Origin of the sequence: Streptomyces sp. CA-106110 (assembly GCF_050936285.1) — a bacterium.
Taxonomy (GTDB): domain Bacteria; phylum Actinomycetota; class Actinomycetes; order Streptomycetales; family Streptomycetaceae; genus Streptomyces.
In genome coordinates this window covers 12155306-12212976 of sequence record NZ_JBNJNB010000001.1, presented here as the reverse complement: position 1 = coordinate 12212976, position 57671 = coordinate 12155306, and the positions used below count along the sequence as shown (strand labels likewise).

Below are 57671 nucleotides of genomic sequence, written 5' to 3'. Positions count from 1 at the left end.
CGGAGACCGCGAAGCTCATCTCCTGGGCGCGGAAGCTTGGTTCGAGCGAGCTGACGAACTGGCTCGCGGCGGCCTTGCGTTCGGTGTCATTGCGGGCCGGGTCTGTGGCGGTGCTGTCGGTGTCCGTCAGTCGGGCCGACACGGCCGCGTACTCCATCGCGGAGCGCGCCTGTGCGAGGCGTTTCGCGGCCGCGTCCAGCTCGTCGAGTGCCCGGTGGTCGGTCGCTGCCAGGAGTTCGGCACTGGTCTCGAGCAGGTCGGCGGCGGCTTCTTTGAGCTCGCAAACCTCTGCGCCGGCGGGTCCTGTCTTCTCTGGGAGCGGTACTCGGTCGAGGATTGCCTCCAGCCAGAGGACCTCGTCGACGAGGCGGATGAGGATGCGGGTGGACGTTGTCAGTCCCGTTGGCCGGTAGGACGTCGCGTAGAACGAGGTCCGTAGTGTTTTGACCGTTGTCTGGGCCGAGGGGACGATCGTCTCGAGTGCCTCCTTGTCCGCGGGTTCGAAGCCGCCGAGCATGCAGTCGGCCTCGATCCTGAGCCGCGCCGCCATGGCGTTGCACGCTTGTGCGGTGGCGTTCCTCAACGGCTCTCTCGTGGGTGTGGGCCACAGGAATCGAATGGCCGCAAGGGACGCGGCGCCGGCCATGGCCCAGCCAGCGAGCCTGTCTGGTATTGCCTGGACGGGGCCGGGCAGGGTTGCGGCCAGGATGAAGCTGATGAGCAGAGCTGTGGTGGCGGTGGCGAGCGTGGAACTGACCGCGCCGGAGAACAGCACGAGGAAGCTGACGACGGCTGTTGCCAGTGTGGCGAGCCATGTCTCTTGCGATGTGAGTGCGCCGAGGGGGATCAGTGCCGCGCCGACCGCGATCAAAGCGGTCTGTGCGATGAGCCGCTCCCGCATGGGGCCGCTGAACTCGACGAACAGCAGCATGGCGATCGAGCCGAAGGCTGCGAAGAGAGGCATGGTGGCGTCGTCGGTGATCGCTGTGGTGATCGCGAAGAGCCCCGGCGCGACGACGGCAGCTCTGGTGGACCTGCGGAGCGCGGTGAAGCCTGCGTCTCGTTGCTGCAGGAACTGCATGATTTTCACGACGGGCGCCTCCCAGGGCGAGAACGGAGTGCCGGCGCTGAGGGGTTCTGGCCGGTGGAGTGGAGCGGAGGGGCGGGCAGATCGCGGCTAAGGACTGGTAACAGAAAGAGAGCGTGGAATGACTGAACGTCAAGTGATGTTTCTCTTGCACTGACTTGGTCGATGTGGGGGTGTGCGACGGCTACTGGGGTGGGTGCACGCAGGCCGTGGGAGGTCGAGGACGGGCTGTGGGAACGGATCGAGCCACTGCTGCCGACAGTGGAGCGGCGCTACCGCTATCCGGGCCGTAAGCGGCTTGACCAGCGCAAAGTACTGTGCGGGATCTTGTTCGTGCTGTACACGGATCCGGTGGGAGTTCCTGCCGCAGGAGCTCGGCTTCGGTTCCGGGATAACGTGCTGGCGGCGACTGCGGGACTGGAACGAAGCGGGAGTCTGGCAGCAACTGCACGAACTCCTGCTCGCCGAACTGCGCGCCGGTGACATGCTCGACCTCTCCCGGGCCTCCGTCGACGGCTCCCACCTGCGGGCCTTGAAGGGCGGGAACGCCACCGGGCGCTCGCCAGTGGACCGCGGCAAGACGGGCAGCAAGCACCACGTCATCGTCGACGCCCACGGCATCCCACTGGCCGCCACGGTCACGGGCGGCAACCGCAACGACGTCACCCAACTTCTTCCGCTGATCGAGGCGGTGCCGCCGATCCGGGGAAAGCGCGGACGCCCGCGCCGGCGCCCCGACGTGCTCTACGCCGACCGCGGCTACGACCATGACATCTACCGCCGACAAGTCCGCGAGCTGGGCATCCGTCCCGTCATCGCACGGCGCGGCACCGACCACGGCAGCGGCCTCGGTAAGAACCGCTGGGTCGTGGAAGCCGCCTTCGCCCTCCTGCACTGGTTCCGACGCCTGCGCATCCGCTGGGAGGTCCGCGCCGACATCCACCAGGCCTTCCTCACCCTCGGCTGCGCCATCATCTGCTGGCGACGCCTCAAAACCTCATTTTGATTTGAGTCCTAACTCGACCCCAATCACGCCGCCACCGAGCACGATCACTGACTTGGGGACGCGATCGAGGGTGAGGGCGTGGTCCGACGAGATCACCCGATGGCCGTCGATCTCCAGTCCGGGCAGGGATCTCGGCACAGATCCTGTGGCGAGCACGATATGACGGCCCGTGAGCCGACGGTTGCCGACGTCGACGGAGGTTGCCGACGACAGCCGGCCTTCTCCTTCCACGTAGGTAATGCCGCGTGCGTGGACGAGGCCGGTGAGCCCGTTGCAGAGGCCTGAGACGACCTTGTTTTTGTACGCGTGCAGGGCGTCCAATCGATGCCTTGGAAAGATGCGCGCACTCCCACGTCGCCGGCCTGGCGTGCTTGGTCGGCCAGTTCTGCCGCATGCAGGATGGCCTTGGTGGGGATGCAGCCGTTGTGCAGGCAGGTTCCCCCGAGCTTGTAGCGCTCGACCAGGGCGACGGTGAGTCCGAGCTGCGCCCCGCGTAGCGCGGCGGCGTACCCGGCGCTGCCGGCTCCGAAGACGACGATGTCGTAGGGATCTTCGCGGTGGCTCATGGCGTTGCTCCTTCGCGGTGTGCCGAGCAGCTGCCCGTGCCGAACCGGGCGTCTGGTGGCGGCCACACGTCTCGGTGGGCGCTCCTGGTTGCGGGAGGGCGGGTCTTGTCAGTCGGCAGGGACCATTATAAAGGACTAAACAGTCCGCATAGATGTGATGCACGACAGTGAGCGCGTACCGTGCGAACGTTCCACTGGAGTGAAGGCGCAGCCCGCGAGAGTGGCCAGGAGAGCAGCTTCAGCTGCTCCAACCAACTGGCTGGAGCTGGGTGGCCGGGGAGCGGCATCGCTTCGGCTCATCCCGTCGGCGGGTCTCGCGCGCCGCGAGGACGCTACCCAAAGAAGATGGTCGGGTTCGTGCGGTTTCAGGACCTATCAGTCCTTTATTTGCACTTCCGGTGCGAGGCGCCGTCGGCCCGAGCACGCTGCTTGCGAGGCGCGGTCTCCGCTGCTTGCTGAGGCGCCTCGGAGACAGGCAGCGACTGCCGCTCTGCTGCCCGCCTCCGCGAGGGCATACGTCAGCTCACGGTGTACGTCTTCACGTGAGCGAGGGCCATGTCCATGGCGATACGCATCGGTTCGACATCACGCGTCATCTGCGCGAGCAGGTAGCTGCCCTGAAGGGCGGACATTACGGCCACGGCGAGCTTTGCCGCGTCGGCCTCCTTCTTGAGCTCGCCGTTCTCCTGCATGCGGCGCAGGCCAGCAGCGATCAGTTCCTCCCACTCGCCGAACTTCTCGGCGAGCAGGCTTCGCGCAGCAGAGTCTTGAGCAGCGCGGGCTCCGACCAGCGAACCGAGGGCGCACCCGTACGCACCGTCCTGGAGGGAATTGAGTCGAATGATCGACTCGCTCCAGCGTTCCAGGGCCTGAAAGGAACTCATCCGCTCCAGGTGCTGCCGGTCGCGCTCGAGAATTTGCTGGGCACGCAGCTCAATTACACTGTGCACAAGCTCGTCCTTGTCAGCGAAGTGGCGGTACAGCTGGGACTTGCTGGTCCCGCTCACCGCTCGCACGTCGTCCAAGGTGACCGAGTTGACGCCCTTAACGTAAAAGAGGTCTGCAGCGGCTTGGACGATGCGATCGCGTGTCACAGCTCCGCGAGGCGTCAGGCGCCTCTTCGACGGAACAACATCATCTTCGGCCATGAGGCCGACTTTACTATGCGGGGCTGCCATCGTGGCTTCCAGAGAGAGGGCCTGCATCCCCCTGGTTCCGGCGTCTACTGCAAGCGACGATCCTTCGCTCTCGGCTCGCGCTGACGCCTCGCGGAGCATCAGCCCCACGGTGCCCTCGCCTAATTGTCCGCTCTTGATCGTCATTCTCTGCCTCCTTCTGGGGGGATTCGGGATCGAGGGAGAAGGGCCTTCGTCAATCCCACTCCGCCGCGTCGTGTGGGTCATCTGACTGCTGGCCGTCGGGCTTCGGCCGTGAGCCGGAGACGCGTCAGGCCTTACTGTCTTGCTACGCCACCTGGGCTCGAGCTCGGCTCTCACCGCTCGTCTAGTCGATGATAGATGGACTATATAGTCCCATTGTAGTGCTTTAGACTATGCTAGCCAAGAATTAAATTTACGGGACCAAATCGTCCGTCACATCATGAGTGTTGCACTTGAGGGTGCGTGTAGACACCGTCAGCCGACGATCGGGCGCCGGGATCTTTCGCTGCATGAGATGAGTGCTTTGCAGTCCCCGACAGCGACGATGCCGCACCTAGGTGCTCGTCGAGCGGGCAGGCGCACCGGAGGACTCGGCGACGGACACGCTGCGCTTCCAGACGTCTGAACAGCTCGGATCTGCCCAGCGGAGGAGCGGTGCAATGAGCTGTCATTCGCGGGTGCCGGGCGCAGGTACCCCGCCCGGCCGCTTCGTCCGCGAGCGGCCTGTCGGCTGGACCGCTGCTCCATGCCCAAGTCGATGCCCTTTTCGGGCTCTTCTGACTGATGCGTGGGTCATGTTGAGGCGAGTTGGCGTCCGGGTAGGCTCGGGCGTTCGCCGCCGAGGGTGAGCATGACGAGGGCGATGACCGCGCTGGCGGTGCGGAAGGCGAACCCTCGGCGGATGATCAGGCGGGTCTTGGTGTTGGTCGACTCGATCAGCCCGTTCGACAGACGCTCGACGAGGGCGTTGACGATGACCTCGCGGTGGCGGCGGATACGACGGCCGAGGTCGGCGAAGGTGTCGATGCGGCAGCGCTGGGCCCATGACAGCCACCGGTCCAGGGCCGCGATTGCCGTCTGCGTGTCCTGCTCGCGGGCGATGGCGAAGACCGTGCGCAGGCCTTCCTTGAGTAGGTAGGCGCGGTGCAGGCGCGGATCGGTGGCCGCGATCCAGCCCAGCTTGGCCTGCTGGCGGTGGGTGAGGTCCTCGGGGTTCTTCCACAACGCGAAGCGGGAGTCCTTCAACGCCCTGGCGGTGGCGGCATCCAGGGCCTGGTGGCGGGCCCGGTTCCACCCCGCGCGGCGCTCAGCGTCCAGCGCTTCGGTGGCCCAGGCGACGACGTGGAACGGATCCATGGTGCGTACCGCCCGTGGGGGGTGCGCGGCGACGGTGTCGGCGATCCACTGAGCGCCGTCGGCGGATACGTGTGTCAGCTTCGCGCTCCGCTGTGGGCCGAGTTCGGCGAAGAACCCCTCCAGGACTGCGCGGCCGTGGCCGTCGGCCATCCACACCACCTGCCGGCTGTGATGGTCGACGACCACGGTCATGTACTTCTGCCCCTTGCGGTAGGAGATCTCGTCGATACCGATCCGGCGCAGCCCCGACAGTCGGTCGAGGCCGGTGTCCCGGTCGGCGACGAACCGTTCGACGATCGCCCCTACCGTCCGCCAGGAGACACGCATCAGTTGCGCGACGGCGGACTTGGAGCACTCGGTGGCCATCCAGGCGGCCTGCTGGTCGAAGACCAGGGTGTGCCCGGCACCGTGCCGGGCCCAGGGCACCGCGGCCGCCACAACGCCATGCTCGCGACAGCGCACCCGGGGCGCCTCCGCCTCGAGGAACACCTTCACGGTGCCGGCGTCCAGGCAACGCCAGCGGCGCCGACCGCGCCCCTGGTCATAGCCGCGCCCGGGGCGGCGGCAGATCCCGCACCGGTGCCGCTCCCGCACCACCGGCCGCACCCGGGCGACCAGCACACCCGCATCCTGGTCGATCTCGACCTGCTCGACCACGGCCCGTTCGACCGTCAGCAACCGTTTCCATATCCTGTTCGCAGACACGCCGTCTTCCTGCATGTGGATCTTGACCTCAGAGACCTTGAACCATATGCGCAAGACGGCGTGTTTCACGTATCAGGGCTGGTCAGGCACCCACACATGCGGCTCGTCTTTCGCAGTTTGCTTGGTCGGTAGTGACGACTGGGGCGGCGATCGGTTCTCTTGCGGCGGGTGTCGCCGTCGGCCGGGACGCGAGGAAGCATCGACGGTAGAAAGGTTCCGCTCCTGGGAGGAGGGATTCGTCGATGCTTCCGCCTTCGACTGTACTGCCGTCCCTGGCCGGGCTGCTGGAGGTCTTCCGGCCCTGCTTCCGGGCGCCGACTTACCGGGTGTTCGCCGCCCTGGTCGTGGGGATGATCGCGCAGACCGGCCGCCACACAGTGTGCGGCATGCTCCTGGGCGCCGGGCTGGGCGGGGTGTGGCACCACGCCCGCGCCCACCGCTTCTTCTCGGCCGCCCGCTGGTCGGCCGACCGGGTCGGCCTCGCGCTGGCCCAGCTGATCGCCGACCTGCTGCTGCCACCTGCCGCGGCCCTGGAAGTGGCGGTGGACGAGACGTTCTTCCGCCGCCGCGGCAAGAAGATCTTCGGCGTGCTGTGGGGATACGACGGCTCGGTCAACGCCCCCAAGCCCCTTCAGGTGGGCTGGGGACACTGCTGGGTGATCGCCGACCTGGTGGCGCACCTGCCCGGCTTCCCGCGCCCCATCTGCCTGCCGGTGCTCTTGCGCCTGTGGGGCGGCAAGGGCACCGCCAGCCGGGTCCAGCTCGCCCGCACCCTGGTGGAACTGCTCGCCCGCGCCTTCCCCGACCGCACCCTGCACGTCGTCGCCGACGGCGCCTATGCCACCCACGTGCTGCGCGGCCTGCCGGAGCGGATCACCTGGACCACCCGGGCCGCCGGTCGGTCCGTCTTCTACCGCCTGCCGTCCGCGCCGACCGGCAGGCGCGGACGCCCCCGGCTCAAGGGCGACCGGCTGGGCACCAGCGCCGGCCTCGCGGCCCGGGCCCGCTTCCGCCCCTGCCGCACCACCTGCTACGGACACACCGCCACTGTGCGGGTGGCCGAGACCCTCTGCCTGTGGTACGGCGTCTTCGGCCCCGGCGCCGCACGGGTGCTGAACGTGCGCGACCCCGCCGCCCGGGGCAAGGACCTGACCCTGGTCACCACCGACCTCGCCAGCACGGCCGCCGCCCTGGTCTCCCGTTACGCGGGACGCTGGTCCATCGAGGTCGCCGTCTTCGACGGCAAGCAGTTCGTCGGTGCGGGGCAGGCCCGCAACCGCACCCGGGCCGCCGTCGAGCGCACCGTGCCGTTCGCCGTGATCTGCACCAGCCTGATCCCGCTGTGGTACAGCCAGTTCGGCGACCGGACCGCCGACGTGGCCGACCATCGGCGCGCGGCCCCCTGGTACACCACCAAGAAGGACCCCTCGTTCGAGGACATGCTCGCCGCGCTCCGACGTGTCGTCATCGCCGCCCGATTTAACCCTCTTCGAGCCGAAGCCCCAACAGCCACCGAAATCCTGCAAGTCCAGCACGCCTGGGCCTCCGCCGCCGCCTGACTGCGAAAGTCGAGATGCGGCAGAAGAGCCCCTTTTCGCAGGTCACGCATGGGAAGGAGCGGCTGGATGATCTCCCACATCTCATCGGTCAGGCTGGACGGATAGCATGGGCCGCTGACGGCCTCGGAGTTGTCGCACTGGCACACACCACGTGATCATTCCGGGGCCGTCGCCATACCCAGAGGGCAGATCGCGGCCGTCACGCTTCGCGCATGATCAGCCACCCGACAGGCTCTCAGCGCCAGATGGGCCGCTGCGTACCGAAGCCGGTCCTCTGCCCGAATGAGGGAGGCCATCCGGTGCCGCTCCTCCGCACTCAGGTCGGCGGTGCCGGGTGTGGCTCCTTCCAGCTCCCGGACGTCGAGCAGCCACAGGTCCAGCGATCCCGCGACCGGCATTCTCGGTGCGGACGCGGCCCCGGTCGACGCCTTGACGGGGCCCTGAGGAGCGCGACCGTTGATACTCGTCAATTCGTCCTCCTGCGGGGAGTCAGTTGTTTGAAGGCTCCCCTCCCTGAAGGGAGGGGATTCTCCACCCTCCAGGGTTGAGCGGGGATGTACGGCTCAGGCCGCCTCTTGGTCCAGCGGCTCATGTGGTCTTACGCCCTCGACACCGTCCGGGTTCCAACCTGCCCGGACCAGCATCACGCGGGCGGAGTTCTTGTCCCTGGGGGACACGGCTCCGCACACCGTGCAGGCATACGTTCTCATCGAGAGAGGGAGTGCGTGCTTGGTTCTCGCCCCGCACGTTGCGCAGTCCATCGTGGTGTGCGCCGGGTGCACCAGACGGACGTCCCGTGCGTGCTTGCGGCCCATCTCGATCAGGGCACGCTTCGTCGCCGCGATGGCCGCGTCGGCCGCCTTGCGGGCCATGGTGGTCTTCGCGAGGAACTTCGGCCTGAAGTCCTCCACCGCCACTCCGTCATGATCGCGCATGACGGCCTTGGCCCACTTGCGGCCGGTGTCCTCACGCTGCCGCGCGATCTTCCTGTGCAGCTTCGCTGCCTGTGCCTGCGCCTTCCGGTAGCCGGTGGATGCACGCTGTCCTTTCGGTCGCCGGCGCCGGGCCATCATCCGCTGGTACTTCGCGAGCCGCTGAGCGGACCGCTTGCCGTGTTCGGCATGCGGAAGGTCGTAGGCGTCATCCGTGGTGGTCGCGGTCTCCTTCACACCCCAGTCCACGCCCAGGACGTGGCCGGTCTCCACAAGCGGCTCGACCTGGGCCGGGGCGACGAAGGAGGCGTACCAATGTCCGAGCGTGTCCTGGTACACGCGCACGCTCGACGGGTCGGCCGGAAGAGCCCGCGACCACACCACGCTCAGCACGATCTGGCCCGCAAGGTGCAGACGACCGTCCTTCAGACGGAAGCCGCGCCGGGTGTAGTTCAGGCTCGGCCTGGCCTCCCGCTTGCGCTTGAAGCGGGGCATCCCCGCCCGGCGGTGCTGCGCAAGCCCGTCCTTGACGTCCTTCAACGCCTTCGCCCGCGACCTGGCGAACTCCCGGATCACCTGCTGCTGCGGCACGCTCGCGCCCTCAGCCAGCCACGCTGTCACCCCGCGGGCGTCGGTCAGCATCCTGTCCAGCTGCGCCGGACCACACGTCAACTTCTCGCCGCCCGCTCTGCTCTGCGCGTGGGCCTGCCGGGACTTGGCCACGCATTCGTTCCAGATCCAGCGGCAGCGATCCCACTCGGCTTCGAGTGCGCGCCGGGCTGTCTTCGACAGGCGTACACGGAAGGTGTACCGGGCATGCCCGGTGTCCTTCGTGGTCGCTTCTGTCGTCATGCATCCGAACCTACCCGGGAGGACTGACAGTTGAGAGTTCTTGACCATTGTGGGCGGCATCACGGCCGTGCGGGGTGGACGCCGGATCGCCCTGACGGCGATCCGGCTGTCCCTGCCCTGCTCCGCAGGAGTCCGATTCCTCCCCGGCCTGAAGGCCGGGGCATCCTCGGAGAAAGCCGGTGAACACGTCAGCCACCAGTGACGCCGCATGGTGCTCAAGGTAAAAGTGCCCGCCGGGGAAGGAACGTACGGCGAATGTCGACCCGGTCACCGCTGACCAGGTGTTCACCGAGTCCGCATCCACGTGGTCGTCCTGATCCCCGTAGTAGGCGAAGACGGGGATGTCCAGGACCGGCCCCCGGACCGCCGCCGCATAACGCTCCACGAGACGGTAGTCGGCCCGCACTGCCGGAAGCAGCAGCTCGCGCAGCTCCGGGTTGGCCAAGACCTGCGTGTTCGTGCCACTCATGGCAACCAAATCCTTGATCAGTTCCTCGTCGCTCGCGTCGGCGAGCCCCCGGGGACGGGCCGCACCCGGTCCCGACCTGCCGGAGAGGAACAAGGCCTCGGGCCGGACGCCGCCGGAGGTCGCCGCCAGTCTGACTGCGACCTCGAAGGCCACGGAAGCGCCCATGCTGTGGCCGAAGAGTGCCAGCGGGCTGCCCACAAGGGCGGCGCAGGCCTCCGCGAGCGGGTCCACCAGCTCCTCCATACATTCCGCGGGGGCCTCGAGGAGGCGGTCTTCCCGTCCCGGATACCGCACTGCCAAAAGTTCCACGTCGTCAGGCACCAGTCCGGCCCAGGAGCGGAAGAAACTGGCCGCACCCCCCGCGTGAGGGAAGCAGACGAGGCGGACGCGGGGCGCCTGACAACCTCGTATCAACCGAAACCATCGGGAGGCCGACGTTCCGTACGTACCGCTGAGCACCACGGCTCCTTTTCTGTCGTCATCGCCACACCGCCGATCCTCCGTCGACGAGTGCGACGCCGGGCCCGCCCAGGCGGGGATCGACTGGGCGACATGCTCCACGAGCACGGACATGCCGCATGACCTTGGCGAACGGGGGTTGGGTGCAGATCCGATGAGGGTTCCACGTCCATGAGCAGGCCCTTTTTTCAGCACAGCAGGCCGGCAACGTGGGACGTCCACTCAAAGGATCTGCACCCGTTCGAGGTTTCCGGCAGGGGCCGGGATGGGATTTTTGATCAGAATACTTACCGGGCCGGCGGCGGCAGTGCTCCGATGGAAGGACGGCCGCCGCCGGGATCGAGGCCGACTAGGCCGGCTCCTCTCCGGTCAGTTCCACGATGCGGCGCCAGGCCTCACCGAGCATGTCGGGGCGGACCATCTCCTCGTGATTGCAAGCCAGTTCGGACTCGACGATGTGCCCCGAGACCAGGGGCTCCCAGATCCGGGCGCTCAGCCCCGCGGTGCCGCCTTCCGCAGCCGACAGGAAGTACAGGTCACCCCGAAGCTCTCGAGGCTTGTGCTCCCGGATCAGCCGGTGACTGTTGGCAGCAACCTTGGCGGCTCGCCGGATCTCCTCCTCGGAAAATCCCGCGGCAGCCGGCTCGGCCGACAGTTCCGCATACCAGTCGGGCTCGGCGCCGGGAGCCGGGGACGGCGGATAGGAGTCCATCATCACCACCAGGGCCTCCTCTCCCGCGGCCTGCAACTGAACCGCCATCTCCTGCGCGACGATGCCGCCTAGGGAGTACCCGAGCAGGCGGTACGGGCCATGTTCCTGAACGGTCCGCACCTGCCGCACGTAGTCCGCAGCCATGTCGGGCACGGAAGAGGGCAGCTCCCCGTCACCGTCCATGCCTCGCGCCTGGAGGGCGTACACGGCGGTCCCGGAGGGCATGTGTGCTGCCAACGGCGCATAGCACCATCCCAGTCCGGTGATCGGGTGGATGCAGAACCAGGCGTCGGGTCCGGGTGCCGGGCGAATCGGCAGCAGGACGCCCATGTCGTTCTCGTTCGGACGCGGCTGTCCCAGGCGGTCGGCGAGTCGGCTGACGGTGGGGGCCTCGAAGACGGTGCGGACGGGGACGTCCGTGCCCAGGGCGGTACGGATCTGACCGACCAGGCGGGTGGCGAGCAGGGAGTGGCCGCCGAGTTCGAAGAAGTTGTCGTCGACCCCGACCCGGTCGACCCCCAGAACCTGGGCGAACACGGCGCACAGGATCTGCTCCTGCACGGTGGCGGGTGCCCGGTAGGCGTCGTCGGCCGCGTACACCGGTGCCGGCAGGGCACGATGGTCGACCTTGCCGTTGGCGGTCAGCGGCAGCGTGTCCAGGGTGACGACGGCTGCCGGGACCATGTAGTCCGGCAGGACCCGACCCGCCAGGGCCCTGAGCTCCGCCGGGTCGACCACCGCCCCCTCGGCGGAGGTGACGTAACCGACCAGACGCCGGTCGCCGGCGCCTTCCTCCCGGGCGAGGACCACGGCTCGGGCGACCCCGGGCAAGGACTGCAGCGTGGTCTCCACCTCGCCGAGCTCGATGCGGAACCCGCGGATCTTCACCTGGTTGTCCGCGCGTCCGATGAACTGGACGTTGCCTTCCGCGGTCCAGCGGGCGGTGTCCCCGGTCCGGTACATGCGCGAGCCGGCCGGACCGAACGGGTCGGCAGTGAAACGCTCCGCCGTCAGACCTGCCCGCCCCAGGTACCCGCGGGCCAGTCCGGCACCGGCAAGGTACAACTCCCCGGTCACCCCCACCGGCACCGGCGACAGCGATCCGTCCAGGATGTACACCCGGGTGCCCACAATCGGCCGGCCGATGTGCACCCCACCCGCCACCACACCCGAAAGCGGCTCCGAGACCGTCGCACACACCGTGGACTCGGTGGGCCCGTAGGCGTTCACGAACCTGCGACCCTCACCCCAACGGGAGATCAGCTCCGGCAGCAGCGCCTCGCCCGCCGAGACCGCGGTCTTCAGTGACGTCAGCTGTTCCGGTCCGAGGAGACTCAGCACGGAGGGCGGCGCCGCCATGTGGGTGACCTCGGCCCTGATAAGCAGGTCGTGCATCTCGGGCCCGGGAAGCCGCTCGTCGTCCGAGCCGATGACCAGAGCCGCCCCACTGCTCAACGTCATCACCAGTTCCCACACGGACGCGTCGAAACTCGGGGAAGCCCACTGCAGTACCCGGTCGCCCGGACCCACCTGCAGCGACTCCCTCAGGGCCGCACCCAGTGCGGCGAGGCCGGTGTGCGACACCACGACGCCCTTCGGACGTCCCGTCGACCCGGACGTGAAGATCACGTACGCCGCCTGTCCGGGCAGCACCACGCCCCGACGCTCGGTCGGCGACAGGTTGCCGGTGCCGTGGCCCCGAAGGTGCACCTGAGTCTCCGGGCTGTCGGTCCGGACCACCGCGGTGCCCTCGGGAAGCAGGTGGTGCAGGGTGGAGACGGTCAGGACCAGAGCGGGCCCGGCGTCGGCGAGCAGGTACTCGATGCGATCCGACGGATACCCGGGATCGACGGGCACATAGGCTGCACCGGCCTTCTGGACGGCCAGGACGGCCACGATCAGCTCGACCGAGCGCTCGAGGAGCACGCCGACCAGCGACTCGGGGCCCACGCCCCGACTCACCAACAGCCGCGCCAGCCGGTTGGCCCGCGCGTTCAGCTCGCCGTACGTCACCTCCCCGTCCCCGGACACCACGGCCACCGCATCCGGCGCCAGGGCCGCCTGCGCCTCGAACAGCTCGGGCAGGGTGGCGGGTGCGATGCCGGCGCGGGCCGTGCCGTTGAAGTCGGACAGCACCCGGTGGCGCTCCGCCTCACCCAGGACACCGACCTGGTTGAAGGGGAGGTGCGGTTGCTGCTCGAGTGCTGCCACCAGACTGGCCGCCGTGCTCTGGACCAGGGCGGCCACGGCACGCGGGTCGATCGGGTGCACGGCCTGGACGGTCAGGGAGAATCCCGTGCCCGAGTCGTCGACGGAGACACCCAGCGGGTAGTTGCTCCGCTCCTCGCCGCCGAGGAACCGGATCCCGGCGAAGGCGGGACCGCGGCTCCGGTCCGCGGTCGTCCCACTGCTGTGCCGGTAGTTCAGCAAGGTCGTGAACAGCGGCGTCTGCGGGGGGACCCCGCTCGTCCGCTGTGCCACCGCCAGCGGTGCGTGCTCGTGCAACAGCAGGTCGCCGAGCTGCTCCTGCACCCTGCTGAGCAGGTCCGCGACGCGGGTCGTACCGGCGTTCACGCGCACGGGCAGGGTGTTGATGAAGAGCCCGGGCACCCGGTCCGCACCGGCCCCGGCCTGCATCCGTCCGAACAGCACCGTGCCGAACACCACGTCGTCGCGTCCGGTGAGCGACGCAAGGACCCGTGCCCAGACGGCGTGGAACATGGTGGCGGAGCTCACTCCGAGCGCACGTGCCCGTTCCCTCACCTGCGCGGCGACACCCTCCTCCAGGGACACGGTGACCTCCGTCACGGCGGCACCGTCCCCTCGCACGTCGAAGATCTCGTACGGTGCCGTCGGCTCCGTCACATCGCCCAGCAGCCGCGCGAAATGGCGCTCGTGCTCCGCGTCACTGCCGTCCCGTACGGTCTGCGCGACGAAGTCGCGGTACGGCAGCGGATCCGGAAGGTCGGACACCCGGTCCCCCATGAACGCCAGGACCTCCTCCGCGAGGATGTCGACGCTGGTGTGGTCCTGAACCAGGTGGTGCACCTGCACGGCGGCCAGCCAGCGGCCGGCGTCGGGGGCCTGCGTCATCGCCACCCGCAGCAGAGGCGCCCGTGCGAGATCCATCCCGGTCGGGCACACAGCCAGGAGTCGGGCCACTGCCTCGGCGGTGCCGAAATCCCGCTCGCCGGCTCGCGGGTCCCGGTCCAGCAGGTGAACGGGGACGGTGGCCTGGCGCAGGACCACCTGCACCGGTTCGCCGAGGCCCTGCCACACGAACGCGGTACGCAGAATGTCGTGGCGGTCCACCACGCGCTGCAGTGCGGCCAGGAAACGGTCCAGCCGGTCTCGGTTGTCGAACTCCCACACCCCGGACAGCACATAGGGGTCCCGGTCACCGTCCGAGTCCAGCAGGTGGTGGAAGAGGATCCCGCTCTGCAGCGGCGCGAGCGGATAGATGTCCGCGATGTTCGCCGCCCCGCCGGGGACCTGGGACACCACCTGGTCGATCTCGTCGGGAGTGAGGGTCACCAGCGTGAGCATCGACGGCGTGATCGACCGGGCGTCCGCTGGAATGAGGTTGGGCGGAACAACGACCTTGAGCTCGTCCAGTGCGGTGGCCAGCAGTGCCGGAGTCGGCGTGGCGAACAGCTTCCGCACGTCGACCTGCAGGTCCCTGGCGCGGAGCTGCTCCACCACGGTGATGGCCAGGAGCGAGTGGCCGCCGAGTTCGAAGAAGTTGTCGTCGATGCCGACCTCGGGCAGGCCGAGGGTTTCGGCGAAGACGGCGCACAGGATCTCTTCACGGGCGGTGCGCGGTGCGCGGTGGCCTGCGGCCGTGGCGTACTCCGGGGCGGGCAGCGCCCGGCGGTCCAGCTTGCCGTTGACCGTCACCGGCAGGCTCTCCAGGGCCAGCACCGCGGCCGGCACCATGTACTCGGGCAGGACGTCGCCCAGCGCGGCGCGCAGTCCGACGGGATCCACGGCCGTGCCGTGGTCGTTCGGCGTGACGTAACCGACCAGGCGCCTGTCCCCCGGAGCGTCCTCGCGCACCACCACCCCGGCCTGCCCGACGCCGGGCAGTGCGGCCAGTGCCGTCCGGATCTCGCCCAGTTCGATCCGGAAGCCGCGGAGTTTGACCTGGTCGTCGGTGCGGCCGAAGTACTCCAGCACGCCGTCCCCGGTCCAGCGGGCCAGGTCCCCGGTGCGGTACATGCGTTCGCCGTCGCCGCCGAAGGGGTCGGCGACGAAGCGCTCGGCCGTCAGGCCGGGCCGGTCCAGGTAGCCCCGGGCCAGCTGCACACCGGCGAGATACACCTCGCCGGCCACACCCGTCGGCACCGGGCGCAGGGCCGCATCGAGCACGTAGACCCGGGTGTTCCACACCGGACGTCCGATCGGCACGCCCGCTCCGGGCAGCGGACCCACCGGCGAGTACGCGGTCACATCGACCGAGGCCTCGGTGGGGCCGTACAGGTTGTGCAGGGCCACCGGTGCCAGCACTGCACGGAAGCGCTGCGCCGTCTCGGTGCCCAGTGCCTCGCCGCTGCAAAAGACGTTCCGCAGTCCGGTGCAGTGGGCTGCGGCCGGCTCGCGCAGGAAGACCTCGAGCATGGAGGGTACGAAGTGCGTGACGGTGATCCGTTCGTCGCGGATCAGTTCGGCGAGGTAGCGCGGGTCGCGGTGGCCACCCGGCCGGGCCACGACCAGTGCGGCTCCCTGGAGCAGCGGCCAGAAGAACTCCCACACCGACACGTCGAAGCCGAACGGTGTCTTCTGCAGCACCCGGTCCATGGCGTCGATGGGGTACTCGCCCTGCATCCACTCCAGCCGGTTCACCACACCCTCGTGCGGAACGACCACACTCTTCGGCCGCCCCGTCGAACCCGACGTGTAGATCACGTACGCCGGATGCGAGCCCTGCAGCACGCCGCCGCGCTCCGCAGCCACCAGATCCGTATCGGCCCGGCCCGCCTCCGGCGTGCCGTCGAGCACCAGGACATCAACGCCCTCGGCCGGCGCTGCGGCCTGGCTTCCGGCATCCGCGACGACCAGCGAAGGACGTGCATCAACCAGCAGGTAGGCGATCCGCTCCGCGGGCAGCTCGGGATCGATCGGCACATAGGCGCCCCCCGCCTTCACCACGGCAAGCAGCGTGACCACCAGGTCGACGGACCGCCGCATCAGCACCCCGACCCGGCTCTCCAGGCCCACGCCGCGCTCCACGAGCAGCCGCGCCAACCGGTTCGCCCGCGCGTTCAACTCCGCGTACGACACCGCGACACCGTCGCACACCACGGCAGTCGCCTCGGGCGTCCGCGCCACCTGCGCCTCGAACAACTCCGGCAACGTGCCGGCCGGCACCTCCCGGGCCGTGTCGTTGAAGGTGCCCAGTACCCGCAGGCGCTCCGCGTCACCCAGCACGTCGACCCGGCCCAACGCGACGCGGGTGCCGCCGCGCAGCGCGTCCACCACGTTGCGCGTCGCGGTGGCGATCATGCGGGCCACCTCGGACGCGTCGATCGGCTCCACTGCCTGGACGGTGAGGGCGAACCCGGTTCCCAGGTCGTCGACCATGAGGTTCAGCGGATAGTTGGTCCGTTCCTCGCCGCCGCGGTAGCTGATGCCCGCAGGACCGGCGCCGAGAACCGCCGCCGGCTCGGGGCTGTGCCGGTAGTTCAGCAGCGAGGTGAACAGCGGTGTCCGGGCCGGCACGCCGCTCGCCTGCTGCGCCAGCGCCAGTGGCGCGTGCTCGTGGACGAGCAGACCTGCCAGCTGCTCCCGCATGCCGGCGATCGCCTCTGCCACGTCGATGGTGCCGACCTCGGCCGCACCGGCAGTGTGTTGATGAACAGTCCCGGAACGCGGTCCGAGCCGGCGGCGCCGCTCATGCGCCCGAGGAGGACGGTTCCGAACACCACGTCGTCGCGGTTGGTGAGCGCGCCCACCACCCGTGCCCAGACGACGTGGAAGACGGTTGCGGCACTGGTGCCGAGCCGCCTCGCCGCCTGCCTGACCTGGTCGGCGAGCCCCGCGTCGAGCGAGGCCGTCACCTCCGCGACGCGGGTGCCGTCGCCGTCGACGTCGAGGATGTCGTACGGCGCGGTCGGCTCCTCGACGTCTGCCAGCATGCGGGCGAAGAAGGCCTTGTGTTCCGTGTCGGACGTTCCGAGCCTTGCCTGCGCCACATGGTTCCGGAACGGCAACGGGGCCGAAAGCAGGTCAGGTCGGCCCTGCAGGAGTGCCCGCGTCTCACCGAGGAGCACGTCGAGACTCGCGTGGTCCTGGATCAGGTGGTGGACGGCGAGCACGGCAACCCAGCCGCCGTCCTCCGCCTGGCTGGCGGCCATACGTACGAGCGGGGCCCGCGTCAGGTCCATCCGCGGGGCAAAGGCGGCGAGAAGCCGCTCGGTGGCCGCCGGGCGGCTGAGTCCGCTCGCCGGCACTTCCTCCATCGGGACAGCGGCGCGGCGCAGTACGACCTGCAGAGGTTCGCCGAGCCCCTCCCAGACGAAGGCGGTCCGGAGGATGTCGTGGCGGTCGACCACGCCCTGCAGGGCGCCGAGGAACGCGTCGAGCCGCTCCCGTGTCTCGAATTCCCACGCGGTGCGCAGGACGTAGACGTCACGGTCCTCGCCGGCGTGCATCAGGTGGTGGAACAGGATGCCGGACTGGAGCGGTGCCAAAGGATAGACGTCCGCGACGTTGGCGGCGCCGCCGGGGATTCCGGCGACGATCCCGTCGATCTGGTCCTGGCTGAGGTCGACCAGGGGCAGCATCTCCGGAGCGATGGATGCGGCGCCGGCCGGAATGCGGCTCTCCGGCACCTCGACGACGGCCTCGCCCAGCGACGACGCCATCGAGGCGGGCGTCGGAGCGGAGAACAGGGTCCTCACGTCTGCGGGTACGCCACGGGTGCGCAGTCGCTCCACCAGGGTGACCGCCAGGAGCGAGTGGCCGCCGAGTTCGAAGAAGTTGTCGTCGGCACCGACCCCTGGCAGACCCAGGACCTCGGCGAAAACCGCGCACACGAGCTCCTCCCGGGCCGTGCGCGGCGCGCGGTAGGACTCCGAGGTGGCGTACTCGGGCGCCGGGAGCGCCCTGGCGTCGAGCTTGCCGTTGACGGTCAGCGGCAACGCGTCCAGCGACACGACGGCCGCCGGGACCATGTAGTCGGGCACCTGGTCACCCACATGAGCCCTGAGCACAACCGGGTCGACAGGCGACCCGTTGGTCGCGGGCGTCACGTAGCCCACCAGGCGCCGGTCTCCTGGCGTGTCCTCCCGTACCACGACCGCGGCCTGCGCGACCGAGGGATGCGAGAGCAGTGACGCCTCGATCTCGCCCGGTTCGATCCGGAAGCCGCGGATCTTGACCTGGGAGTCGGCACGGCCCAGGTATTCGAGGTTCCCCCTGGCGTCCCATCGGGCCAGGTCGCCGGTACGGTACATACGCGATCCGGCCGGGCCGAAGGGGTCGGCCACGAATCGCTCCGCTGTCAGCCCAGGCCGGTTCAGGTAGCCGCGGGCCAGGCCGGGTCCGGCCACGTACATCTCGCCCCGGGTGCCGGGCGGCACCGGTCGCAGGTCGTGGTCGAGGACGTGAACGCGCAGGTCCGGGATTCCGCGTCCGACATCCGATCCCACCGTCTCCCTGGCCGCGGCCGCCGGGTCGAGAGCCATGTGGCTCACGTGCACCGTGGTCTCGGTGATGCCGTACATGTTGACGAGAACCGGTCCGTCGAGGTGCTGCTCGTACCACTCACGCAGCCGGCCGAGGTCCAGTGCCTCACCACCGAACACCACGAACCGCAGCGCCAGTCCCGCGCCGTGGCCGGTGGCGGACTCGGCCTGCATCAACTGGTAGAAGGCCGAGGGGGTCTGGTTGAGCACCGTCACCCGTTCCCTCACCAGGAGCTCGAGGAAGTCCTCCGGCGAACGGGACGTGCCGAACGGAACGACCACCAGCCGGCCGCCGTGCAGCAACGCCCCCCACAGCTCCCACACGGAGAAGTCGAAGGCGAAGGAGTGGAACCACGTCCACACGTCGCGGGCGCCGAACCCGAAGAGGTGCCGGGTGGCTCCGAAGAGCCGGACAACTCCGTGGTGGGGCACCACGACGCCCTTGGGCCGGCCGGTGGAGCCGGAGGTGTAGATGACGTATGCCGGATGCGCGGGCAGCAGTACCGCGTTGCGCTCCGCACCGGCAACGTCCTGATCGCCGTAGCCCGCCAGCCTGTCCGTCGTCCCGGGGGCGTCGACGACGAGCCAGGAGACGGTCTCGGGGAGGGTGTCCTGGAGTGCCTGGACCGTGAGGACGAGGGACGGCCGCGCGTCGGTCAGCAGGTAGTCGATCCGGTCCGCCGGATAACTGGGGTCGAGGGGCAGGTAGGCACCGCCAGCCTTGAGGACCGCGAGCAGCGTGACGACCAGCTCGGCGGAACGCTCCATGAGCACCCCGACCAGTGTCTCGGGCCCCACGCCGCGGCTGACCAGGAGGCGTGCCAGCCGATTGGCACGCGCGTTGAGTTCCTCGTAGGACATGTGGCTGCCCTCGAAGGTCACCGCGGTCGCGTCGGGGGTCCGCGCCGCCTGTGCCTCGAACAGTTCGGACAGGGTGGCGACGGGGACCGGGGGGACGATGCCGTCGGAGGCGCCCAGCAGCTGCCGGCGCTCGCCGTCGCTGAGCACGTCCACCTGGCGCAGCCTCGCCGCCGGGTCGTCGGCCATCGCGGCGAGGACCCTGACCAGCCGCTCCGCGTTGCTCTCGGCGGTCTCCCGGTCGAAGAGGTCGAGGGCGTAGGTGACACCTGCGGTGATTCCCGCCGGCGTGCCGTCGGGGCCGAACCTCTCAGCGAACTGGAAGTCCAGGTCGAACCGGGCCGGGAGCCCCGAGGGTTGGATCACCTCGGCGTCGAGGTCCGTCAGCTCCAGTACCGGAGCAGCGTTGTTCTGCAGGGCAAGCACGACCTGGAACAGGGGATGCCGGGCCATCGACCTGGCCGGGGAGAGGTCTTCCACCAGACGCTCGAAAGGCAGGTCCTGGTGCGCGTAGGCGCCGAGGCAGGCCTCCCGTACTCGTGCCAGCAACTCGGCGAAGCTGGGGTCGCCCGAAAGATCGGTGCGGATCACCAGGGTGTTGACGAAGAACCCGACCAGGCCGCTGAGCGCCTCCTCGGCGCGTCCCGCGACGGGCGACCCGACGGGGATGTCGTCTCCGGCGCCGAGGCGGGAGAGCGTGGCGGCGAGCGCGGTCTGGAGCACCATGAACATCGTGACGCCGTGCTCGCGGGCGAGCTCCGCGAGGCGTCCGTGGAGGTCCGCGTCTATCCCGATGGCAGCGACGGCTCCGCGGTGGCTCGTGCGGGCCGGCCGCCTGCGGTCGGTGGGCAGGGCGAGCTCTTCCGGCAGGCCCGCGAGGGCACGCCGCCAGTAGGCGAGCTGGTCGCCCAGCGCACCGGCCTCGGCCTCGGCCTCGTCCCCAGCCAGCCAGGCCCGCTGCCACAACGTGTAGTCGGCATACTGGACGGGCAGTTCGGCCCATGCGGGCCTCCGGCCCCGCCGGCGCGCTGCATAGGATCGGGAGAGGTCCTCGGCGAGCGGGTTCAGCGACCATCCGTCCGCTGCGATGTGATGGACGACCAGGGCCAGCACATGTTCCCGCGGCGCCAGCCTGAACAGCTGGGCGTGGAACGGTATGTCGAGCGCGAGGTCGAAGGACCGGCGTGCGACACGGGACAGCGCCTCCGGCAGTCCTTGCTGCGTCACATCCGCGACGGGCAATTCGAAGCGGAGGTCATCCGCTGCGACGAGGTGCTGGACGGGCTGTCCGTCGACAGTACGGATCACGGTCCGCAGGACGTGGTGCCGCTCCGCCACGTCGTGCAGCGCCGCTGCCATGGCCGCAGGATCCAGGGGCCCGGTCAGGCGTACGAACATCGGGATGTTCCAAGTGGCCGACGGGCCTTCGAGTTCGTGCAGGAACCACAGGCGCTGCTGTGCGAAGGAGAGGGGTACCGCTCCGGTCCGGGCCACCGACGCCAGCACCGGCCGGTCCGGAGCTGCGAACCCGTCGTGCAGCACCGCGGCGAGCCGGCGCACGCTCGGCGCCTCGAACAGGTCGCGGAGCGGGACATCCGCGTCAAGAGCCGACCTGATCCGGCCGACCAGGCGTGTGGCCAGGAGTGAATGGCCGCCGAGTTCGAAGAAGTTGTCGTCGATGCCGACCTTCGGTAGACCGAGGGTTTCGGCGAATACGGTGCAGAGGAGTTCTTCGCGGGCTGTTCGAGGGGCTTGGTAGGCCTGTGCGGTGGTGTATTCGGGCGCGGGAAGGGCGCGGCGGTCGAGCTTGCCGTTGACGGTGACCGGCAGGTTCTGCAGGGTCACGACCGCGGTCGGGACCATGTACTCGGGCAGGACGTTGCTCAGTGCGGCGCGCAGCTTCTCGGGGTCCGGGTCGGCGCCGTCGCTGTCGGGTGTCACGTAGGCGACCAGGCGTTGGTCGCCGGGAGTGTCCTCGCGTACCAGTACTGCGGTCTGGCCTACTGCTGCGTTCCTCAAAGCAGGTAGGCGAACTTCCGGCGCAGTCGGCGGTGCGGTGGCGGTGGTCGTCCCCAAACCCACGGGCGGGCACGGGTGTTGAGTTGGGCGGTGGCCACCCTCACGGCGCAGGCGATCTCGCCGGGGTCGGCGAAGGTCTGCCCGGCCAGCGCGGCCTTGCGCAGCAGCCGCCACCAGCCCTCGGCCAGGTTCAGCCAGCACGCGCCGACGGGGATGAAGACCTGATGGACCCTCGGGTGCTTCCGCAGCCACCTGCGGACGGGGCCGCTGGTGTGGCTGGAGAGGCTGTCGGCGATCACGTAGAGCCGGCCGCGCGGGTTGGCCCGGGCGATCTCCTGCAGTAGCCGGAGCCAGCCGGCGGTGTTGCGGGACGGCGCGCAGAGGGCCACCTCCCGGCCGTCCGCCGGTCGCAGGGCCCCGTACACCCGGGTCTTCTCTCGCCCGCGGGAGTATTCCAGCGGCGCCTTGATCCGGTGCCCGCCGGGAGACCAGCCTGGGGCGGGGGCGAAGGTCCGCGGGATCACCGGGCCGAGCTCGTCCGCGCAGATCGCCGTGGAGCGCGGCGGCGGGTCGGTGTACAGCCCGACGACCCGCGCCCTTTTGGGGCGAACTCCGCATCGGTGCTGTGCGCCCAGGACCGCGGGTGCCGCCAGTGCACCCCCTCTGCCCGCAGGATCCGGCGCACCTGGCTGCGGTGGACGTCGATGCCCCGCTCGCGGGCGACTTCGGTGAGCGCATCCAGCGTCCACTCGCCCGGCCCGGCCTCGTCGGCAGCCTTCAGGACGCCGCCGGGACCGGGCACCGGGCGCCCGGGCGGGTCACTTTCGGCCAGAGCGATGATCACCGAGCGCTCGGCCTCGGTCAGCCGGCGCGGGCGTCCGGGGACCGGCCGGTCGCCGAACCCGTCGATGCCCTCGGCGTTGAACCGGTGCAGCCGCTCCCGCACGGTCTTGGGATGGCAACCCAGTTCGGCGGCGATGGCGGTGACCTGCTTCCCGGCCCAGCTGAGGCTGATCATGCGGGCTGAAGTTCCCCCAACAGTCCCGGCATCCGTACACGGTGCAACCGACACCACGGCCTGCAGACTGCCCCTTGACAAGCCAGTTGAAGACTAGGGCATACGGCTGACAATCAACCGTGCGGCAGCAGTGGAGCGTGGTCCGCCGCTACGCGGCTCCGGGCTGAGGATGAGCTAACCCGGGCGTAAACGCCCGGGCTTGCGCTCAAGAGGAAGGTCAAGCCACTCGGCCTCGGTCTCGACTTCGAGGGCCAGTAGACCCCTCGGCCTCCGTTTCCAGCGCGGCTGGCAGCTCCGCCCTGCGCCGTATGCCGAGCTTGCGGTAGGTGCTGGTCAGGTGGGTCTCCACGGTGCGGCGGGCCACGTGCAGGAGGTCGGCTATCTCGGTGTTCGTGCGGCCGTCGGCGGCGAGTTCTGCGATGCGGCGCTCGCTGCCGGTGAGCGCCGCGGAGCCGGTGAGCGCGGCCGCGGAGCGGCGGGCGCCCCCCGCGCGCAGTGCCTCCTCGGCGCGGGCCCGCAGCCGTAGGGCGCCGAGCCGTTCGGCCTGCTCGGCCGCCTCCCGTAGGCATGCACGTCCCTGCGCCCGCTCCCCGGCGGCGGTCAGCTGCTGCCCTTGTGCGAGCAGCGCAGATGCCAGTTCGACATCGGCCGGTGACTCCCGCAGGACGGCCACGGCCTTTTCGGCCAGCTCCAGACCGCGCCAGCCGCCGGTCGCCCGGCCCAGGACCTGCAGGGCCCGCCCCACCGTGCGCGGGGTGTTCCACACCCGGGCCAGCCGCAGCTCCTCCTGCGCCAGCGTCAGCGCCTCCTGAAGGCTGCCCAGCGCCAGATGGCACCCCGCGGCCGCGGTCCGCCACGGCGTGACGACCGGGCTGAGCACGTCACAGGCCGACTGCCGGCGGCCGCATTCCAGGAAGTCGTGGAGAGCGCCCGTGACGTCCCCCTGGGCGGACCGCAGCAGGCCCCGCGCGTACAGGAAGCTGTTCAGCTCCCGGGAATCGGGCGCCTCCCGCAGGTCGAAGCTGTCCGCGAACCGCCCCGCCTGCTCGGTGCGGCCGGTCTCAACGAGGGCGACCAGGACGTGCGCATCCGCGTTGGATGGCCCGGTGCGATGCGCCGCGGTGGGCCGGGCCTCGTGGTCGGCGAGGAGCCGGCGGTAGTCTGCGCGGGCGGCGGCGATGTCGGCCCGGATGTCCAGCAGACCCTGTTTCATCGGGTGCAGCAGCAAGGGGTGCTGTCCGGCCAGGCCGCGTTCCACGAGCTTTTCCGCCTCGTCCAGTTCGTCGGCCCACTGGGCGACGGCGGCGGCGGTGCCCAGCAGGAAGGGCTCGGCCAGCGGGTCGGCGGGTTCCGTCAGCAGCGCCCGCAGCCGTGCCATCGCCGCCTGTGCCGAACTGGCCCCGGCCGCAGCCGCGTACCGCACCAGCAGGGCCTGTCCGGTGGCGCCCACAAGGTCTGGGGAGCGTTCGGCGGTGTCGCTCAGCCGCCGGTACGCATCCCGGCGGACCGTCTGGTCCTGATCGGACAGCAGCACGGAGGCGGTGTGCACGGTGCGGGCCAGTTCGGGGTGCCCGATCAGTTGGCCCTCGAGCCGCCGCAGCGTCTCCACGGCCGACCGGGTCTCGCCCTGGCCGGCCAGGGCCGTGCCGAGGGCGAGGGCCGTGCGCACCCGGTCGCGGGGCCCGGTCGGCAGGCGCAGTGCCTCGGCGAGGCGCGGTATGCCCCAGGGAGCGTCGTTGCAGGTATACGCCAAGGAGCCCAGCTCGGTCAGTAGCCGTTGCCGCAGGTCGTCCGGCAGCGGCTCGTCCAGGGCCCGGTGCAGATAGCCGACGGCGTCGTGGGGGCGGGCCTCGCACAAGGCGGCGGCCACGGCGTCCTGCAGCACGTCCAGCGCCCAGGGCAGACCGACGGCCCCACTGCCCAGCAGTTGCCCGGCCACGGCCTCGATCCCGTCGCCCCGGCGCAGCATCGCCTCCGCGGTCGCTCGGTGGACGGCCTGGCGCTCGGCGACCGGCCAGCCGGTGAGCACGGCGTCCCGCAGCAGCGGATGCGCGTAGCGGGGGTGGCCCGCGGCGTCCCGCCGCAGCAGTCCGAGCCGTATCATCGCGGTGAGCCAGCCGGGCACCCGGGCGGGGTCGGCCCCGGACGCCTCGGTGAGCAGTTGGGCGTCGACGGTGTCTTGGACGCCGGTCTCCTCCAGGGCCGCGAGCGTCCGCGCCACCGCGGCCGTTGCGGGCCCGGCGCTGTCCAGCCACCAGGAGACGGCCGCCGGGTATGCCCCCGGATACAGCGCCGCGCACGTCTGCGGCACGGCCGGGCACGGGGCGCCGCTCAGGTCGTCCAGCAGGGCGCGCAGTAGCAGCGGGCTGCCCGCGCCGGCCCGTACGCAGTCCACCGTCCACTGCGCCGAGGCCCTGGGGTGGGCGGCCCGGACCAGCTCCGCCGATGCGTCGTGGGTGAGGGGGGCGAGGGTGTGCGTGCGGACGAGGTGCGGCGACAGCGCGTGCGTGAGACTGGTCGGCTGGAGGCCGATGTCGTACTGACTGCGCTCGGTGGCCACCAGCAGGAGCGGTGACCGGTCGACGCGGCGGGCCGCCTCGACGAGCCAGCAGCGCGAGGGGCCGTCGGCGAGGTGGACGTCGTCCACGGCCACCATCAGCGGGCTCTCGGCCGCGTACGAGCGCATCAGCCGCCACAGCCGGGCCGCGCTGGCGCGGTCGTCCCCGCGGGGTGCCAGGTCCGTGAACTGCGGTACGGGGTCGAGGAGATGGCGGATCGTGGAGAAGGGCACGGCGGTGTCCTCAGGAGAACAGCGCACGCGCAGCACCCGCAGGCCGCGGTCGGACGCGTGCGCGGCGGCGGCCTCGAGGACGGCTGTGCGGCCGGTGCCCGTGGCCCCGCGCAGCAGGACGAGGCGACCGCTGCCGGCGCGGGCGCGTTCGACCTCGGAGGCGAGCAGTGCGTGCGCGTCGTCGCGTTCACGCAGCGGTCCGGTCATCCCTGCCTCCAGTGGTCGGTGCGGCGCTTCCGGATAAAGAGAACGTGGCACTACGTCGAGCAGTGCCGCCAGCGCGGTTTGGATCTCGCCGGGTTCGATGCGGAAGCCGCGGAGTTTGACCTGGTCGTCGGTGCGGCCGAGGTACTCCAGTACGCCGTCCTCGGTCCAGCGGGCCAGGTCGCCGGTGCGGTACATCCGTTCACCGGCGTCGCCGAAGGGGTTGGCAACGAAACGTTCAGCGGTCAGCCGTGGACGGCGGAGGTAGCCGCGTGCCAGTTGGATGCCGGCGAGGTAGACCTCACCGGCTACGCCCACCGGGGCCGGGCGCAGGGCTGCGTCCAGCACGTAGACGTGGGTGTTCCACACCGGTCGGCCGATCGGGACTCCGGGCGCCTGGTCGTGGTCGGTGCTCAGCCATGCCGTCACATCGACCGAGGCCTCGGTGGGGCCGTAGAGGTTGTGCAGTGCCACCGATTGGAGGAGCGCGCGGAAGCGCTGGGCTGTTTCTGTTCCCAGCGCTTCGCCGCTGCAGAAGACGTTGCGCAGTCCGGTGCACTGCATTGCGGACGGTTCCCGCAGGAACACCTCGAGCATCGACGGCACGAAGTGCGTGACCGTGACCTGCTCGGTCCGGATCAGCTCGACGAGGTAGCGGGGGTCACGGTGCCCTCCTGGCCGTGCGACCACCAGTGTCGCGCCCTGGATCAGGGGCCAGAAGAACTCCCACACCGAGACGTCGAAGCCGAAGGGTGTCTTCTGCAGGACCCGGTCCGATGTGTCGATGCGGTATTCGCCCTGCATCCACGCCAGTCGGTTCACCACGCCTTGGTGGGTGACCACGACGCCCTTGGGTCGTCCGGTGGAGCCGGATGTGTAGATCACGTATGCGGCGTGCGCACCCTGCAGCGCACCCCCGCGCTCCGCAGCCGAGTCGTCCCCGCTGTCCGGCGTCGCCGACACAGCGGTGTTCCAGGGGTCGTCGGTCTGCACCGTCACCGCCTGCACACGCGCGGCAAGGTCGGTGGCCAGGCCGGCCAGGCGGGCCCGGCCCGCCGCGTCGGCCAGAACGAGGGACGGGCGTGCGTCATCGAGCAGGTAGCCGACACGGTCGGCCGACAGTTCGGGATCGACGGGTACGTAGGCTGCGCCTGCCTTGAGTACGGCCAGCAACGCCACCACGAGGTCGGCCGAGCGTGTCATGCACACGGCGACACGTGACTCCACTGCCACGCCCCGGTCGATCAAGAGTCGCGCCAGCCGGTTCGCCCGGGCGTTGAGCTCGGCGTACGACACCGCCACACCCTCGAAGACCACGGCCGTCGCATCAGGCGTCCGGGCCACCTGCGCCTGGAACAACTCCGGCAACGTGCCCGAGGGCGCCACCCGTGCCGTGTCGTTGAAGACACCCAGCACCCGCAGACGCTCCTCCTCACCCAGCACATCCACCGTGTTCAGGGGAAGGTGCGGACGCTGGCGCAGCGCGCCCACCAGCTGTGTGACGACCGTCTCGGCCATGGCGGCCACCCGGGCGGGGTCGATCGGCTGCACTGCCTGGACGGTGAGGGTGAACTCGGTGCCCAGGTCGTCGACGAGGAGGTTCAGCGGGTAGTTCGTCCGCTCCTCCGTGCCGAGCAGTTCGATGTCCTCACCGGCCCGCCGCGCGGTCGGCACCGGATCGGGGCTGTGCCGGTAGTTCAGCAGCGAGGTGAACAAGGGCGTCTGGCCGGGCACCCCACTCGCCTGCTGAGCCAGTGCCAGGGGGGCGTGCTCGTGGACGATCAGCTCGCCGAGCTGCTTCTGCATGCTCCTGACGGCGTCGGCCACGGTCACGTCACCGGTGTCGACGCGCACGGGAAGCGTGTTGATGGACAGCCCGAGCACCCGACCGGAGTCGGCAGCGCCGCTCAACCGCCCGAGGAGGACGGTGCCGAAGGCCACATCAGAGCGGTCCGAGGTGGCAGCGACGAGCCGTGCCCATGCCACATGGAAGACGGCAGCAGGACTCACCGCCAGCTCGCGTGCCTGCTGCCGCAGGCCATGCGCGAGCTCGGGCGCGAGCGCCAGGCGTGCCTCGGCCGCATCGCCGGCGGAGCGGGTGTCCAGTACCCCGAAGGGGGCCGTGGGCTCGCTGACGTCGCCGAGCAGCGACGAGAAATAGCGCCGGTGTTCCTCCACGGTCAGGCCGCCGCGTGCCTGTGAGACGAAGTCCCGGAAGGGCAGGGGGGCGGGCAGCTCCGCGGTCCGGCCGTCCAGGAATGCCCTGACCTCCTCGAGGAGCACGTCCAGCGTCGTGTGGTCCTGGATCAGGTGGTGCACCTGGAAGAGGGCGAGCCAGCGGGCGCCGGCGGGGTCCTGCGCGATGTGCGCGTGAAGCATGGGTGCCTGGGTCACGTCCACCCTGGGCGGGCATGCAGAGCGAAGTTGTTCCACTGCTCCGACGTCCTCGCCGGCCCCGAGGTCGATCTCGTGCACCGGGATGGCGGCGTGTCGGAGCACGACCTGCACGGGCGTGTCCAGGTCCTGCCAGACGACAGCGGTCCGGAGTACGTCGTGACGGCTCACGACCTGCTGCATCGCCGACATGAACCGGTCGACCTGCTCCCGCGAGGGGAAGCCGAGAACCATCTGCATGACGTATGGGTCGCGGTCGCTGTCCGACTCCAGCAGGTGGTGGAAGAGAATGCCCTCCTGGAGCGCGGTGAGGGGGTAGATGTCGGCGATGTTGGCGGGACCGCCCGGAACACGCGTGGCGATCCGGGCGAGTTCGGCGGCCGTCAGCTCCGCCAGCGGCACCATGTCAGGGGTGATGGCCATGGCGTCGAGCGGGATGTGGCCGGCCGGTGGCGTGTGCGCCACCGGAGCGCTCTGCGCGGCCAGCCGGGCCACCGTGGGCGATGCGTACACGGTACGGACGTCCGTGATGACGTCCCGTGCCCGCAGACGGTCCACCAGCCGCACGGCGAGGAGCGAATCGCCGCCCAACTGGAAGAAGTTGTCGTCGACGCCGACTCGCGGCACGCCGAGGACCTCGGCGAACGTGGCGCACACGAGCTCCTCCCGGGACGTGCTCGGCGCCCGGTAGCTGTCCGCCGCCGCGTGGAGGGGGGCCGGCAGGCTTCGGCGGTCCAGTTTGCCGTTTGCGGTCAACGGCAGCGTGTCGATGGGCACGATGGCTGCGGGCACCATGTAGTCGGGCAGTGCTCCGGCTGCCCCGGCTCGCACCGCAACGGTGTCCACGGCGGCGCCGGCCGCCTCGGGTGTCACATAGGCAACAAGCCGCCGGTCGCCGGGGGTGTCCTCGCGTATCAGCGCGGCAGCCTGGCCGACACCGGGCAGGGAGGTCAGTGCCACCTCGACCTCGGAGAGTTCGATCCGGTAGCCGCGGAGCTTGACCTGGTCGTCGGTGCGGCCGAGGTACTCCAGTACGCCGTCCTCGGTCCAGCGGGCCAGGTCGCCCGTGCGGTACATGCGTTCACCGGCGTCGCCGAAGGGATCGGCGACGAAACGCTCAGCAGTCAGTCCCGGGCGGCCCAGATACCCCCGCGCCAGCTGGATGCCCGCCAGATACACCTCACCGGCTACGCCGGCCGGCACCGGACGCAGCGCGACATCCAGCACATAGGCCCGGGTGTTCCACACCGGTCGTCCGATCGGCACCCCCGCCCCGCCGTCCTGCTCGGTGCATGGCCACGCCGTCACATCCACCGACGCCTCGGTGGGGCCGTACAGGTTGTGCAGCGGCGTTGCTCCCAGGACGCGGCGGAACCGTGCCGCCGTCACCCCGGCGAGCGCCTCGCCGCTGCAGAACACGCTTCGCAGCCCGGTGCATCCCGTCGCGGACGGCTCGCGCAGGAACACCTCCAGCATCGACGGCACGAAGTGCGCCACCGTCACTCGCTCGGCCTGGATCAGTTCGGCGAGGTAGCGGGGGTCCCGATGCCCACCCGGCCGCGCCACCACCAGTGTCGCACCCTGCATCAGCGGCCAGAAGAACTCCCACACCGACACGTCGAAGCCGAACGGTGTCTTCTGCAGCACCCGGTCCGACCCGTCGATGGCGTACTCGCCCTGCATCCACGCCAGCCGGTTCACCACACCCTCGTGCGGAACGACCACGCCCTTCGGCCGCCCCGTCGAACCCGACGTGTAGATCACGTACGCCGCGTGCGCACCCTGCAGCGCACCCCCGCGCTCCGCAGCCACAAGGTCGGTGTCGGGCAGGCTTTGCCCCGACGCATGGTCGAGCACCAGGACGCCGGCCCCCTCCCCCGGCACGTGCGCATCGTGGCCGCCCACCCGATCACGGCTACCGGCATCCGTGACCACCAGTGAAGGAGACGCGTCATCCAGCACGTAGGCTATGCGCTCCGGCGGCAGTTCAGGATCGATCGGCACATACGCACCACCCGCCTTCCCCACGGCAAGCAGCGCGACCACCATCTCGACCGAGCGCCCCATCAGCACCCCGACCCGGCTCTCCGGGCCCACACCCCGCGCCACGAGCACCCGCGCCAACCGGTTCGCCCGCGCGTTCAGTTCGGCGTACGACACCGCGGCGCCCTCGAAGACCACAGCCCTCGCATCAGGCGTCCGCGCCACCTGCGCCTCGAACAACTCCGTGAGCGTCGCGGTGGCGTCGTCAGACCGGACGGGGCCGGTGGCCCAGTCAAGGGTCTGCTTCCGCTCACCTTCCGAGGCGATGTCGAGACGGGCGACGGGGTCCTCGGGGCGCAGGGTCGCCAGGTCCGCCAGCAGGGCGACGAACCTCCGGTGGTGCTCGGCAATCTGCTCGGCCGTGTACAGCGCGGTATTGGCGTGCAGGTCCACTCGCAGCCGGTTGTCCGCACGATCGAAGACCGTGATCGACACATCCCGCACCTGGCCGTGCGCCAGGTCCTCGCGGGCTGTCTCCGCGCACGGCCCGAACCGCAGCGGTGCAGATTCCGGCAGGATGTTCACCAGCGGGCCGAAAAGCGACTGCCCGGTGCCGGAGAGCTTCAGGTCCCGGTACAGGTCCGCGTAGCGGTAGTGCTGGTGCTGCAGGACGTTCCGCGCCTGGCTCGAAGCCCGGCGGACAAGGTCCCGCACGGTCATGCGCGCGTTCAGGCGCATGGGCAGCGGCAGTTCATTCGAGGTCATGGTCAGGGCACGGCGCGTCCCGCCCTTTCGCGCTGCCACCGTGAAGCCGAGGACCAGGTCCGAGGAGTGGGAAGCGCGGTGCAGGAACGCGGCTGCCGCACCCAGCAGCAGCGCCGGGAAACCGACTCCGCATGCACGCGCCAGCCGGCGGAGGGGCTCGCCGATCTCGGCGCCGACCAGGCGCGACTCCCGCAGCAGGCCGTCCGATGCCTCCGCCGTGCGTCCCGCGAGCGTCACCACGTCGGGGCGCTCAGCCAATTGTCCGGCCCAGAACTCCCGGTCCCGCCGGAACCGCTCGCCGGAGCGGTACTCCGTGTCGGCGCCGACGATGGCCTCGAGGCTCATGAAGGGGGTGACAGGAAGGCTTCTGCCCTCGGCGAGAGCCGAGTAGATCTCGGCCACGCGCTGCAAACCCATGTCCGCCGCGAACGCGTCCGCGACGATGTGGTGGGCGCGAACGTACAGCAGCGACGTGGTGCTGCTCACCGCGAAGACAGCGAAGCGCAAGGGGGATTCGACTTCGAGATCGATGACCCGCCTCAGATCGGCGCGCATCCAGGCCTTGGCGGATGCCTCCGGGTCGCTTTCCCCACGGAGATCGACGACCGTGCAAGGCACCGCCGAGTCGCCGTCGACCACCTCCTGCCACACGCCGGTGTCGTCATGACCGAAGCGCACCCGACAGGACTCCGCTTCCAAGGCCATTTGACGGACCGCCGACTCGACGAGGTCGGTCCGGAGCGGACCCTCGATCCGGACGACGGAGGCGACATTCAACGTGGGGTTGCCAGGGTCGAGTTGCACAGCGCGCCACACGCCCTCCTGAGCGGCAGTCAGCCCCGTACGCTTTCGTGTCCCATCAGGACGCATTTCCATGCCCCTCGTGTTCATGCAACTCAACGATCTCTGGCGCAGGTCGAGAACGTGGCGGCCGGCGCTCTGGCACCACCCCTCTGACCGAAGGAGTCCTCGACTGAGGACGGCCCGGGGCCGCCAGCACCTTCTCTGGCGGGCCGGGGAAAGAATGATGAATGCGGTGTCCGTGACCGCCCCGACACATCCGGGACGCAGATGGGTTTATCTATCCGGCTGCGGCGGACTTCTCCATCGCCTCGGCCAAACTGCGAGGTCGCATGTCGGTCCACTCCCGCTCGATGTGGTCGAGACATTCCTGTCGGCTTGCTCCGCCGAATACCTGGTGCCATCCTGCGGGCACTTCTATGTAATCCGGCCAGAGAGAATACTGCCCTTCACCATTTCGAAGGACCAGGTATGTTCCTTCGTTGTCCTCAAACGGATTCGCCATATTGCTCTCCTTTGCAAGTACGAATGAAAAAGGACCAGAAAGTGCGTAGCGGGCCGGTCAGCGTTCGCTCGCGACGAATGCACACCTCGAGGCAGATCCGGCGTCGACATCGTCGCCGGCGGTGGAGCATGCTCGGGAGAAATGCACGTGGTTCTCGCTCAACAAGCGGCTGGCCTGGATGGGATCGTTGTCGTCCGCCATGGACGCACCTTCACTCCGTCGAAGCGACCGCCCTCGACCCTTCGTCCGCGACGACCCGAACGCGCGGCTTCGGACCCTTCCGATCCCCGCGCGGTGGTCCGGGACGCCGACAGTCGGCAGGCAGCGCAGGGAGACCGGTTTCTGTCCTGCTCCGACCCCGGTGCGCTGCGCCCCGGCACAAACACAGCGGCGATGACCGCTGTCACACGACTCGCCCTGCTCCAGCCCAGCGGCACCCCTCGGCGATGGTGACACCCTCGCTGCCGCCGACGAGCTGCAGTGGGGAAGCCAGTCAACCCGCGCACGATGGAGTGCCGCGGTCACGAGCTCGGCGTCGCTGACCTGCCCGCGGTTGTCGACCACCCGTTGCGCGAAGCGAGCGGCCGCGGCGCGTTTGGGATCGACCGAGCTCCCGACGCGGCCGAGCTCGATGTCGTCGCCTGACATGCCGCCGAATTCGGTCGCGACGTAGGTGTGTATCGCCAGGCAGTAACTGCAGCGGTTGGCTTGCGCCACGGCCAGCGCGATGCTGTGCTGGGTCTCCGCATCCAGAACCCGGCTCAAGGTGCCTTGCAGAGTCGTGACAACCTCGAGAACGGTCGGGTTTGACGCGATGGTCTTGAACATGTTCGAGACGAAGCCGAGCTGCGCACCAACGTTGTCGAGTATCCGCTGCGCGCCGGCGAGCGCCCCCTCTAGAGGGGGAACGTTCAGTCGTGACACAGCGAATCGACTTCCGGTCGGGGTGTGAGTAGTCGTCGTCGAGCCCAAGTCGGGCTCGTAGTGCTTCAGAGCTCCGCCGCAGGCCTTACATGCGCTGGCCGCAACCTGGCCGGTGGCGTCGGTTGCGCCGGGCGCCTGGTGACCTGCATTGCGAGGGGTGACTCCGTCGGCGCCGAGTTCCGGATCTCTTCGCCACCGGGACACCGTACGAGAAGGACTATACAGACCAAAAACTTCCACGCAACGCCTCCCCCGGGCGGGCCGAGTCGGCCGCGCTGGATGCAAGCGGGTCAATGTCGCATCGGATCAGTAAACCTGCAGTTCAGAGCCATATCAAGGCTACGCCGTGAGCCATTCGACCGGTCGGAACGAGCGAGTTCAAGCCGCCTCGAGCCAGGCCAGCTCGGGCCCGATCGATCGCCTTGAATGGACTATTTAGTCCACCCTTACCAGTTCCCCGGTGGGCACGGCGCTGCAGCGCGACCGCCGGACGGCCGTCGTGGACTGGGCCAGACGGACCGGCGGGCTGGTATTGGAGGATGACTACGACGGTGAGTTCCGGTTCGACCGCCAGTCCGTCGGGGCGCTCCAAGGACTCGACCCCGACTGCGTGGTCTACCTGGGTACCGCCAGCACGACCCTTGCTCCCGGCCTGCGGCTGGCCTGGATGGCGCTGCCTCCCAGGCTCGCTGAGGAAGCCGTGGCGGCCAAGGGGCAGATCGACTCGTGCGAGGTACTCAGCCAGCTGACGCTGGCGGAATTCATCACCTCCGGCGCCTACGACCATCACGTACGTGCTGCCCGTCGGCGCTACCGCGATCGACGAGACGCTCTCGTCACAGCCCTGGCCCAGCACGCCCCAAAGGTGCGCGTCATCGGGACAGCGGCCGGCCTTCACACCGTGCTCGGTTTGCCGCCCGGAACCGAGCAGCGGGTCCTTCAGTCGGCAGCCCGGCAGGGCCTCAAAGTGGCTGGCCTGTCCCGATACCGCCATGAACGGTCCCTGAGCGCCATGGCCGATGCCCTCGTCGTTGGATACGGGGTGCCCTCCGACGCCGCGTGGCCTCAGAAACTCTCCGCACTCGTGCGGATCTTTTCCGGACGCGCCCCGAGTAGCCGGGCACCCGGACTGACACGGCAGCTGTAGTTCTTGATCGGTGATGCATCGGTGCTGGTCAAGTCGTTGCTGTGGCAGTGATGTTGTTCCATCTGCGGTGGGCTTGGGCGGCTTGGTGTTGGTGGTGGCGACGCCAGGCTGACCAGTGCAGGAGGTGGTCGCGTTCGCGTCGGGGGCGGGGCAGGACTGTGATCCGCAGGAGTCGGAGGAGTTCGCGGCCGCTGGGCGGGACGAGCTCGCTGCTCGTGGTGGCCGTGGTGGTGCGGGCGCGGGCGACGGCCAGGACGGCGGCGGCGAGCATGCTGATCAAGGTCCAGCGCATCCAGGAGTTCCAGCAGGTGGTCTGGCCCTGGTCGAGGCCGCAGACGCCCTTGGCCATCTGGAAGTCCTCCTCGACGCGCCACCTGCGGCACACCACGTCCACAAGATCGGCCAGAGTGACCGGGGCGGCGGAATGGCAGCGGTAGAAGGAGAGTTCACGGGTGTAGCGGTGACGGCGCACCAGGACGGCGGCGTGCCCGGGCCGGTGTCCGTCGGGGGTGTCGTCGGGGCGGATGCCGAGCACGGCCCAGTCGTAGTGGCGGTCGCCCTTCAGGCCGTGGCCGGTGCGCAGGCGCATCCAGCTCTTCTTCGGGACCCGGGCCGCGAGGTCGGTGACGGTCAGGCGGCCGACGGCGGTGTCCACACGGTGATCGGTGCGGACGGCCAGGGCGTAGTCGAAGGCGAGTGCGCGGGCGGCCTGTCGCAGCTCACGGCCGCCGTAGACCTCGTCGCCGGCAAGCCACCGTGCCTGTATGCCCAGGTCGCGGGCACGCTGCAGCATGACGGCGGCCTGCTGGGGCTTGGTGGCGAACTCGATGTCGTCCGGGACGTGGGTGAGCAGGCGGCGTTCCTCGTCGGCGGCCCACTCCCTGCCGAGGTAGAGGGCCCGGTCGATCGGGGCGTGCCCGGTGCGGCTCGCGTAGGTGAGGTGGACCGCGACCTGGCACAGGCCGAGGCCGCCGAGGGCACCGGAGTACTGGTGGGCCGCACCGACGCAGTCCGTGGAGGATTTCTCGTCACCGGTCTCATCCACGATCAACACCGCGTCCGGGTAGGCGAGTTCACCCGCCGTCCAGGCCGCGATCCGGTCCCGGGCCAGATCGTGATCGACCGAAGCGCGGGACAGGAAGTGCTGCAGCCGATGCGGACCGCCGTGCCCGAGGGCCTCGGCAAGGGTCCAGCAGTTGCGGGTGTCCAGCTCCATCAGCATCGCCTCGCACATCTCCCGTGCCAGGGCTCGGGGTTCACGGCGCCCGAAACAGTCCGCGATCTCTTCGGTCACCGCCCCCAGCGCCGTCATCCATGCCTGCTCGGCTATCGTGGCCTCCACGGCCACCTGCTCCTGATACGTCGTCACAAACGTTCATGATCACGGTGGCCGTACCCATGCTCGCAGGCACCCCACCACCGCACTGACCAGCATCGACAACCTACCGATCAAGAACTACAGCTGCCGTGGAAGAACGACGTTGACTGCGCCGCCACGGAGTCATGCTCGCGACTCTCACCCCATGCTCCGACGCTCAAGACCACGGAGCCCACCAGGAGAGCCACCACAGCCGTGATGAGCGCGATGAGCCTGTTGGTCTTTCCTATTCCACCGTGTGAATCTTCGCTGGACAGCTTACTGTCGTTCACTTTCTTGTTCTTTCTCTGTGCGATTCGAGGTTCAGTGCAGGCGCCGTGTACACGGTGCTGGCGTGCAAGGTTGCGGTCTGTCGATCAGGTGTAGATCGGCGCGGCCGACGCGGCGAACGAGGCCTCCATGGAGACCACCGCAGATGAAAATGGGCTCTCCTGCCGCATGTGTGGGTGCCCTGACCTGCCCTGATAGGGGAAACACGCCGTCTCCTGCAAGGCTTGAGGTCTCGAGGCTCAAGTTGGATCAAGCAGGAAAACGGCGTGTCCCTCTTCAGGATATGGAAGCGGACGCTGACGGCTGAACACACGGTGGTCGAGGGCGTCCGGATCGACGAGAACGAACAGTGTGTGATCGTGTCGGTACGGCCCGATGCGCGCCGTCGGCAGCGGTGCGGCCGGTGCCGGCGTCCGGCGCCCTGGTACGACGCGGGGCGGGGACGGCGGCGGTGGCGGGACCTCGACCATGGGGTGCTGCGTGTCTTCCTGGAGGCCCAGGCGCCGCGGGTGACCTGCCGGGAGCACGGGACGACCGTCGCCGCGGTGCCCTGGGCTCGTCACGGCGCCGGGCATACCCATGCCTTCGACCAGCAGGCGGCTTGGATGGCTGCCGAGTGTTCCAAAAGCGCGGCCGCGCAGTTGATGCGTACGTCCTGGCGGACCATCGGTGCGATCGTCGAGCGGTACGTCGCCGACCGCGACCGGTTTGTCGACCGCCTGTCGGGGCTGCGGCGGATCGGCATCGACGAGATCAGCCACCGCCGCGGGCAGAAGTACATGACGATCGTCGTGGACCACGACACCGCGAGGGTGGTGTGGATGGCCGACGGGCACGGCAAGGACGTCCTGCACCGGTTCTTCGACCAACTCGGCGTCGACCGCACCGCCCGCTTGACGCACATCAGCGCCGACGGCGCCGCCTGGATCGCCGATGTCCTGGAACACCGGGCCACGCAGGCCGTGCGCGTCATGGACCCCTTCCACGTTATTACCTGGGCCACCGACGCCCTGGATACCGAACGCCGCTCGAGCTGGAACCGCGCCCGCCGCCAGGCCCAGGACCCCGAGCGGGCCCGGGCGCTGAAGGACTCCCGCTTCGCCCTGTGGAAGAACGAAGCCGACCTCACCGACCGGCAGGCCGCGAAACTCGCCTGGATCGCTGCCACCGATCCACGCCTGCACCGCGCCTGGCGCCTGAAGGAGGCCCTGCGGGCAGTGTTCTCCCTGGCCAAGTCCCGCCCCACCGCGGCCCTGCGGGCACTGGACCGGTGGATCGGCTGGGCCCGCCGCTGCCGCATCGACGTCTTCGTCGACCTCCAGCGCCGTATCCGCCGCCATTACCAGGCGATCCGCGCCGCGCTGACCACCGGTATGAGCAACGGCCTGATCGAGTCCACCAACACCAAGACCCGCCTGATCATCCGCAGAGGCTTCGGCTTCCACTCCGCCGACGCCATCATCGCCCTGGTCATGCTCACCCTCGCCGGCCCCCGCCCCCAACTCCCCGGACGCCAACCCGCCTCAGCATGACCCACACATCAAGCAGGAGAGCCTGAAAATGCCTGCCGGAGCGTTCTGCCCCGGCGAGCCAGGTTGATCACTGGTGCCACGTCTAGAATCGAGCCGTGCCTTTCTATTCCTCTGAACCACCCCGGAGTTTCTGGAGGCGCCGGGCTATGTCTAGGCCCAAGGGACCGACGCCGGACAGAGACAGGCCGTCGCACCCGGGCCAGACCGCGAACCACACGACAAACGCAACTTTTTTTCCCCGGCGCGCCCATCATGCAGCGTAGAGGACTATTTAGTCCACTCAGGTGAAACAAGCCTACAGCGATACACGCCCAGACCGGAGCCGTGCTCCTCGCCGCGCCGGGCAATGAGCGGCGTGATCCCGACCTCGCAGGCCTATCTGCGGTACTTGTCGTGGTCGACGTAGAGCGTGTCTGGTCGCCGGCGGCGAGGAGCACGGCTTCGCACTGGTGGGATCGCGTGGATGAGCGGCATCAACTGAATCAGGACCAAGCGCACACGCTTGCCGAAGCTGCGGTATCTTAATGTGGACGGAATCGTCCAATTATCTCCTGGTCGACGGATCGCCCGAACTCATCGGGCCAACCACCCGCCGCAACTCGAGGACGGAGCACGCAGGAGCCATCAGCCGCGGAACCGACTGCGCCGATGCTGGAGTAAGACGGCACGACGGATCTGACACTGCTGAGCTTCAAAGCGTGGTGTCGGCAGGGGCTGACGGCCTGGGATCCCTGCGGTATGGCGATTGCATGAGGTATGCGCAAGGAGGCGGGCTGACCGACGAGCGGCGGGCCTTCCGCGAGAAGTTGAGATGGAGGCGGCCGAGCGGTTCGCCCAGGGCGACGAGAACGCGGTCATCGCGCACCACCTGCGGGTCAGCGTCCGGTCGGTACAGCGCTGGCGCAAGACCTGGTCCCAGGACGGGCCGAGAGCCCTGGCCTCCTCCAGGGGGCCGGCGTGCTTGCCCCTGCTCACGAGCTGTTCGCGGTGCTGGAGCAGGAGCTGGCCAAGGGGCCGGTGGCGCACGGCTGGCCGGACCAGACCTGGACCCTGTCACGGATCAAGACGCTCATCGGGCGCCGGTTCCGCAAGAGCTACACGTGCAGGGCGTTGCCGCGCTGCTCAAGCGGCACGGCTGGAGCTGCCAGGTGCCGGCCCGGCGGGCGGTGGAGCGCGACGGGGCAGCGGTGGCCGGCTGGGTGAAGGAGACCTGGCCGCAGGTGGAAGGGCCGTGGCGGCGCTCGGTGCCTGGCTCGTCTTCGAGGACGAGGCGGGCTTCTCGATGACGCCGCCGACCGCCCGTACCTGGTCCCGTCGCGGCCGTACTCCCGTCGTGCGGGTGCGGGGCCGCTCCCGCCGCCGCTTATCCGTCGCCGCCCTGACCTGCTACAAACCCGGCGAACGCTTACGGCTGATCTACCGGCCCTGCCGGACGCCCGGCCAGATGGACGCAAGAGCTTCTCCTGGAAGGACTACCGCGACCTCATCCAGACCGTGCACCAGCAGCTCGGCGGCCCGATCGTGCTGGTCTGGCCAAGACCCTGCCCGGCCAGCCCAAGAAGTCCACGGTCACAGATCTCTGACCGCTACTTTGCGGCTGGGGTCAGAGATAGGAGCTCGCACACGCCGTAGATTCGACCGCGACGAACAGGACGGCGGCTGCCGTGCCGGGAGCCTGGAGAAGGGCACTTCGGGAAAGTTGTAGAGAGTCGGGGCTCCCGTAGGACGGGAGTCTTGACAGCCGGGAGACCTACCGGGCCTGTAGCGGCCCGTCCTGAGGGCGCGTCAGCCGCCCGGTCCCCGCCAGCCCCGCCACTGTCCCGCGGAATTCGGCCAGGAGATTGCTTTCCTTGTCGACGAAGTGCTCCGCGGCGTCGCTTAATGCCAAGCTCCGCTGACCCATACACGTGGAAGCGGCTACCGAGCTTGGAGTACGTCGGCGTCGGGAGACGTAGCGAAGGTCTGCACGTAGTCGATGGCTGTCTGCAACGCATCTTTCAGTGGAGCGATGTCCCGCCCGGCCTGGGCCAGGAGCGTGCCGCCCTGGAGGGCAGCAAGGAGCAGATTGGCCAGCTGCGTGGGATCTGCCTCGGCGCTGATGCGGCCGAGTTGCTGCATGCGCTCGATTCCATCGCGGAAGATGTCCTTCCACTGGTCGAACGCGCTCGCGAGCTCGTCGTGGACGTCAAGGTCCGTCTTGATGATCTCGCTCGCCAGGGAGCCGAGAACGCAGCCTTCCTGACGGGCGCGCTCGTAGCCGACGTAGAAGTCCGTCCACGCCCGAAACGCGTCGAGGTTGTCGAAGCAGGCGAATGGCTCGCCGCCGTGGAACGTGAGGACGCGCTCGGCCTGCCAGGCGATCACGGCCAGGACGAGACTCTCCTTGGTGGGGAAGTAGTGGTTGAGCTGCGATCCGCTGACGCCGGAGGCGCGGCGGAGCTGTTCGTTGTTCGTCGCATGGACCCCCTTGGTGTAGATGAGCTCTGCGGCGTGCTCCATGATGCGGGCCCGCGTTGCCTGTCCCTTGTCGGTGAGCTTGTGGGGCTCCCGACCTCCTGCGGTGGGTTTCATGCTTCGGACGATACCCAGATTGGGCTTGACAGCCCAGTCCCGAGTGGTGTTAGCTCCAGGAGTGGGCCGACAAGCCCAAAACAGCTCGGGTGTCACCCGCGCTGACGACGACCACTCACCGGAGGCTGATGCGCCATGTCACGTCTGAATGTTCCTTCTCTTGAAGAGGTTCCTGCGGGTGCGAAGGGTGTCCTGGACAAGGTCGGGGGGCAGTTCGGGTTCGTGCCGAACATGTTCGTGACGCTCGCGTCGAACCCGGCCGTTCTGGACGTGGTTATGGCGTTGCAGGGCTCTTTGAGTCGGGTTCTGGACGCGAAGACGCGGCACACGATTGCGCTCGCGGTCTCGCAGGCCAACGGTTGTGATTACTGCCTGGCGGTGCACTCGTACGTGTCGTCGGAGTTCGGCGGTATGTCGAGCGAGGACATCGACCTGGGCCGGGCGGGGAGTTCGGTCGACCCGAAGCGCGCCGCGGTTGCTCGCTTCGCGCAGCAGGTGGTGGAGAGTCGCGGGCGGGTGAGCGACGCCGACCTCGCGGCTGTGCGGGGCGCGGGGTACACCGACCCGCAGATCCTGGCGATCGTGACGGCCGCGGTGGCAGCGCAGCTCACCAACTTCATCAACAACGTCAACCAGACCGACGTCGACATTCCCGCCGCCAGCTCGGTCGGTACGTCCGGCTGATCGCTCGAACCCTCGTACCGGGCCGCGTACGCGGCCCGGTACCCCTCTCACCGATCCGATGATCTTTCAAGAGAGGGCTTCACGTGCCGGGCTCTGAGCTCTATGAGAAATTCATGGCGTTGCACACCCGTGACGGCGGGTTCGTCATGCCGAACGCCTGGGACGGCCTGTCGGCGTTGATGCTGGCCGATGCCGGCTTCGAGGCGATCGCGACGTCGTCGGCGGCACTCGCCTTCACGCTCGGCCGCCTCGACGGGCGGCACGAGGTCACCCGCGAAGAGCACCTGGAGCATGCGCGGTTGCTCGGTCAGCTCACCGAGCTGCCCGTCAACGGCGATTTCGAGGACGGGTACGGCGACACGCCGCAGGACGTCGCAGCGACGGTGGAGGCGGCCGTGGCGTCTGGGCTGGCCGGGATCGGGATCGAGGACACCTCGGGTGATCCCGAACGGCCGATCCGATGCTTCGACGACGCCGTCAACCGCGTTCGCAGCGCGGTCGACGCGGCCAAGGGGCGCATCGTCGTCACCGGCCGGACCGACAACTTCATCCAGGGGCGGCCCGATCTCGATGACACCATCCGGCGTCTGACGGCCTTCGCCGAGGCCGGCGCGGATGTGCTCTACGCGCCATTCCCACCCGACCGCGACGCACTCGTCGCGATCGTCACCGCCGTCGCGCCGACACCGGTCAACGTCCTGGTGTCGCCGGCAGACAAGGTGCTGACCGTCCCGGAGTTGCAAAAGGCCGGGGTCAAGCGGATCAGCTTGGGTCCGATGCTCTACGCGAACGCGATGGGGGCCCTCGAACACGCCACCAAGGCGCTCGTCGCGGGCGACCTCGCCGCGGCGACGACGGGCATGAGCTTCGACCGTATCGGCGCACTGCTCGCCGGCAAGAAGTAGCCCGAACCCTTGAGGATCTCTACCCATCAACCACTGATCGTAAGAAGAAGGCAGACTGACGTGGACCTCGACAAGCTCATGAACAAGCACCTCACCAGGTACTTCGACCCCAGCACGACCATTCCGGAAGAGACCCTGGAGAAGTTACTGAGGTTCCTGCGCTCCACGCCGACGTCGGTGAACATCCAGCCGAACCACTTCTACGTCCTCGCCACGCCCGAGGGGAAGAAGCAGCTCGCGGACAACCTGGGCGAGCGGTTCCAGGACAACGGCGAGAAGATCCTGAACGCGTCGCACACCATCATCCTCACCACCCGGGCTGACGTGCCCGACAGCCACCTCGAGGCGGTGTTCAGCAAGGAGAGGGCCGACGGCCGGTTCCCTGACCCGTCAAAGCAGCAGCTGTGGGAGTCGATGACCCGGGACTTCCTCAACCTGCGCAACTACGGCTACAAAGACCTGAACCACTGGATGGAGAAGCAGACCTACATGGCGGTGGGCCTGACCATGATGGCGGCCGCCGAACTCGGCGTCGAGGCCACACCGCTGGAGGGGTTCGACCCGACCAGTGTTGACAAGGCGTTCAAGATCCGCGAGACCGGACACAGCACGACGGTGCTGCTGGCCCTGGGCTACCCCGACCCGGAGAGGGTGTACACCAGCCCGATCTCGCGCTTCGACGCCGACCAGCTGTTCACATTCATCTAAACACCCGGAGTTGATTACCTTGGACGGACAGGAGCTGCAGAAGATCGCGGGCGACTGCACTGTGGAACTGCCCGGCGCCGACCTGGAGCATGTTTTCGGCCCCGACTGGGAGGTCTACAAGGTGCGCGGCAAGGTCTTCATGCTCATGACCGACATGCCGGGGCGCCCCGTCGTGATCCTGAAAGCTGATCCGGACGACGCCGCAGCCCTGCGTGAGCAGTACGCAGACATTACCCCCGGCTATCACATGAACAAGAGGCACTGGATCACGGTGGAAGGCGGGGACACCGTCGACGAGAAGCTAGTGAAGGAGCTCGTGATCGACTCCTACCGTCTCGTGGTCGGCGGGCTTCCCAAGTCCGCGCAGCCCGTGGATCCGCGCACCTACGGCCGCCGCGCCTGACCTTCGTCATGCCTATCAGCGGCGAGAAGCTCCAGGACGGAGCGCGCGACACGGCACTGGCGCGGCCCACTGACGGCCTGGCGGTGGACTTCGTTGTCGAGGCCGATCGAGCCGAACTGGGTGAGATCGTGCAGCGGGTGCGGGACGGACGGCTGCGGACAAACATCGGTGACGTCGCGAGCCTCGATGACGCCATCGGTGCCCTCCACCCGACCACGCGACGCAGCGGGAAGACAGTCATCCGCGTACGCCCATAGGCAGCGGACGGCCACAGTCCGACTGGCGGGTCATCCCCACGGTGCACGAGATGAAGCGGCTCGGCCGCGACGCCGCCGAACTCCTCCGCAGCCCCGACCCGTTGGTCTGCGTACGCATCCTGCAGGGCACCACTGCCGCATTGATGGTGCCTCAGGTCCTCGCCATCGGACCTGAACGTGAAGTCATTGACCAGGCCTTCACCGACCAAATGCACAACGAGCGCCGCCTACTGAACCTGCTGACGCCCACCGAGACCACAACACTCGAAACGCTGCTCACGACCTGGCTCTCCCGTATGGCACAGGCCGCCCCAGCAGCAACTGACCAGACACCTATCCGAGCCGCGACCTGCTGGAAAGACGGTATGACGCAGCTTGGCAACACGGGTGATCGTCGCGTGCATCGCGTCGACTTTCGGATGAGGAGAACTCACTTCATGCCCAGCCCCACGGTCTTCCGATCAGCTTCCGCCGCCCCCGGCGACCGAGGACTGCTCCTCGGCCGCGCCTTCCCGGACCAGATCCGGCGGACCTGGGACTTCTACAACGAACTCTTCGCGACCGCCGGGGCGGCTCGGCAGGACGTCACCAAGTGGGGCCAGGAGGCCTTGGAGCACATCGGCGCGCTGGCCCCCGACCTAGCCGCCGAGATCGACGGCATCGCCCGCGGCTCCGGCCTGCCGCCCCATCAGATCGCCGCGCTCAATGCCCGCACGGAGATCCTCGGCCGACTCGGGCAGCAGCACCCGGAGTGCTCGACCGTCGTCCACACCCCGGCCGGCGGCGGCCCACCGGTCACCACCCAGACCTGGGACTGGCACGACGGCATGCGCGATAACTGGTTCGTGTGGACCGTCGAGCACCCGGACGGCCGGGTGGTGCGCACGCTCACCGAATACGGCATCGTCGGCAAGATCGGAGTCAACTCCCGCGGACTCGGCCTCCACTTCAACATCCTCGGCCACCGCTCCGACCAGTCCCCCGAACACCACGGCCCATGGCTCCCCGTCCACGTCCTGGCCCGCCTAGTACTCGACCGCTGCGCGACCCTCGACGAGGCGAAGGCACTGGCCATGGACACCCCGGTCGCGGCCTCTTCCGCGCTCACCCTGTGCGACTACGAGGAAGGCCGCGCCCGCGCCGCCACCGTCGAAGTCAGCCCGGCCGGTCCCGCCCTGCTCCAGCCCGGCGACGACGGCTACCTGCTCCACACCAATCACTTCCTCGCCCCGAACCTGTCCCCCGGAGAGACCATCGGAACGCAGGACCCCGACACCTACCACCGCTTCGAGGCCCTGCAGAAACGCACCCGCCCGCTGGATGCCCCGGACCGCGGCGCCCTGCTGCAGACCCTCACCGTCCACCTCGCCGAGGGCGCGGCCCTGTGCTGCCACGCGGCCCCGACCGCGCCACTCGGCCAGCGCTGGGAAACCCTGGCCACCGTGTCCCTCGACGTCACTACAGGCCACCTCGCCGTCCACCCCGGCGGCCCCTGCACCGCCCAGCCCCTCACCTGGACGCAGGTCTGACAGATCGCCCGCACAACGCTCCGGCGCTCACCCCCCGGTCCAGGCCGCCGACCGCGGACCGGCCCATCAACCGCACCGTCATCCGCCGTCCGGCGACCGCGCCGAACAGTCCGAAGACCTTGCCGCGCTCCTCGGGGGGAAAAGTGGGCTCTCCTGCCGCATGTGTGGGTGCCCTGACCTGCCCTGATAGGGGAAACACGCCGTCTCCTGCAAGGCTTGAGGTCTCGAGGCTCAAGTTGGATCAAGCAGGAAAACGGCGTGTCCCTCTTCAGGATATGGAAGCGGACGCTGACGGCCGAACACACGGTGGTCGAGGGCGTCCGGATCGACGAGAACGAACAGTGTGTGATCGTGTCGGTACGGCCCGATGCGCGCCGTCGGCAGCGGTGCGGCCGGTGCCGGCGTCCGGCGCCCTGGTACGACGCGGGGCGGGGACGGCGGCGGTGGCGGGACCTCGACCATGGGGTGCTGCGTGTCTTCCTGGAGGCCCAGGCGCCGCGGGTGACCTGCCGGGAGCACGGGACGACCGTCGCCGCGGTGCCCTGGGCTCGTCACGGCGCCGGGCATACCCATGCCTTCGACCAGCAGGCGGCTTGGATGGCTGCCGAGTGTTCCAAAAGCGCGGCCGCGCAGTTGATGCGGACTTCCTGGCGGACCATCGGTGCGATCGTCGAGCGGTACGTCGCCGACCGCGACCGGTTTGTCGACCGCCTGTCGGGGCTGCGGCGGATCGGCATCGACGAGATCAGCCACCGCCGCGGGCAGAAGTACATGACGATCGTCGTGGACCACGACACCGCGAGGGTGGTGTGGATGGCCGACGGGCACGGCAAGGACGTCCTGCACCGGTTCTTCGACCAACTCGGCGTCGACCGCACCGCCCGCTTGACGCACATCAGCGCCGACGGCGCCGCCTGGATCGCCGATGTCCTGGAACACCGGGCCACGCAGGCCGTGCGCGTCATGGACCCCTTCCACGTTATTACCTGGGCCACCGACGCCCTGGATACCGAACGCCGCTCGAGCTGGAACCGCGCCCGCCGCCAGGCCCAGGACCCCGAGCGGGCCCGGGCGCTGAAGGACTCCCGCTTCGCCCTGTGGAAGAACGAAGCCGACCTCACCGACCGGCAGGCCGCGAAACTCGCCTGGATCGCTGCCACCGATCCACGCCTGCACCGCGCCTGGCGCCTGAAGGAGGCCCTGCGGGCAGTGTTCTCCCTGGCCAAGTCCCGCCCCACCGCGGCCCTGCGGGCACTGGACCGGTGGATCGGCTGGGCCCGCCGGTGCCGCATCGACGTCTTCGTCGACCTCCAGCGCCGTATCCGCCGCCATTACCAGGCGATCCGCGCCGCGCTGACCACCGGTATGAGCAACGGCCTGATCGAGTCCACCAACACCAAGACCCGCCTGATCATCCGCAGAGGCTTCGGCTTCCACTCCGCCGACGCCATCATCGCCCTGGTCATGCTCACCCTCGCCGGCCCCCGCCCCCAACTCCCCGGACGCCAACCCGCCTCAGCATGACCCACACATCAAGCAGGAGAGCCGAAAAGTGGCACGCACGATGGCGGCTCGGGGAAGTCGACCTTCGGCAGCATGCCGTTGACGAACTGCCGGAACGGCGGCATGAGCTTGGGTTCCTCGGCCTTGCCGAGCTTGGCCGCTTCCCCCACAACCTCCAGCGCGCTGTTGCCCGGCAGTCCGGCGACGACCTGGACGTTAGGTACTCGCTCAAGCAACATGGAAGGGTTGAACCCATGCCTCTGGCGCTTCTTGCTCTCGCCATCGGTGCCTTCGGTCTCGGAACCACGGAGTTCGTCGTCATGGGACTGCTGCCCCAGGTCGCCGCGGACTTCCACGTCACCATTCCCACCGCCGGACTGCTGGTTACCGGCTACGCCCTCGGCGTCGTGTTTGGCGCCCCGCTGATGACCGCACTCGGCACGAAGATGCCCCGCAAGCGGATGCTGATGCTACTGATGGGCCTATTCGTCCTCGGCAACCTGCTGTCCGCGCTCGCCCCCAGCTTCGGGCTGATGCTGGTCGGGCGCATCGTCACCTCGCTCGCGCCCGGCGCATTCTTCGGCATCGGGTCGGTCCTCGCCGCCGAACTAAGGCTTGTCCCGTAACACTTGGCGGCAGTTGAGATGCCCCCACGACCTGCTGCTCGAAGCCGAGATTCGGGCAGGTAGTAGCGGCTGCGGTCGCGCAGACGTCGGTGATGCGGATGCAGATAACGTCAAGGCTCGAACGGCGTCGCAGAGCGTCCGTCGCACGCCAAGAGCTCGGTTCCGGTGGCGTCGAAGTACAGCGTGAAGAACGAGAGCCGGTCTGCCGCGTCGATGATCCCGGTACGCAGTTGCTCGCCGCGGTGCCGCGCGAGGATCTCAACGGTCTCGTCGAGGCCGATGGTCTTCGGCAGACCGCGCTTCAACGACAGTCCCAGCCTCGTTGCGGCGATGCCGTGGACCATCCAGTGGGGCGCCAACCTGTCGAAGATCTGTACCTTACCGCCGGCGGCGATGGCCTCGCGTGCTGCCTTGCACGCGCTCGTCTGGTCGGTGAGCATGGCGGCGATGTCGGGCTGACTTGGGTGCTCGTCTTCGGTGGCCATGCGCTGACTGTAGAGACTGAACGTGGGCGTTGCTACAGGATTCGGCTTGGCCCGCGCGGGGCGGGAGATAGAGGATGGAGCATTCGCGCTGTTGTGCCGGGAACCATGGAACGATCTTGTGGTGGCAGATGTGATCACGGCGTCGAAGTCGTCTTGGATAGCCCCGTTCAGCGGGCTGAGCCCGCGTTCCTTTAAGAAGCTGGTGACCGCCCTGCGCCGCGAAGGTGCGGATCCTGTCCGCAAGGGCCGGCCGTGGTCCCTTCCGCTGGAGGACCGGGTACTGCTCGTGTCGGCCTACTGGCGCACGAATTTGACGATGCGCCAACTCGCCCTGCTCTTCGGCATCTCGAAGTCCGCGGCCGACCGGATCATCGACCACCTCGGTCCCGCGCTTGCCCTGCGGCCCCGCAGGCGGTTCAGCAAGGACACCGTGCTCATTGTGGACGGCACCCTGGTGCCCACCCGCGACCGGAGTATCGCCGAGCAGTCGAAGACATCTCATGTCGTTGAGAGGTCAAGTCCGCGCTCAGGCGGCGAGGGTCAAGGGGGCTGGGAAGGCCCGGTCGCGGTCGTACGTCGTTCGGTTCTGCAGGCAGTGGTAGAGGCAGCCCAGGAGCTTGTTGAACAGGTTCCGCAGTGCGGCGGTGTGGCGTTCTCCGCCAGCTCGTCGTCTGTCGTAATGGGCGCGTGGCGCGTCGGTGCGGAGTGTGGCAAAGGCCCACATGTAGCCAACGCCGGCCAGTCGTTGGTTCTTGACGGTCCGCTCCACGACGACGTGGCTGCGGCCTGACGCCCGTGTCACGGGTGCCGCGCCGGCGTATGCCTTGACCGCCCTCGCGCCCGCGAACCGGGAGCGGTCGTCGCCGATCTCGGCCAACACTCGGGCCCCGGAGAGCACGGACAGACCCGGGAAACTGGTGATGATGTCGGCGTCCGGGTGCGCGAGGAACGCTTCCTCTGTCGCCGCCGCGAGGTCGGTGACACTGCTGCAGGCAGCGTTGACCTGCTGGATGAGTGCCGATGTCTGGTGCCCCATGGCCTCTTCGACCAGGGGGAGTTGGTGGAGGTGCTCCGCGCGAAAGATCTCCCGGAGCCGTTCAACCTCCTTATCAATGCCGCGACGCAGGCGACCCGCCCGTGTCAGGAGTGCGCGCAGCTGGCTGCGGGTGAGTCTGGCCGCGGTGGCCGGGGTGGGGGCGGCCGCAAGGATCGCGCGTGCGTGTGCGGAGTCGAGTCCAAGTTTGCCCGATCCGTGGAAGGCGGTGAGGGCGGCCGGGTAGTACTCGCGCAGGTGGGAGCGGAGCCGGTTGACCATCTGCTGTCGATCCCAGATCGCGTCCTGGTGGGCGCGGGCGAGGACGGCGACGGTTTGCCCGGCTTAATCGACCTGCAACCAGTGTGAGTGTTACGTGCGTGGGAGCCGTGTCTGAGGGTCTGCTGTCTCGATAACCGCTCTGAGTGCCGATGTGCGGCACGTGAGCGAGGGGGTCTCGGTGCAGCTGGGGTTGGTTCTCGGGGACATCCGCGTGCAGGAGGTGGTTCGCGGCGATGGCCGGGTCGAGTACACCGTCCTGCAACCGGGCGGGGAGGTCTTCCAGGCTCCGGATGGCTATCTCAGGTCGTTGACGGCTGGGACCAGCAGGACTTACGCCTACTTGCTGGTCGATTACCTTCGTTGGCTGGTGATGGAGTGCCTCGACTTCTCGACCGCTACGTTCGCTGATCTTGAGCGGTACCTGGGGGCGGTCGGTGCGGAGTACCCAGGCCCGTTTGGACAACCGTGGCGCCGGGGCAAGGAGCCTTAAGGCCAGAGCACCCTGGAGGTGGCGGCGGCCTGCCTGAAGGGCTTCTACCTCTTCCTGGCGAAGCGCGGGGTCGGTATCGAGCTTGCGGAAGCTTTGGACCAAAAGAGGTTGCCGACGACAGTTGATCGGCGGCGGGCCTTTCTGGGACACACCTTGCAGTCGATGCCGGCCAATCCACTCTCGCCGACCAAGAGTGTTCGTCGTCGCCATCCCAAGATGCTGCCGGACGGCGCGAAGCAGGGCCTGCCGACGACGCTCCGCTGAGCGCGTGACCGGATGATCGTCAGTTGGTTGTAGGGGCCCGTGCAGCAGGTCCCACCGCAGCTTTTACGCTCCCTGGACCCGTCGTAGGGCGACTCCGTCAGATGGCTGCGCCGGACAGACCCTTCAGTTGGAGATCAGCGGCCCCGCTGTAGTTTGAGGACCGGTGGGTGGCGGCCGTGCCGTGGGGTGTTCGGCTTCGCGGGCACGGTTGCGCCGCCTGTGACAGGCGCGGGCGACGGCCTGGTGGCAGCGTCGCCACCAGGACCAGTGCAGGCCGTGGCGGATCCGCTCGGCCGGGGTGGGCTGGGGTGCCATCACCCACAGCAGTCGGGCGATTTCATACGCCGTGAACGCGATAGCGGCGGTGCCGGTAGGGCTGGTGGGATCGGCGAGGTCCCCCTGTGTGGCCGGGAGGCGTGTCCAAGCTGGCGTGCAGGATCTCCGCGACGCGGTCGGGGCCGGGGGCGGGCTCCTCGTCGCGGGTGGCGGCCGCGGCCTGGACAGCCAGGAAGGCCGCGGCCAGCTGGGCCAGGGTGATGTGCCGGTACCAGCCGTGGAAGGAACGCACCTCGTAATCGGCCATCCCGGCGGCCGACTTCGCGAGCTTGATCGCTTCCTCCACTCGCCAGCGGGCCCCGGGTACACAGACCAGCTCTTCCACGGTGGTCTCGGGCGGGCCCCAGGCCAGGTAGTAGTCGCGCCCGGTGGGGGTCTGCGGCCGTCGCCGGGCGATGAACCACCGCGCCCACGCCCCGTCGCCGGTCTCCGCCTCAGGGTCGGGGATAGGGCGTACCCACCACTGCCAGACGCGGGAGTCGAGCTGGGAGGGGCCGGCCGGCAGGGTGACCCAGTCGTCCTCGGCGGCGTGCCGCTCCACCAGCCTCGCGGCGTGCCGCCAGCCGGGACGGGGCAGCACCGTGTGGTTGGCCTGCACGTTCACCGCGTAGGGCAGATGGTGCTCCTCCAGGAAGACGCGGAAGGCGCCGTCGCGTCCATAGACCTCATCGGCGGCCACCCACACCCGGTCCTCGGGAAGGTTGGGCAGCGTACGGGCGATCATCTGCTCGGCCAGGCGGGGCTTGGTGGCGAAACCGACGGTGTCGGGGACGTGTGCGGCGCGGCAGCGGGCCCGGTCCTCGGTCCATTCCCGGGGCTGGTAGATCTCCCGGTCGATCAGTGCCTGCCCGCGTCCGGTGGCCCAGGCGGCCATCACCCCGATCTGGCACGGGAAGACCCCGCCGAGCGTGCCGGAGTACTGCCTGGCCACCCCGACCGAGGCCCGGCCCTTCTTGGCGAAGCCGGTCTCGTCGACCACCAAAACCCCCGCTCCGCCGGGCCCAGCTCCCCTCCCGCCGTCGTCCAGGCCATCGATGACGTAGCGTCGGGTGAAGTCCCGCAGCGCATCGACGTCCCAGACCGAGCGGTCCAGCAGATGCTGCTGCCCCCACGGCTCGGCGTCGCCGCCGTACTCGGCAAGCTGCCAGCCATTCTTGCGTGACACCGGGGAGAGCAGGCCGCGGATGCACCGCGCGGCCCGCATCCGCAGATCCGCCCGCGGGAAGATCCCGCCAACCTCCACCAGCAGGTTCTCCAACTGATCGGAGAACTCCTCGGCCCGCTCCCGATCGGTGATCTCCGGCATAATGTCCAGTAACTCCGCCTTCATACAAGGCAGTTACCCCCACACGATGACCGAGGAACTACAGCGGGGCCGCTGATCTCCAACTGAAGGGTCATACAGCACGCAATACGGGATCGTGTTGCCGGTGGGCAGTGACGCCGTTGTGGGCGCCGTCCCATACCCGCAGGAACGGCCCGTGGCCGCCATCAGCATCGCCTGCACTGCGAGCGCCACTTGGCGCCCCGACACACTCATCTACTCGTCCTCCTCACTGCCCGCCACCCTGGAAGCGGTGACGAGCGCCTCGATATCCGCGACCGCGTACCGGTGCAGGCCAAGCTCCGACCACACCGGCATGTCGGCGGGGATCGAGCCGCGCATCAGCCCCAACTCGCCGTTGCCCTCGTCGACGAGTTCCGCGACGAACACCAGCCGCGACACCAGGCCGTAGCCGTGGGCCTGCATCACGCCGGCGAACGCCTGGTGCAGGTCCTGCGCCAGGTCGCTCACGCCAGGCCCCCGTCGGCGACCTGGCCCAAAGCCTCGAAGAACTGGGGCCGAACGGTCTCAACTGCCGGGCCGACGTGCGGGAAGGGCGGCTGGTCGAAGATTCGACCCAAACTGTCCGGGCCGATGTAGCCGAACTCCAGGCGGCGGGCCTGCGGCTTGTTCGTGCCGACGACGCCCATGACGACATCACCCGCCGTGTGCACCTCGTGCGTCCAGGAGCGCCGGTAGTCACCCGTGATCACGTTCGGGCCCGGCCTGCCGCTGGCGTTCGCCTTGATCTGGGTCTCCAGCAGCATCGCGTAGTGCTGCACCACCGCCACCGTCTGCGGCAGCACCCGCTCGGCACGCCCCTGCAGGGCGGCAGCCACCTGCGCGGCGTTGCTGTACGCGCCCCCACCGGGGCTACTGGGGGACGGCATCGGCCACCTCCTGCGGCTTCCACTTGCCCAACGCCCACTCCTGCAGGAGCCGCAGCATGGCCCGCGTCAGCTCGTTGGGGCTGCCGTCCATCAGGTCGTGCCGGGCCAGCACATGCCGCTCCAACTCGCCCGGATCCATCGCGGAAAGGAACGCCGCGGCGGCCGGGCCCGGGTCCGGGTCGACGCCGACGACGACGCGGGCCAGGCCCTCGAAGTCGTCCTTGACGAGCGGGGACAGGAACAGCACCAGCGTCGCCGGCTGCCCGGCTTCCTGGCGAAGCGAGTAGCCGGAAACGTGCTTGGAGATATCGCGGCCGTCGAGAGCTACTGAGCCGGTGGCGTGCTCGGCGGTGATCCGCACCTGACGCAGCTGATCATCCATGCCGATCAGCCTACGGACCTGCACGGACAGGCCCGTCAGATCGCCGAGGAGGCGAACGTGATGCGCTCCGTGAGTCTGGTGGTGCGGCAGATCTCCACCGTGGACGCCTCGGTGGCGTCCTCGGCCAGCCAGGTGCGGCCTGTGCGCCCGTCCGCGCCCTCACTGGTGATGACCTCCACCAGGTCGCCGGGCATCGCGACCGGGGCGCCTACTGGGGTCACCAGCCGGTACCAGGCCGCGCCCTCAGACAGCCAGTCGAAGCCGACGATTTGCGCGACCACGATCTGCCCGTGCGAGGACAGCACCGCGCCCTGCCCCTCGTACACGACGCTCGTCGGGGTCTCGCCCGGCAGCCCTGTCACCGGATCCAGGGCGGGCTGGCCGGCCGTGCGGGAGATCCGCACCGTGTCCGTCATCAGCGCCTCAAGGTCGGTGCGGGCCTGCGAAATGTCCACCACTGCTCATGCTCCCGTCGTCTGCGTGGACTCGTCCATCCACGTGGTGCGGACTACCGCAAGGGTGTTGGCGTCGGAGAGGTCCAAGACCCGCCACACCCGGTTGAGGAGCCCCTGATCCTGGGTCGCTGCGATCACCCGCACACTGTCCTCGCGGGACGCCAGCGGGGCGTCCAGGGGCGTCAGCAGCTTGTACTTGTCGCGGGGGTCGTCCGGGGCGGGCTGCCCCGCCACAGAGATCACCAGGCCCGGCCCGCCGGCGGCGAACACCGCCCCCAGCCCTTGGTAGATGACGATGTCCGGACCCGGCACGTACACGCCCGTATCCGGGTCCAGGACCTCCGGGCCGGGCCGGAAGATCTCTACGGTGTCCACCATGATCCGCGACATGATCGGCGCGAGGGCGGCCAGCGAGATGGGACTGCTCATGCGTTCGAGCCTAAGTGCCCGCGCGGACAGGCCCGCCACACGAAAAGGCCCCGCCCATCCGCCACGGGGGGGGCGGACAGACGGGGCCCGTACGGGGCGCCGACAGGGTCAGGGCATATGGGAGGCAGCCGCATCATCGCGGCGTTCCGCCCAATCCCTGGCCGCGGCGGTGAGCACCCCGCGGTGCTGCATCGGGCGCGTGCGCTCCCAGTCCTCCCAGGCGGCGTAGAGGGTGCTCGCGAAGAGGGTGACGCTGCCCGGGTCTGCCACGGCGTACGCGGGGACCTGCCGCGCGACCCATTCGGCCTGTTCGGGGGTGTGCCCGGCCGCGATGAGCCGCGGGATGGTGAGCGCGGCGTCGGCCCACGCCGGTGCGGGACAGGCGAGGGCCCAGTCGAGGAGCAGCAGTTCACCGCGGTCGGTGACCAGCATGTTGTGCGGGGACATGTCCGTGTGCGCGAGCGCCCGCCCTTGGAGGCCTCTCGGTACGTCGTCGGGCAGGAAGTCGGCCCAGCGCGAGTGCAGCGGCCTCTTCTGCACGTGGTCGGGCCACCGCGTCTGGGAGAGGGTGGCGAGGGTGCGCACGAGGGGGGCGAGGTCATTCGAGCCGGGGGCCAGGTCCGGGTATCGGCCGTCGATGTACTCGTATCCGTACAGCAGCCATCCGCCGGCATCGACGTCGAACAGGACGCGGGGCGAGCGCGGCGCCACCCGCGTGACCCGGGCCTCATGGCGGTACACCCACGCCTGCCGGTCATCGGCCCGGCTGCCCTTCAGGAACAGTCGCCGGGTCGGCGTGTGCACGGTGCAGGCCAGTTGCGACATGACGCCGTGCGGCGCGGTCTCGGCTGCCGTGACGGTGCCGGTCAGCTTCTCGACGGCTGCGCGGGTCGCTGCCGGGAGGTGCTGCCAGTCGATGCGGTCCACCGTGGTCTCCTGTGTCGGGTCGAGCGAAACGGGAAGGCCCTCGGCCTGGCCACAGCGTGGCACAGACCGAGGGCCGACGGGGGCCCGTCAGGAACGGGCCGGGGGGTGGTTCGGGCTGTCCGAGCAGTTCGCGTGGCACTGCGAGCAGTGCGCGAGGTCCAGCTCAGGCCAGAACTCCATGTCGATCTCGTACCCGGCGAGGGTGATTGAGTCGACGGTGCGGGCGCGGAGCGCCTTGCCGCCGCCGTGCTCCTCCGGGTCCAGGTAGCCGGGCTGGTGGTCCACGAACCGGCCGAAGTTCGTCTCGCAGAACTCCCGGTATGCCTTGGTGTGGAGCAGGAAGGCGTGCCAGAAGTCGTCCACCAGCGGCGACGGGCTCAGGGGCCGGTCGCTGTAGTCGCACGCGGCGAGGAAGGCGAGCATCTGGCCGACGCCACGGTCCGCCTTCTCCTCCGTGACCTGGGGGAACTTGTCGCACATGTTGGAGACGAGGGTTGCCCGCATGTCGTCGCTGATCAGGGTGCGTGCGTCGATCAGCGGGCGCTTCGTGCTCGTCGTTGCATCGGTCACGTTCCGTGCCTCCTTGGTCGGTGGTGCGTCGGACGTGCATGGTGCGACCCGCCCCGGGGCTCGACCTGTCCAGGGTTGGGGCCCGGGGCGGGAGTCTGAGAGGGTCAGCTGCTGCGCACGGAGTTCGCACACCGCGCGTGGATCCGGGCCGACCGGGTGGCAGGGGCGGCTTCAGGGGCCGACGAGGGCGGTGACCGGCGGCCCGAGCGCCGTCATCGGCGTACCGCCGCTCAGGCCGCCGGGGTCTCGGTGGTCAGCTCGGCCAGGTCCACGACCGTCACGTCCAGCAGCGACGCGGCCAGCTGCCCGCCGACCATCCACCGCGCACGCCGGTCCATGAAGAGGGCCACGTCGTTGCGTGCGGGGATCGGGTCCGGCACACCCGGCACGTACAGCTGCCCGTACACGCCGTCGAGGATGACCCGGCCGACACGCACCGCCACCACGTTGTCCCGCAGGTGCGGGCACAGGCGGGCGGCGACAGGCGCGCACACCAGGCACAGCGGCGGATGCGTCGTCATCTCGCCCTCAGGCCAGCCCTGCTCAGCGTCCGCACGGTGGTCCTCCAGCAGCCACAGCCAGCCCAGCTCGTTGCGGTCGGCGGGCCCGCCGCACACCTGGCACAGGCGCTTGCGTAGCGCGCGACGCTGCCGCGGGCCGTGAACGTTGCCGTACTCGGGCCGGCCCGAGCCTGGGCGCAGCGCCCAGCGCTTCCACGACACCTTCGTGGTGTCGCGCTGCTGACCTACCAGGGCGATGCCGTCACCGACCTGGATGACGCGGCGCATCGGCAGGTGTTCGCCGCTCCACGCGGCGATGTACGGGACGGGGTAGTCGGGGCGGGTCACACGACCACCGGCCCGCAGGTGAGCCGGCCGTCCGGCACGGAACCTATCCGCGCGCTCTCCCCGTCGAGGGTCTCCAGCCAGCCGCCCACACCCAGGACACGGTGGGTGAAGGTCTGCCGGTGCTCGACGTCGTGGCTGAGGCGGCCCCAGTTGAAGACCAGGCACAGTCGCTCCTGCCCGGGGTGCGACTCTATGGCGGCCAGCAGCTGCTCGAACTGCGGTCTCATATCCCTGATCAGGGCGTCGTCGCCGTAGTCGACGAACCGGCCGCCCAAGCGCCAATGCCGCTCCTCCACGTACTCGGCCAGCGCCGCGAGCCGAAGCTCCAGCATCGCCAGGTTGGTCGTCGCGCAGCGGTCGTACACGAACGCCAGGGGTGCCTCAGCTGAGGGATTCGTCGTCATGGGCGGCTCCACGTCGCACTGGCCAGTGACGACATGCTGGGGGCACAACTAGGCCCCAGTTACCACGAGTTGGTGATAGCTGGGGCCAACAGTTCACTCAGTGTGGCGCGTGCCCGGATCCCAGCCACGAACCGTACGACAGGAAGCTGTCCGACAGCCGACGGTGAGCAGCCTCCAGCCCGGCGTACGTCTCCCGCACCGTCGGGTGGTACTTCGCCTGCTGCGGCGCCGTCTTCCGCGCCAGCAGCAGGCTCTGGAACGACGCCTCGGGTTTCCCCGTCCACATCTGCGCCCGGGCCAGCTCCGCATAGTGGTGACTCGTCCGCGACTTCGGCCAATCCGCCGGGATCGTAAGACCGCAGGTCGCCTCAACCGCCTCGCCGTACTGGTCGAGTTCGGCGAGCACTGACACGCGGTGCACCTTCACGTTGGTCGGGCCGAACGCCAGCCAGTGCACCTGGACGGCCTCGCCGGTCTCCCCGGCGATCCTCTCCGCCTCCACCAGATGCGACAGCGCCTCGCCCTCGTTGTGGGCGCGGCCGGCCATCACGGACGCCCCGAGGTGCAACTGTCCCGTGACGACCCGGCGTTCCCGCGACTCCGGCGCCTGCTGCAGCGTCGACAGCCCCAGCGACACGAGCCGCTGCCCCGTGCGGTATTTGCCTTCCCGAAGGTAGGTGAGCGCCCGCAGGTACTGGAACATGCCCCCGATCACGGCGGAGGAGCCCCTCTGCGCCGCCCAGTCCAGGCGGGCCAGCGACAGCTGAGCGAGATCAGGGAACCCGAGCTTCGCCGCAACGTCGTACGACGTCCGGTAGAACGAGGCCAGCGTCAGCCAGCCCTCACTGCTGTCGGCGATGTGAGCGGCAGTCGTGGCCTCCTCGATGAGGCCAGCGACCTCACTGGCCGCCCTCTTGATGTCGCCGGCACGGACGGACGCGCACAGCGACTCCGCATCGGCCGCCAGGTCCTCCAGGCGCCGCGACCGGATGTCGGGGTCGGCCCCCAGGTCGTAGACGTCGAGAGCTTCACGGATGGGCCTTATCAGCACGTCGAGTTCGTCGGCGCGCAGCTCACTCGCATAGGGCTGCCCCACGACGGTGGCCACGTCCACGCGCATGGCGCGGGCACACGCTGCAACGACGTGCGGGGTGGCGGGCAGGACTCCCTGCTCCGTCTTCGTCAAGGTGCTGTAGGGGACGCCGGACAGGTCTGACAAGGCCTTTTGCGTCAGGTGTCGTTCACGGCGTAGACGCGCGATCCGCACGCCGGTGTGGTCTTCAGGCAGAGCGTGCATACTGGCTCCTGTTCTGCTTCGACACCAGAACAGTAACCCGCGGGCCGCCCTGCGGAACACACGAAGAGCCCTGCTCCGCCGCGAGCAGGGCTCTTCGTCATCCGCCGTTCGTTACACGGCCTGCACGTCGGGGCGCGGCCCGAACGCCCGCCTGCAGCGCGGATGGGAGATCGGCCACTGAGCCGCCTCCTCCACCGTCCGCAGCGTCCCGTTCGGCTTGTCGGTGTCCTGGTGGCTGGTCCAGCCGCAGTCAGGGCAGCCCTGCGACGTTGCGGGCGTTACGCAGGAAGGTCTTGCGCACCTTGTCAGGATCATCGAGGTAGTTGCCCACCAGCACCGCGTCATGCAGCATGACGAACGTGTCGGCCCTGCCGTCCGGATCGTCACGGCCCGCCGCGGCGAGGTACTCGCGCAGAGTCGCGCGGAACCAGGCCCGATGTTCGGCGACCACGCCGCGCACCGGGCTCGCAGGGTCGGAATACTCCGCTGTGGCGTTGATGAACGGACAGCCCCGGGTGTGGTGCCGCGCGGCGTCCTCCGCCATGCCCTGGACGGCCAGTTCCAGAAGGTGATCGGGCGACACCGCGTGCTCGGCAGCGGCCTCGAACTGCGCCCGGACCAGTGCGTCCTCACGCTGAAGGTAGGCGATGACGAGCTGTTCCTTGCCCGCGAAGTGTCGATACATCGTTGACCGGGTCACGCCGGCTTCGCTCAGGATCCGGTCCACGCCGACCGTGTTGATGCCCTCCCGGTAGAACAGGTCGCTAGCGATCCCGAGTAGATGGTCCCGCGGTGCCGCGGCCCGCGTCTTGGCGACTGCAGTCATGACCACATGATAGTCGCTACCGATCGTTCTTTCTTGCTTGTGGGACATGCCACATCTGACTCCTTTGACACAGGTCACCGACGGATGGTTCTGTCGAACCAGAAGG

General features: G+C 69.1%; 40 protein-coding genes and 8 pseudogenes (1 of these 48 cut by a window edge). 15 read left to right on the top strand and 33 right to left on the bottom strand.

Annotation, left to right across the window (positions count from 1 at the left end; all coding sequences use genetic code 11):
- A protein-coding gene (locus ACQEXA_RS56595; protein ID WP_433134815.1) for an FUSC family protein crosses the window boundary here: on the bottom strand, positions 1-1081 show its beginning. 1265 nt of this gene lie to the left of the window's left edge; the window shows 1081 of its 2346 coding nt (coding positions 1-1081); its start codon is at positions 1079-1081; its stop codon lies off the left edge, out of view.
- Positions 1082-1252: 171 nt separating this feature from the next.
- Between ACQEXA_RS56595 and ACQEXA_RS56590 the strand changes: the two genes are divergently transcribed.
- A protein-coding gene (locus ACQEXA_RS56590; protein WP_432920399.1) for an IS5 family transposase occupies positions 1253-2093 on the top strand; the annotation gives its coding sequence in 2 pieces (ribosomal slippage) (positions 1253-1434 and positions 1433-2093; 843 coding nt in all).
- Here the strand turns inward: ACQEXA_RS56590 and ACQEXA_RS56585 are convergent.
- From ACQEXA_RS56585 to ACQEXA_RS56575, 3 genes and pseudogenes are all read right to left on the bottom strand, one after another.
- Positions 2085-2659, bottom strand: a pseudogene (locus ACQEXA_RS56585) (FAD-dependent oxidoreductase). The gene ACQEXA_RS56590 and the pseudogene ACQEXA_RS56585 overlap by 9 nt on opposite strands.
- 518 nt (positions 2660-3177) lie before the next feature.
- Positions 3178-3981 (bottom strand): TetR/AcrR family transcriptional regulator, encoded by an 804-nt coding sequence (locus ACQEXA_RS56580; protein ID WP_432920402.1) that lies wholly within the window; start codon positions 3979-3981, stop codon positions 3178-3180.
- A gap of 630 nt (positions 3982-4611) precedes the next feature.
- Positions 4612-5880: an ISL3 family transposase gene (locus ACQEXA_RS56575; protein WP_433134218.1), complete on the bottom strand. Its 1269-nt coding sequence runs from the start codon at positions 5878-5880 to the stop codon at positions 4612-4614.
- A gap of 242 nt (positions 5881-6122) precedes the next feature.
- Here ACQEXA_RS56575 and ACQEXA_RS56570 point away from each other — a divergent pair, with 242 nt between their 5' ends.
- The gene (locus tag ACQEXA_RS56570) at positions 6123-7439 is read left to right on the top strand and encodes an IS701 family transposase (protein WP_433134217.1); all 1317 of its coding nucleotides are present in this window, start codon (positions 6123-6125) and stop codon (positions 7437-7439) included.
- A 155-nt stretch (positions 7440-7594) separates the two neighbouring features.
- Here the strand turns inward: ACQEXA_RS56570 and ACQEXA_RS56565 are convergent, their stop codons facing one another.
- The 11 genes and pseudogenes from ACQEXA_RS56565 to ACQEXA_RS56515 form a co-directional block, all read right to left on the bottom strand.
- On the bottom strand, positions 7595-7909 hold the full coding sequence (locus tag ACQEXA_RS56565; protein WP_432920408.1) for a hypothetical protein: 315 nt from the start codon (positions 7907-7909) through the stop codon (positions 7595-7597).
- Between the two features lie 93 nt (positions 7910-8002).
- Positions 8003-9223 (bottom strand): RNA-guided endonuclease InsQ/TnpB family protein, encoded by a 1221-nt coding sequence (locus ACQEXA_RS56560; RefSeq protein ID WP_433134215.1) that lies wholly within the window; start codon positions 9221-9223, stop codon positions 8003-8005.
- Positions 9224-9233: 10 nt separating this feature from the next.
- On the bottom strand, positions 9234-10265 hold the full coding sequence (locus ACQEXA_RS56555) for a thioesterase II family protein (RefSeq protein WP_433134213.1): 1032 nt from the start codon (positions 10263-10265) through the stop codon (positions 9234-9236).
- A gap of 235 nt (positions 10266-10500) precedes the next feature.
- Complete coding sequence (locus ACQEXA_RS56550) at positions 10501-16653, bottom strand: amino acid adenylation domain-containing protein (RefSeq protein ID WP_433134814.1); 6153 nt, start codon at positions 16651-16653, stop codon at positions 10501-10503.
- On the bottom strand, positions 16545-20900 hold the full coding sequence (locus ACQEXA_RS56545; protein ID WP_433134813.1) for an amino acid adenylation domain-containing protein: 4356 nt from the start codon (positions 20898-20900) through the stop codon (positions 16545-16547). The genes ACQEXA_RS56550 and ACQEXA_RS56545 overlap by 109 nt, the downstream gene beginning before the upstream one ends.
- A 57-nt stretch (positions 20901-20957) precedes the next feature.
- Positions 20958-21488, bottom strand: a pseudogene (locus tag ACQEXA_RS56540) (phosphopantetheine-binding protein); the annotation flags it as partial.
- The gene (locus ACQEXA_RS56535) at positions 21422-21949 is read right to left on the bottom strand and encodes a transposase (RefSeq protein WP_432920417.1); all 528 of its coding nucleotides are present in this window, start codon (positions 21947-21949) and stop codon (positions 21422-21424) included. The pseudogene ACQEXA_RS56540 and the gene ACQEXA_RS56535, both read right to left, overlap by 67 nt.
- Positions 21946-22443 (bottom strand): helix-turn-helix domain-containing protein, encoded by a 498-nt coding sequence (locus tag ACQEXA_RS56530; RefSeq protein WP_432920420.1) that lies wholly within the window; start codon positions 22441-22443, stop codon positions 21946-21948. Before ACQEXA_RS56530 ends, ACQEXA_RS56535 begins: the two co-directional genes overlap by 4 nt.
- A gap of 217 nt (positions 22444-22660) precedes the next feature.
- The gene (locus tag ACQEXA_RS56525; RefSeq protein WP_433134211.1) at positions 22661-31450 is read right to left on the bottom strand and encodes an amino acid adenylation domain-containing protein; all 8790 of its coding nucleotides are present in this window, start codon (positions 31448-31450) and stop codon (positions 22661-22663) included.
- A 211-nt stretch (positions 31451-31661) separates the two neighbouring features.
- Positions 31662-31886, bottom strand: a complete 225-nt coding sequence (locus tag ACQEXA_RS56520) for an MbtH family protein (RefSeq protein ID WP_432920426.1) — start codon at positions 31884-31886, stop codon at positions 31662-31664.
- 57 nt (positions 31887-31943) lie between these two features.
- Entirely contained in the window at positions 31944-32810 is an 867-nt protein-coding gene (locus ACQEXA_RS56515) for a carboxymuconolactone decarboxylase family protein (RefSeq protein ID WP_432920429.1), read from the bottom strand.
- A gap of 457 nt (positions 32811-33267) precedes the next feature.
- Between ACQEXA_RS56515 and ACQEXA_RS56510 the strand changes: the two are divergent.
- Positions 33268-33957 (top strand): annotated as a pseudogene (locus ACQEXA_RS56510) (aminotransferase class I/II-fold pyridoxal phosphate-dependent enzyme); the annotation flags it as partial.
- Positions 33958-33985: 28 nt separating this feature from the next.
- Here ACQEXA_RS56510 and ACQEXA_RS56505 read toward each other — a convergent pair.
- Complete coding sequence (locus ACQEXA_RS56505; protein WP_433134209.1) at positions 33986-35326, bottom strand: IS701 family transposase; 1341 nt, start codon at positions 35324-35326, stop codon at positions 33986-33988.
- Positions 35327-35871: 545 nt separating this feature from the next.
- On the opposite strand from ACQEXA_RS56505, the gene ACQEXA_RS56500 reads away from it, so the two are divergent.
- On the top strand, positions 35872-37137 hold the full coding sequence (locus ACQEXA_RS56500; RefSeq protein WP_432920435.1) for an ISL3 family transposase: 1266 nt from the start codon (positions 35872-35874) through the stop codon (positions 37135-37137).
- A 300-nt stretch (positions 37138-37437) separates the two neighbouring features.
- Here the strand turns inward: ACQEXA_RS56500 and ACQEXA_RS56495 are convergent.
- Positions 37438-37617, bottom strand: a pseudogene (locus tag ACQEXA_RS56495) (IS5/IS1182 family transposase); the annotation flags it as partial.
- A 269-nt stretch (positions 37618-37886) separates the two neighbouring features.
- Here ACQEXA_RS56495 and ACQEXA_RS56490 point away from each other — a divergent pair.
- A pseudogene (locus tag ACQEXA_RS56490) lies at positions 37887-38670 on the top strand (winged helix-turn-helix domain-containing protein); the annotation flags it as partial.
- A gap of 384 nt (positions 38671-39054) precedes the next feature.
- Here the strand turns inward: ACQEXA_RS56490 and ACQEXA_RS56485 are convergent.
- Complete coding sequence (locus tag ACQEXA_RS56485; RefSeq protein ID WP_433134207.1) at positions 39055-39708, bottom strand: TetR/AcrR family transcriptional regulator; 654 nt, start codon at positions 39706-39708, stop codon at positions 39055-39057.
- 135 nt (positions 39709-39843) lie between these two features.
- On the opposite strand from ACQEXA_RS56485, the gene ACQEXA_RS56480 reads away from it, so the two are divergent.
- The 7 genes from ACQEXA_RS56480 to ACQEXA_RS56450 all read left to right on the top strand — a co-directional run bounded on the left by ACQEXA_RS56480 (position 39844) and on the right by ACQEXA_RS56450 (position 45718).
- A complete protein-coding gene (locus ACQEXA_RS56480; RefSeq protein WP_432920447.1) occupies positions 39844-40392 on the top strand; it encodes a carboxymuconolactone decarboxylase family protein in 549 nt (182 codons plus the stop codon).
- A gap of 113 nt (positions 40393-40505) precedes the next feature.
- Entirely contained in the window at positions 40506-41297 is a 792-nt protein-coding gene (locus ACQEXA_RS56475; protein ID WP_432920450.1) for an isocitrate lyase/PEP mutase family protein, read from the top strand.
- Positions 41298-41357: 60 nt separating this feature from the next.
- Positions 41358-42005 (top strand): nitroreductase family protein, encoded by a 648-nt coding sequence (locus ACQEXA_RS56470; protein ID WP_432920453.1) that lies wholly within the window; start codon positions 41358-41360, stop codon positions 42003-42005.
- A 19-nt stretch (positions 42006-42024) separates the two neighbouring features.
- Positions 42025-42408: an MmcQ/YjbR family DNA-binding protein gene (locus ACQEXA_RS56465; protein WP_432938713.1), complete on the top strand. Its 384-nt coding sequence runs from the start codon at positions 42025-42027 to the stop codon at positions 42406-42408.
- 8 nt (positions 42409-42416) lie between these two features.
- Positions 42417-42665 carry a hypothetical protein gene (locus tag ACQEXA_RS56460; protein WP_433134205.1) on the top strand — a complete coding sequence of 83 codons (249 nt, stop codon included), beginning with the start codon at positions 42417-42419 and terminating at the stop codon, positions 42663-42665.
- A gap of 437 nt (positions 42666-43102) precedes the next feature.
- Positions 43103-44194, top strand: a complete 1092-nt coding sequence (locus ACQEXA_RS56455) for a C45 family autoproteolytic acyltransferase/hydolase (RefSeq protein WP_432920459.1) — start codon at positions 43103-43105, stop codon at positions 44192-44194.
- A gap of 258 nt (positions 44195-44452) precedes the next feature.
- Complete coding sequence (locus ACQEXA_RS56450; protein WP_432920435.1) at positions 44453-45718, top strand: ISL3 family transposase; 1266 nt, start codon at positions 44453-44455, stop codon at positions 45716-45718.
- An 8-nt stretch (positions 45719-45726) separates the two neighbouring features.
- Here ACQEXA_RS56450 and ACQEXA_RS56445 read toward each other — a convergent pair whose 3' ends face one another.
- Positions 45727-45936 (bottom strand): hypothetical protein, encoded by a 210-nt coding sequence (locus tag ACQEXA_RS56445; RefSeq protein ID WP_433134203.1) that lies wholly within the window; start codon positions 45934-45936, stop codon positions 45727-45729.
- A 15-nt stretch (positions 45937-45951) separates the two neighbouring features.
- Between ACQEXA_RS56445 and ACQEXA_RS56440 the strand changes: the two are divergent.
- Positions 45952-46308, top strand: a pseudogene (locus ACQEXA_RS56440) (MFS transporter); the annotation flags it as partial.
- 125 nt (positions 46309-46433) lie between these two features.
- Here the strand turns inward: ACQEXA_RS56440 and ACQEXA_RS56435 are convergent.
- Positions 46434-46808: a hypothetical protein gene (locus ACQEXA_RS56435; protein WP_432920465.1), complete on the bottom strand. Its 375-nt coding sequence runs from the start codon at positions 46806-46808 to the stop codon at positions 46434-46436.
- Between the two features lie 121 nt (positions 46809-46929).
- Here ACQEXA_RS56435 and ACQEXA_RS56430 point away from each other — a divergent pair.
- Positions 46930-47301: pseudogene (locus ACQEXA_RS56430) on the top strand (helix-turn-helix domain-containing protein); the annotation flags it as partial.
- 33 nt (positions 47302-47334) lie between these two features.
- Here the strand turns inward: ACQEXA_RS56430 and ACQEXA_RS56425 are convergent.
- Positions 47335-48180: pseudogene (locus tag ACQEXA_RS56425) on the bottom strand (transposase); the annotation flags it as partial.
- A 451-nt stretch (positions 48181-48631) separates the two neighbouring features.
- Here ACQEXA_RS56425 and ACQEXA_RS56420 point away from each other — a divergent pair.
- Positions 48632-48877, top strand: coding sequence for a hypothetical protein (locus ACQEXA_RS56420; RefSeq protein ID WP_433134202.1), 246 nt, complete (start codon positions 48632-48634; stop codon positions 48875-48877).
- 337 nt (positions 48878-49214) lie between these two features.
- Here ACQEXA_RS56420 and ACQEXA_RS56415 read toward each other — a convergent pair whose 3' ends face one another.
- The 12 genes from ACQEXA_RS56415 to ACQEXA_RS56360 all read right to left on the bottom strand — a co-directional run bounded on the left by ACQEXA_RS56415 (position 49215) and on the right by ACQEXA_RS56360 (position 57565).
- Positions 49215-50543, bottom strand: coding sequence for an IS701 family transposase (locus ACQEXA_RS56415; RefSeq protein WP_432933157.1), 1329 nt, complete (start codon positions 50541-50543; stop codon positions 49215-49217).
- Positions 50544-50753: 210 nt separating this feature from the next.
- On the bottom strand, positions 50754-51008 hold the full coding sequence (locus ACQEXA_RS56410; RefSeq protein ID WP_432920474.1) for a hypothetical protein: 255 nt from the start codon (positions 51006-51008) through the stop codon (positions 50754-50756).
- The gene (locus ACQEXA_RS56405) at positions 51005-51427 is read right to left on the bottom strand and encodes an HK97 gp10 family phage protein (protein ID WP_432920477.1); all 423 of its coding nucleotides are present in this window, start codon (positions 51425-51427) and stop codon (positions 51005-51007) included. The genes ACQEXA_RS56410 and ACQEXA_RS56405 overlap by 4 nt, the downstream gene beginning before the upstream one ends.
- Positions 51411-51809, bottom strand: coding sequence for a hypothetical protein (locus tag ACQEXA_RS56400; RefSeq protein ID WP_432920480.1), 399 nt, complete (start codon positions 51807-51809; stop codon positions 51411-51413). Before ACQEXA_RS56400 ends, ACQEXA_RS56405 begins: the two co-directional genes overlap by 17 nt.
- Before the next feature lie 35 nt (positions 51810-51844).
- Positions 51845-52264 carry a DUF6093 family protein gene (locus tag ACQEXA_RS56395; protein ID WP_433134200.1) on the bottom strand — a complete coding sequence of 140 codons (420 nt, stop codon included), beginning with the start codon at positions 52262-52264 and terminating at the stop codon, positions 51845-51847.
- Between the two features lie 6 nt (positions 52265-52270).
- Complete coding sequence (locus ACQEXA_RS56390; RefSeq protein ID WP_433134198.1) at positions 52271-52693, bottom strand: DUF6093 family protein; 423 nt, start codon at positions 52691-52693, stop codon at positions 52271-52273.
- Between the two features lie 108 nt (positions 52694-52801).
- Positions 52802-53620: a phosphotransferase family protein gene (locus ACQEXA_RS56385; RefSeq protein ID WP_432920498.1), complete on the bottom strand. Its 819-nt coding sequence runs from the start codon at positions 53618-53620 to the stop codon at positions 52802-52804.
- 87 nt (positions 53621-53707) lie between these two features.
- Entirely contained in the window at positions 53708-54190 is a 483-nt protein-coding gene (locus ACQEXA_RS56380) for a glycine-rich domain-containing protein (RefSeq protein WP_433134196.1), read from the bottom strand.
- Positions 54191-54420: 230 nt separating this feature from the next.
- Complete coding sequence (locus tag ACQEXA_RS56375; protein ID WP_433134194.1) at positions 54421-55038, bottom strand: hypothetical protein; 618 nt, start codon at positions 55036-55038, stop codon at positions 54421-54423.
- Complete coding sequence (locus ACQEXA_RS56370) at positions 55035-55442, bottom strand: recombinase family protein (protein ID WP_432920507.1); 408 nt, start codon at positions 55440-55442, stop codon at positions 55035-55037. Before ACQEXA_RS56370 ends, ACQEXA_RS56375 begins: the two co-directional genes overlap by 4 nt.
- Positions 55443-55539: 97 nt before the next feature.
- The gene (locus ACQEXA_RS56365) at positions 55540-56739 is read right to left on the bottom strand and encodes a helix-turn-helix domain-containing protein (RefSeq protein ID WP_432920510.1); all 1200 of its coding nucleotides are present in this window, start codon (positions 56737-56739) and stop codon (positions 55540-55542) included.
- A gap of 250 nt (positions 56740-56989) precedes the next feature.
- Positions 56990-57565, bottom strand: a complete 576-nt coding sequence (locus ACQEXA_RS56360; protein ID WP_433134192.1) for a TetR/AcrR family transcriptional regulator — start codon at positions 57563-57565, stop codon at positions 56990-56992.
- Between the last annotated feature and the right edge of the window lie 106 nt (positions 57566-57671).

Coding starts and splice junctions, on each gene's coding strand:
- ACQEXA_RS56370 (WP_432920507.1), bottom strand. CDS start 55,442: ATGACGACGAATCCCTCAGCTGAGGCACCCCTGGCGTTCGTGTACGAC.
- ACQEXA_RS56445 (WP_433134203.1), bottom strand. CDS start 45,936: ATGTTGCTTGAGCGAGTACCTAACGTCCAGGTCGTCGCCGGACTGCCG.
- ACQEXA_RS56405 (WP_432920477.1), bottom strand. CDS start 51,427: ATGCCGTCCCCCAGTAGCCCCGGTGGGGGCGCGTACAGCAACGCCGCG.
- ACQEXA_RS56455 (WP_432920459.1), top strand. CDS start 43,103: ATGCCCAGCCCCACGGTCTTCCGATCAGCTTCCGCCGCCCCCGGCGAC.
- ACQEXA_RS56400 (WP_432920480.1), bottom strand. CDS start 51,809: ATGGATGATCAGCTGCGTCAGGTGCGGATCACCGCCGAGCACGCCACC.
- ACQEXA_RS56580 (WP_432920402.1), bottom strand. CDS start 3,981: ATGACGATCAAGAGCGGACAATTAGGCGAGGGCACCGTGGGGCTGATG.
- ACQEXA_RS56475 (WP_432920450.1), top strand. CDS start 40,506: ATGGCGTTGCACACCCGTGACGGCGGGTTCGTCATGCCGAACGCCTGG.
- ACQEXA_RS56480 (WP_432920447.1), top strand. CDS start 39,844: ATGTCACGTCTGAATGTTCCTTCTCTTGAAGAGGTTCCTGCGGGTGCG.
- ACQEXA_RS56555 (WP_433134213.1), bottom strand. CDS start 10,265: ATGTCCGTGCTCGTGGAGCATGTCGCCCAGTCGATCCCCGCCTGGGCG.
- ACQEXA_RS56360 (WP_433134192.1), bottom strand. CDS start 57,565: ATGACTGCAGTCGCCAAGACGCGGGCCGCGGCACCGCGGGACCATCTA.
- ACQEXA_RS56365 (WP_432920510.1), bottom strand. CDS start 56,739: ATGCACGCTCTGCCTGAAGACCACACCGGCGTGCGGATCGCGCGTCTA.
- ACQEXA_RS56530 (WP_432920420.1), bottom strand. CDS start 22,443: ATGATCAGCCTCAGCTGGGCCGGGAAGCAGGTCACCGCCATCGCCGCC.
- ACQEXA_RS56520 (WP_432920426.1), bottom strand. CDS start 31,886: ATGGCGAATCCGTTTGAGGACAACGAAGGAACATACCTGGTCCTTCGA.
- ACQEXA_RS56415 (WP_432933157.1), bottom strand. CDS start 50,543: ATGAAGGCGGAGTTACTGGACATTATGCCGGAGATCACCGATCGGGAG.
- ACQEXA_RS56435 (WP_432920465.1), bottom strand. CDS start 46,808: ATGGCCACCGAAGACGAGCACCCAAGTCAGCCCGACATCGCCGCCATG.
- ACQEXA_RS56390 (WP_433134198.1), bottom strand. CDS start 52,693: ATGAGCAGTCCCATCTCGCTGGCCGCCCTCGCGCCGATCATGTCGCGG.
- ACQEXA_RS56485 (WP_433134207.1), bottom strand. CDS start 39,708: ATGAAACCCACCGCAGGAGGTCGGGAGCCCCACAAGCTCACCGACAAG.
- ACQEXA_RS56570 (WP_433134217.1), top strand. CDS start 6,123: ATGCTTCCGCCTTCGACTGTACTGCCGTCCCTGGCCGGGCTGCTGGAG.
- ACQEXA_RS56460 (WP_433134205.1), top strand. CDS start 42,417: ATGCCTATCAGCGGCGAGAAGCTCCAGGACGGAGCGCGCGACACGGCA.
- ACQEXA_RS56550 (WP_433134814.1), bottom strand. CDS start 16,653: ATGCGGGAGCAGCTGGCAGGTCTGCTCGTCCACGAGCACGCGCCACTG.
- ACQEXA_RS56525 (WP_433134211.1), bottom strand. CDS start 31,450: ATGCGTCCTGATGGGACACGAAAGCGTACGGGGCTGACTGCCGCTCAG.
- ACQEXA_RS56560 (WP_433134215.1), bottom strand. CDS start 9,223: ATGACGACAGAAGCGACCACGAAGGACACCGGGCATGCCCGGTACACC.